Annotated in this window: 55 protein-coding genes, 2 tRNA genes and 1 pseudogene (2 of these 58 only partly in view); 42 read left to right on the forward strand and 16 right to left on the reverse strand. The window is 52.3% G+C overall.

Annotated elements, in window-relative coordinates:
* Positions 1-182 carry the final stretch of a DUF1284 domain-containing protein gene (locus AC0YNX_RS02095; RefSeq protein WP_475814000.1) on the forward strand. The gene continues 235 nt to the left of window position 1, outside the view, so the window shows 182 of its 417 coding nt (coding positions 236-417); its start codon lies off the left edge, out of view; its stop codon occupies positions 180-182.
* Positions 183-185: 3 nt separating this feature from the next.
* Here AC0YNX_RS02095 and AC0YNX_RS02100 read toward each other — a convergent pair whose 3' ends face one another.
* The gene (locus tag AC0YNX_RS02100) at positions 186-1,097 is read right to left on the reverse strand and encodes a LysR family transcriptional regulator (protein ID WP_475814001.1); all 912 of its coding nucleotides are present in this window, start codon (positions 1,095-1,097) and stop codon (positions 186-188) included.
* A gap of 110 nt (positions 1,098-1,207) precedes the next feature.
* Here AC0YNX_RS02100 and AC0YNX_RS02105 point away from each other — a divergent pair.
* The 5 genes and pseudogenes from AC0YNX_RS02105 (at position 1,208) to AC0YNX_RS02125 (ending at position 7,633) form a co-directional block, all read left to right on the forward strand.
* Positions 1,208-2,489, forward strand: a pseudogene (locus AC0YNX_RS02105) (adenylosuccinate synthase).
* 98 nt (positions 2,490-2,587) lie between these two features.
* Positions 2,588-3,451: a phytanoyl-CoA dioxygenase family protein gene (locus tag AC0YNX_RS02110; RefSeq protein WP_475814002.1), complete on the forward strand. Its 864-nt coding sequence runs from the start codon at positions 2,588-2,590 to the stop codon at positions 3,449-3,451.
* A gap of 178 nt (positions 3,452-3,629) precedes the next feature.
* A complete protein-coding gene (locus AC0YNX_RS02115) occupies positions 3,630-4,505 on the forward strand; it encodes a cation diffusion facilitator family transporter (RefSeq protein WP_475815151.1) in 876 nt (291 codons plus the stop codon).
* Between the two features lie 160 nt (positions 4,506-4,665).
* On the forward strand, positions 4,666-5,805 hold the full coding sequence (locus AC0YNX_RS02120) for a stalk domain-containing protein (protein ID WP_475814003.1): 1,140 nt from the start codon (positions 4,666-4,668) through the stop codon (positions 5,803-5,805).
* 148 nt (positions 5,806-5,953) lie between these two features.
* Positions 5,954-7,633, forward strand: a complete 1,680-nt coding sequence (locus tag AC0YNX_RS02125; protein ID WP_475814004.1) for a hypothetical protein — start codon at positions 5,954-5,956, stop codon at positions 7,631-7,633.
* A gap of 70 nt (positions 7,634-7,703) precedes the next feature.
* On the opposite strand, the gene AC0YNX_RS02130 is transcribed toward AC0YNX_RS02125, so the two are convergent.
* Complete coding sequence (locus AC0YNX_RS02130) at positions 7,704-8,534, reverse strand: helix-turn-helix domain-containing protein (protein WP_475814005.1); 831 nt, start codon at positions 8,532-8,534, stop codon at positions 7,704-7,706.
* Positions 8,535-8,754: 220 nt separating this feature from the next.
* On the opposite strand from AC0YNX_RS02130, the gene AC0YNX_RS02135 reads away from it, so the two are divergent.
* Complete coding sequence (locus AC0YNX_RS02135) at positions 8,755-10,161, forward strand: HEAT repeat domain-containing protein (protein WP_475814006.1); 1,407 nt, start codon at positions 8,755-8,757, stop codon at positions 10,159-10,161.
* 68 nt (positions 10,162-10,229) lie between these two features.
* On the opposite strand, the gene AC0YNX_RS02140 is transcribed toward AC0YNX_RS02135, so the two are convergent.
* The 4 genes from AC0YNX_RS02140 to AC0YNX_RS02155 all read right to left on the reverse strand — a co-directional run bounded on the left by AC0YNX_RS02140 (position 10,230) and on the right by AC0YNX_RS02155 (position 12,049).
* Positions 10,230-11,147 carry a ribokinase gene (locus tag AC0YNX_RS02140; protein WP_475814007.1) on the reverse strand — a complete coding sequence of 306 codons (918 nt, stop codon included), beginning with the start codon at positions 11,145-11,147 and terminating at the stop codon, positions 10,230-10,232.
* A gap of 185 nt (positions 11,148-11,332) precedes the next feature.
* A tRNA-Pro gene (locus AC0YNX_RS02145) sits at positions 11,333-11,409 on the reverse strand.
* A 12-nt stretch (positions 11,410-11,421) separates the two neighbouring features.
* A tRNA-Thr gene (locus AC0YNX_RS02150) sits at positions 11,422-11,497 on the reverse strand.
* 90 nt (positions 11,498-11,587) lie between these two features.
* Positions 11,588-12,049, reverse strand: coding sequence for an N-acetyltransferase family protein (locus AC0YNX_RS02155; protein ID WP_475814008.1), 462 nt, complete (start codon positions 12,047-12,049; stop codon positions 11,588-11,590).
* 144 nt (positions 12,050-12,193) lie between these two features.
* On the opposite strand from AC0YNX_RS02155, the gene AC0YNX_RS02160 reads away from it, so the two are divergent.
* The 16 genes from AC0YNX_RS02160 to AC0YNX_RS02235 all read left to right on the forward strand — a co-directional run bounded on the left by AC0YNX_RS02160 (position 12,194) and on the right by AC0YNX_RS02235 (position 29,369).
* Positions 12,194-13,555, forward strand: a complete 1,362-nt coding sequence (locus AC0YNX_RS02160; RefSeq protein WP_475814009.1) for an aminotransferase — start codon at positions 12,194-12,196, stop codon at positions 13,553-13,555.
* Positions 13,556-13,570: 15 nt separating this feature from the next.
* Positions 13,571-14,836, forward strand: a complete 1,266-nt coding sequence (locus AC0YNX_RS02165; RefSeq protein ID WP_475814010.1) for a M20 family metallo-hydrolase — start codon at positions 13,571-13,573, stop codon at positions 14,834-14,836.
* 10 nt (positions 14,837-14,846) lie between these two features.
* Entirely contained in the window at positions 14,847-16,208 is a 1,362-nt protein-coding gene (locus AC0YNX_RS02170; RefSeq protein WP_475815152.1) for an NAD(P)-dependent oxidoreductase, read from the forward strand.
* Between the two features lie 32 nt (positions 16,209-16,240).
* Positions 16,241-17,512, forward strand: a complete 1,272-nt coding sequence (gene preA / locus AC0YNX_RS02175) for an NAD-dependent dihydropyrimidine dehydrogenase subunit PreA (RefSeq protein WP_475814011.1) — start codon at positions 16,241-16,243, stop codon at positions 17,510-17,512.
* 5 nt (positions 17,513-17,517) lie between these two features.
* Positions 17,518-18,915, forward strand: a complete 1,398-nt coding sequence (hydA, locus tag AC0YNX_RS02180) for a dihydropyrimidinase (RefSeq protein WP_475814012.1) — start codon at positions 17,518-17,520, stop codon at positions 18,913-18,915.
* Positions 18,916-18,930: 15 nt separating this feature from the next.
* Complete coding sequence (locus AC0YNX_RS02185) at positions 18,931-19,161, forward strand: hypothetical protein (protein ID WP_475814013.1); 231 nt, start codon at positions 18,931-18,933, stop codon at positions 19,159-19,161.
* 279 nt (positions 19,162-19,440) lie between these two features.
* Complete coding sequence (locus tag AC0YNX_RS02190; RefSeq protein WP_475814014.1) at positions 19,441-20,214, forward strand: IclR family transcriptional regulator; 774 nt, start codon at positions 19,441-19,443, stop codon at positions 20,212-20,214.
* Between the two features lie 214 nt (positions 20,215-20,428).
* A complete protein-coding gene (locus tag AC0YNX_RS02195; protein WP_475814015.1) occupies positions 20,429-22,378 on the forward strand; it encodes a primary-amine oxidase in 1,950 nt (649 codons plus the stop codon).
* Entirely contained in the window at positions 22,375-22,806 is a 432-nt protein-coding gene (locus tag AC0YNX_RS02200) for a hypothetical protein (protein ID WP_475814016.1), read from the forward strand. The genes AC0YNX_RS02195 and AC0YNX_RS02200 overlap by 4 nt, the downstream gene beginning before the upstream one ends.
* A 99-nt stretch (positions 22,807-22,905) precedes the next feature.
* Positions 22,906-24,225, forward strand: a complete 1,320-nt coding sequence (locus AC0YNX_RS02205) for an ammonium transporter (RefSeq protein ID WP_475815153.1) — start codon at positions 22,906-22,908, stop codon at positions 24,223-24,225.
* 242 nt (positions 24,226-24,467) lie between these two features.
* The gene (locus tag AC0YNX_RS02210; RefSeq protein ID WP_475814017.1) at positions 24,468-25,139 is read left to right on the forward strand and encodes a PspA/IM30 family protein; all 672 of its coding nucleotides are present in this window, start codon (positions 24,468-24,470) and stop codon (positions 25,137-25,139) included.
* 120 nt (positions 25,140-25,259) lie between these two features.
* On the forward strand, positions 25,260-25,664 hold the full coding sequence (locus tag AC0YNX_RS02215; RefSeq protein WP_475814018.1) for a DUF350 domain-containing protein: 405 nt from the start codon (positions 25,260-25,262) through the stop codon (positions 25,662-25,664).
* A gap of 26 nt (positions 25,665-25,690) precedes the next feature.
* Complete coding sequence (locus AC0YNX_RS02220) at positions 25,691-26,197, forward strand: DUF4178 domain-containing protein (protein WP_475814019.1); 507 nt, start codon at positions 25,691-25,693, stop codon at positions 26,195-26,197.
* A 16-nt stretch (positions 26,198-26,213) separates the two neighbouring features.
* Complete coding sequence (locus AC0YNX_RS02225; protein ID WP_475814020.1) at positions 26,214-26,954, forward strand: DUF4247 domain-containing protein; 741 nt, start codon at positions 26,214-26,216, stop codon at positions 26,952-26,954.
* 168 nt (positions 26,955-27,122) lie between these two features.
* Positions 27,123-28,340 (forward strand): lysophospholipid transporter LplT, encoded by a 1,218-nt coding sequence (gene lplT, locus AC0YNX_RS02230; RefSeq protein WP_475814021.1) that lies wholly within the window; start codon positions 27,123-27,125, stop codon positions 28,338-28,340.
* Between the two features lie 129 nt (positions 28,341-28,469).
* Complete coding sequence (locus AC0YNX_RS02235; protein ID WP_475814022.1) at positions 28,470-29,369, forward strand: helix-turn-helix domain-containing protein; 900 nt, start codon at positions 28,470-28,472, stop codon at positions 29,367-29,369.
* A 550-nt stretch (positions 29,370-29,919) separates the two neighbouring features.
* Here AC0YNX_RS02235 and AC0YNX_RS02240 read toward each other — a convergent pair.
* Positions 29,920-31,086, reverse strand: coding sequence for an iron-containing alcohol dehydrogenase (locus AC0YNX_RS02240; protein WP_475814023.1), 1,167 nt, complete (start codon positions 31,084-31,086; stop codon positions 29,920-29,922).
* 250 nt (positions 31,087-31,336) lie between these two features.
* On the opposite strand from AC0YNX_RS02240, the gene glgB reads away from it, so the two are divergent.
* The 6 genes from glgB (at position 31,337) to thrS (ending at position 41,542) form a co-directional block, all read left to right on the forward strand.
* Positions 31,337-33,283 carry a 1,4-alpha-glucan branching protein GlgB gene (gene glgB, locus AC0YNX_RS02245; protein ID WP_475814024.1) on the forward strand — a complete coding sequence of 649 codons (1,947 nt, stop codon included), beginning with the start codon at positions 31,337-31,339 and terminating at the stop codon, positions 33,281-33,283.
* 64 nt (positions 33,284-33,347) lie between these two features.
* Positions 33,348-34,508, forward strand: a complete 1,161-nt coding sequence (locus AC0YNX_RS02250) for a glucose-1-phosphate adenylyltransferase (RefSeq protein WP_475814025.1) — start codon at positions 33,348-33,350, stop codon at positions 34,506-34,508.
* 2 nt (positions 34,509-34,510) lie between these two features.
* Positions 34,511-35,623, forward strand: coding sequence for a glucose-1-phosphate adenylyltransferase subunit GlgD (glgD, locus tag AC0YNX_RS02255; protein WP_475814026.1), 1,113 nt, complete (start codon positions 34,511-34,513; stop codon positions 35,621-35,623).
* 82 nt (positions 35,624-35,705) lie between these two features.
* Positions 35,706-37,169, forward strand: a complete 1,464-nt coding sequence (gene glgA / locus AC0YNX_RS02260) for a glycogen synthase GlgA (protein WP_475814027.1) — start codon at positions 35,706-35,708, stop codon at positions 37,167-37,169.
* On the forward strand, positions 37,151-39,142 hold the full coding sequence (locus AC0YNX_RS02265; RefSeq protein WP_475814028.1) for a glycoside hydrolase family 15 protein: 1,992 nt from the start codon (positions 37,151-37,153) through the stop codon (positions 39,140-39,142). The genes glgA and AC0YNX_RS02265 overlap by 19 nt, the downstream gene beginning before the upstream one ends.
* A gap of 489 nt (positions 39,143-39,631) precedes the next feature.
* A complete protein-coding gene (gene thrS, locus AC0YNX_RS02270) occupies positions 39,632-41,542 on the forward strand; it encodes a threonine--tRNA ligase (protein ID WP_475815154.1) in 1,911 nt (636 codons plus the stop codon).
* Between the two features lie 87 nt (positions 41,543-41,629).
* Here the strand turns inward: thrS and AC0YNX_RS02275 are convergent, their stop codons facing one another.
* The 6 genes from AC0YNX_RS02275 to AC0YNX_RS02300 form a co-directional block, all read right to left on the reverse strand.
* Positions 41,630-41,725: a YjcZ family sporulation protein gene (locus AC0YNX_RS02275; RefSeq protein WP_218150164.1), complete on the reverse strand. Its 96-nt coding sequence runs from the start codon at positions 41,723-41,725 to the stop codon at positions 41,630-41,632.
* 204 nt (positions 41,726-41,929) lie between these two features.
* A complete protein-coding gene (locus AC0YNX_RS02280) occupies positions 41,930-42,394 on the reverse strand; it encodes a spore germination protein GerPE (RefSeq protein ID WP_475814029.1) in 465 nt (154 codons plus the stop codon).
* The gene (locus AC0YNX_RS02285) at positions 42,375-42,647 is read right to left on the reverse strand and encodes a hypothetical protein (RefSeq protein WP_475814030.1); all 273 of its coding nucleotides are present in this window, start codon (positions 42,645-42,647) and stop codon (positions 42,375-42,377) included. The genes AC0YNX_RS02280 and AC0YNX_RS02285 overlap by 20 nt, the downstream gene beginning before the upstream one ends.
* A gap of 18 nt (positions 42,648-42,665) precedes the next feature.
* Positions 42,666-43,487, reverse strand: a complete 822-nt coding sequence (gene gerPC / locus AC0YNX_RS02290; RefSeq protein WP_475814031.1) for a spore germination protein GerPC — start codon at positions 43,485-43,487, stop codon at positions 42,666-42,668.
* A 22-nt stretch (positions 43,488-43,509) separates the two neighbouring features.
* A complete protein-coding gene (locus tag AC0YNX_RS02295; RefSeq protein WP_126017820.1) occupies positions 43,510-43,710 on the reverse strand; it encodes a spore germination protein GerPB in 201 nt (66 codons plus the stop codon).
* Positions 43,710-43,946: a spore germination protein gene (locus AC0YNX_RS02300; RefSeq protein WP_475814032.1), complete on the reverse strand. Its 237-nt coding sequence runs from the start codon at positions 43,944-43,946 to the stop codon at positions 43,710-43,712. The genes AC0YNX_RS02295 and AC0YNX_RS02300 overlap by 1 nt, the downstream gene beginning before the upstream one ends.
* A gap of 155 nt (positions 43,947-44,101) precedes the next feature.
* On the opposite strand from AC0YNX_RS02300, the gene AC0YNX_RS02305 reads away from it, so the two are divergent.
* From AC0YNX_RS02305 to gndA, 4 genes are all read left to right on the forward strand, one after another.
* Positions 44,102-44,527 (forward strand): hypothetical protein, encoded by a 426-nt coding sequence (locus tag AC0YNX_RS02305; RefSeq protein ID WP_475814033.1) that lies wholly within the window; start codon positions 44,102-44,104, stop codon positions 44,525-44,527.
* A 125-nt stretch (positions 44,528-44,652) separates the two neighbouring features.
* On the forward strand, positions 44,653-44,853 hold the full coding sequence (locus tag AC0YNX_RS02310) for a hypothetical protein (RefSeq protein WP_475814034.1): 201 nt from the start codon (positions 44,653-44,655) through the stop codon (positions 44,851-44,853).
* A gap of 280 nt (positions 44,854-45,133) precedes the next feature.
* Positions 45,134-45,730 (forward strand): hypothetical protein, encoded by a 597-nt coding sequence (locus AC0YNX_RS02315; protein WP_475814035.1) that lies wholly within the window; start codon positions 45,134-45,136, stop codon positions 45,728-45,730.
* A 227-nt stretch (positions 45,731-45,957) separates the two neighbouring features.
* Positions 45,958-47,370, forward strand: a complete 1,413-nt coding sequence (gene gndA / locus AC0YNX_RS02320) for an NADP-dependent phosphogluconate dehydrogenase (RefSeq protein ID WP_475814036.1) — start codon at positions 45,958-45,960, stop codon at positions 47,368-47,370.
* Here gndA and AC0YNX_RS02325 read toward each other — a convergent pair.
* Complete coding sequence (locus AC0YNX_RS02325; RefSeq protein WP_475814037.1) at positions 47,351-47,653, reverse strand: hypothetical protein; 303 nt, start codon at positions 47,651-47,653, stop codon at positions 47,351-47,353. The two genes, gndA and AC0YNX_RS02325, sit on opposite strands and share 20 nt — an antisense overlap.
* 168 nt (positions 47,654-47,821) lie before the next feature.
* Here AC0YNX_RS02325 and AC0YNX_RS02330 point away from each other — a divergent pair, with 168 nt between their 5' ends.
* From AC0YNX_RS02330 to ptsP, 5 genes are all read left to right on the forward strand, one after another.
* Positions 47,822-48,343, forward strand: coding sequence for a shikimate kinase (locus AC0YNX_RS02330; protein WP_475815155.1), 522 nt, complete (start codon positions 47,822-47,824; stop codon positions 48,341-48,343).
* A 34-nt stretch (positions 48,344-48,377) separates the two neighbouring features.
* Complete coding sequence (gene aroA, locus AC0YNX_RS02335; RefSeq protein ID WP_475814038.1) at positions 48,378-49,670, forward strand: 3-phosphoshikimate 1-carboxyvinyltransferase; 1,293 nt, start codon at positions 48,378-48,380, stop codon at positions 49,668-49,670.
* Positions 49,671-49,729: 59 nt separating this feature from the next.
* On the forward strand, positions 49,730-50,164 hold the full coding sequence (locus AC0YNX_RS02340; RefSeq protein ID WP_475814039.1) for a CoA-binding protein: 435 nt from the start codon (positions 49,730-49,732) through the stop codon (positions 50,162-50,164).
* 139 nt (positions 50,165-50,303) lie between these two features.
* Positions 50,304-52,187: a glucose PTS transporter subunit IIA gene (locus AC0YNX_RS02345; RefSeq protein ID WP_475814040.1), complete on the forward strand. Its 1,884-nt coding sequence runs from the start codon at positions 50,304-50,306 to the stop codon at positions 52,185-52,187.
* Complete coding sequence (gene ptsP, locus AC0YNX_RS02350; RefSeq protein WP_475814041.1) at positions 52,184-53,989, forward strand: phosphoenolpyruvate--protein phosphotransferase; 1,806 nt, start codon at positions 52,184-52,186, stop codon at positions 53,987-53,989. The genes AC0YNX_RS02345 and ptsP overlap by 4 nt, the downstream gene beginning before the upstream one ends.
* A 48-nt stretch (positions 53,990-54,037) precedes the next feature.
* Here ptsP and AC0YNX_RS02355 read toward each other — a convergent pair whose 3' ends face one another.
* Entirely contained in the window at positions 54,038-54,562 is a 525-nt protein-coding gene (locus tag AC0YNX_RS02355; RefSeq protein ID WP_475814042.1) for a type 1 glutamine amidotransferase domain-containing protein, read from the reverse strand.
* 224 nt (positions 54,563-54,786) lie between these two features.
* Here AC0YNX_RS02355 and AC0YNX_RS02360 point away from each other — a divergent pair, with 224 nt between their 5' ends.
* The 4 genes from AC0YNX_RS02360 (at position 54,787) to AC0YNX_RS02375 (ending at position 57,376) form a co-directional block, all read left to right on the forward strand.
* Positions 54,787-55,209: a hypothetical protein gene (locus tag AC0YNX_RS02360; RefSeq protein WP_475814043.1), complete on the forward strand. Its 423-nt coding sequence runs from the start codon at positions 54,787-54,789 to the stop codon at positions 55,207-55,209.
* Positions 55,210-55,233: 24 nt separating this feature from the next.
* On the forward strand, positions 55,234-55,590 hold the full coding sequence (ytxJ, locus tag AC0YNX_RS02365) for a bacillithiol system redox-active protein YtxJ (protein ID WP_475814044.1): 357 nt from the start codon (positions 55,234-55,236) through the stop codon (positions 55,588-55,590).
* 70 nt (positions 55,591-55,660) lie between these two features.
* Positions 55,661-56,665, forward strand: coding sequence for a catabolite control protein A (gene ccpA / locus AC0YNX_RS02370; protein WP_475814045.1), 1,005 nt, complete (start codon positions 55,661-55,663; stop codon positions 56,663-56,665).
* A gap of 6 nt (positions 56,666-56,671) precedes the next feature.
* The gene (locus AC0YNX_RS02375) at positions 56,672-57,376 is read left to right on the forward strand and encodes a 5'-methylthioadenosine/adenosylhomocysteine nucleosidase (protein ID WP_475814046.1); all 705 of its coding nucleotides are present in this window, start codon (positions 56,672-56,674) and stop codon (positions 57,374-57,376) included.
* 96 nt (positions 57,377-57,472) lie between these two features.
* Here AC0YNX_RS02375 and AC0YNX_RS02380 read toward each other — a convergent pair whose 3' ends face one another.
* On the reverse strand, positions 57,473-57,671 hold the final stretch of the coding sequence (locus tag AC0YNX_RS02380) for an acetoin utilization protein AcuC (protein ID WP_475814047.1). The gene runs 980 nt beyond the window's last position; 199 of the gene's 1,179 nt are visible here — the last part of the coding sequence; its start codon lies off the right edge, out of view; it ends in the stop codon at positions 57,473-57,475.

The raw sequence follows: 57,671 nt of genomic DNA on the forward strand, positions 1-57,671 counted from the left end.
ATAAGCTTGGCTTCGAAGCAGGGCTGACCATGCCATGGGCGGATGTCATAGCTAGAGTCCGCGCACGTATGCAGCCGGAGGACATTAATACTCTCTGTTATACATGCGAATGGCGTTCATATGGCGTCTGCGAGGCAGGCGTTAGGACCATTAATCAAGGCGCATGGATGCCGTCGTTATAAGCTTTATTCCTGTTCGTCTGCAAAAGGCAGCAATGCCACAAAACGTTTCGAAGCGGAGGAGAGCGGAACGCCGCGAAGGATGGCAATGCCGATGTGCCGCTCTGGTGGAGCCGGGGTGAGTGGGATTTCGACCAACTCGCCCCGCGCAAGCTCCTGCTCCACATAATTGCGCGTGACAAAGGCTAGACCAAAGCCGCTCATCGCGAATTGCACGAGCAAATCCATACTGCCTAGCTCAAGCTCCGGCTTCAACTGCACGCCGGCCGCTTCAGCATAATGGTCCAGAAATTGCCGTGTACTGCCGCCTGGCTCGAGCATTATTAGTGGATACTCATGCAGCTGTTCTAGCGCAAGCGGCTGCTGCTGAAGCCGGCGCGACAATTCAGCATAAGCCTTGCCGCCGACCAGACAATCCTGCTGCGGCAAGCTGCGCTTGCATTCGATTTTGCGATCTTCCGCCGGCAGATTGACGATCCCGATATCCATCTTGCCCTCTTTGAGCAGATGCAGCGTCTCCGGAGTCGTCTGATTCGTTACATGTATGCGGATGTTCGGATATTGGTTATGGAACTTCTCCAAGTAGGGAAGCAAATAATGCTTGCTCAGCGTATCGCCCGCCCCGATTCGAATCTCGCCTTCGTCCAGATTACGCATGTCCGATATGCGCTTCTCCCCGGATGCAAACAGATTGAATGCCTGTTCGACATATTGCAGCACAACCTCGCCTTCAGCGGTTAAGGACACCCCCTTGGATGAACGGAAGAACATCGGTCCTCCCAGCGCGTGCTCCAGCTGCTTCAATGTATGACTGATTGCCGGCTGCGTAATATGCAGATGCTCCGCGGCCCGTGATAAACTCCCCAATCTTGCCGTCCAGTAGAAGCTTCGATACCATTCCATATTAATCTCGTTCATGATATTACCTCATTTTATAAGTGATATTACTTATATCAATTATTCTAATGACTCCTCCCGCCATTATAATCAACTTTGCAAGCTACAAACAAGGCTCAGGAGGCGATTGTATGACAGTAACGGCAATTGTAGGTGCGAATTGGGGCGACGAAGGCAAGGGGAAGCTGACGGATGTGCTCGCGGCACATTCATCTTTCGTCGTGCGATATCAAGGCGGCAGCAATGCGGGACACACGATCATTAACGAGTTCGGCAAGTTTGCGCTGCACATGCTCCCATCAGGGGTATTTTATCCTCATGTCACGAATGTAATTGGACCAGGCACGGCGCTTGATGCCGAAGTCTTGTTGCAGGAACTGGATGCACTGGAAGCGCGCGGAGTTCCCAAGCCAAGCGTGCGTATATCTGAGCGAGCTCAGCTTGTTCTGCCATATCACCGGTTGTTCGATCAGCTGGAAGAAGAACGTCTTGGTTCGTTAAGCTTTGGCTCCACACGGCGGGGGATTGCGCCATTCTATGCGGACAAATATGCGAAGCTCGGCATACAAGCTTTCGATCTGATGGATCCTGTAAGACTGCGCAGCCGGTTGTCCCAATCGCTTGCGGCCAAGAACGTGCTGCTCGAGCATCTATACGGCGAAGCTCCGATTGATCTTGAAGCTGTGCTAGAAGAGCTGAGTGAATATGCGGTTAAGCTTCAGCCTTACCTGGCAAATACAACAGAGCTGCTTGCAACGCGCTATCCAGAATGGAGACTCTATCCTCGTAGAAGGTCAGCTTGGCGCTCTTCGCGACCCGGATCATGGCATTTATCCATACTCTACTTCATCCTCTACACTAGCTGGTTTCGCTCCGGTAGGCGCAGGCATTCCAGCAAGCAGCATTGAGCGGGTTATCGCGGTTGTGAAGGCATATTCAAGCTGTGTCGGTGCAGGGCCGTTCGTCTCTGAAATAACTGGCGAGGAAGCGCATGCCCTTCGTATCCGTGGGGGAGATGCAGGAGAATTCGGCGCAACTACCGGCCGTCCGAGACGGATGGGATGGTTCGATGCGGTCGCGACCAGATATGGATGCATGGTTCAAGGGGCGACCGAAGTCGCGCTCACGAACCTCGATGTGCTCGGGTATTTGGAGGTAATTCCAGTCTGCAGCGCATACCGGTTGGCAGACGGCACAGTTACCCGAGAATTTCCGGTGAACGCTAAGTTGGAAGGAGCTGAGCCGGTTCTGAGCGAGCTGCCAGGCTGGAGCTGCGATATTAGCGGCATAAGAAGCTTCGATCAGCTTCCGTCGAATGCGATCGCCTATGTGGAGTGGATGGAACAAGCGATAGGCGTGCGCATCGGCTCGATTTCCGTTGGTCCTCGCAGGGACCAAATTATATGGCGCTAGCATGCGAGAACAGGCGATTACATAGCTATACAGTATGAACAAGCTGTTCTTTGCTCCAGCTTTCGTTCACTTAGCTATGGAGGTGTCTGATCGAAGCGATGAGTACATTTATAGTGACGAGACAGCAGCAAGCTTTCTTTGATACGTTTGGCTATTTGGTATTCCGCGGGTTGATGCAAGACCGGATCATGGAGATAACGGAAGAATTCGATCAAGTGTTTCATAAGCAAGGGGGCAATTATAACGGCAAGCCCCATAATTTCAAGAAGACCTCGACCATCGTCGCTTTTCTCGGTCACAGCGAGAAGCTCGCTTCACTGCTCGATGATCCGCGTGTCCATCAGATTTGCCAGACGTTGCTAGGTGAAGATTACAACTACCTAACGAGCGCAGGGAACAAGTATGTCGGCGATACCGGCTGGCATTCGGACACAACGATGGATAAGCTGTGGCCGGGGAACCTGAAGAGCATCAACCTGTCGTTCTATCTCGATCCGGTGACCAAAGAAACAGGAGCGCTCCGCATCATACCGGGCAGCCAGTTCATCGGCGACCAGTTCACGGAGCTGTTGAAGGCGCAAATCCATACGGCGGATATACAAGGGCAGTGGGGTGTAGATCGGTCAGAGCTTCCCGCCATTCCAATTGACATCCGGCCAGGCGATCTGCTGGTGTTCAACAACTATGTGAAGCATGCCGCGTTCGGCGGGGGCAATAATCGCAGAGTGCTGCTCATTAATTTCTCCAGGCATTATACGGATGAGCATATGGATGAGCTGCATGAGTATGTGAGCACGTTTGCGCCATACTGGGTCGAAGAGCTGCATGGCGAAGCCGTATTGAATGGGGCAAGCGAGGAACGTATGCGCCATCTTCGCCAAATTCAAGATAACCAGGCGCACTTGCCAGCTCTTGCAAGGGCTGCTCGGATCGCAGCTCAACAGGGTCAGCAGGAGCAATAATAAGAAATAGGCGGCAGGTTCGTTTCGCTTCAGGCGGAAGAACCTGTTTTTTTGTCGGCTTGTCGGGTAAGCTTAGATGGATTTGATTTTGAATGTCAGAAAGTGTAAGATCACCTGTATTATAGCCTGGCGGCAACAGGAAGAAACGGGGAGAGACTTCGTGGGTAGTAAAGCATCTATGGTCGCAATGTGGATCTCTCTGCTGAGCAACGTGCTGCTGACTGGATTGAAGCTCATCGTGGGGGTCGTGTTTAACAGTCAGGTTCTCATCGCGGACGGCATTCATAGCGCTGGCGATATTATTGCAACGGCGACCGCATACAGTTCTATGCGCGTATCCGGCAAGCCACCGGATGAAGATCATCCGTACGGTCACGGTAAAGCGGAAGTGCTCGGCGCCGGCATCGTTGCGTTCATCTTGATTGCAGCGGCGCTCTATATGGGCTATCATGCCGTGCTCGCATTCTTCGGGCCGCCGTCGGATGCTCATCTTATCGCACTCGGAGCAGCCATTATCTCCTTGATCGCGAAGCAAATTCTCTATATCTACACGCTTCGGCTGAGCAAGCTGACGAATAGCAAGGCAATGCTGGCGACTGCTTACGATCATCTTGCGGACGTTTATGCCTCGCTGGCGGCGACGATCGGTATTGGGCTTGGCTGGATCGGCGAACGGAAGGATATTGATTGGCTCAGCTACGGGGACCCAGCGGCAGGCGTCGTTGTGTCGCTGCTTGTTCTGAAGCTCGGCGTCGATATGGCGCGCGAGGCAATGGATGTGCTGATGGACAAGAGTCTCAGTCCGGAGAAGATCGAAGATATTACGGAGCATTTGCATGAAGTGCCAGAAGTGAAGCGGATCGACCGGTTGCGGGCGCGAGAGCATGGTCATTATGTGCTCGTCGATGCGCGTGTCTCTGTGCTTGGAACGCTGACGATTCAGGAAGGGCATGATATTATTCGCAAAATCAAACAGAAGTTGATGGATGCCCATCCTGAGGTAGACGAGGTGCTCGTGCACTTGAATCCGTGGTACGAGAACGATAATCAATGATGTGGGAAGCCGGTTTGGATGCAGATCCAGACCGGTTTTTTGTCGGATTTTGCTTTTTTTATTATAGAGATGCAACCTTTTCCAAACCATCACCGTCAGTAAGCGTGTAAGACAGTTTAACCTAATAAACTACTAAGGTAGCGAGAGGGGAAAAATAATAATGAAGTTGAACAAGAAGAAAGTAATTATTGTGGCTACACTAGCAGGACTTATGGCAACGACGGCAGCAGTTGATGCGTCAGGCTTTTTCAAAAAGGTACAAGGTTTACTGCGCAGCGATATTTCGGTAACGGTTGACGGATCGAAAACTTCGATGAAGCCTGTTTTCATCAACGGCCAAGCCTATCTTCCAGCGAAGAGCGAAGCGGAAGCGCTCGGCTACGATGTCAAGTATAATGCAAGAGAGAAACGTCTGGAACTGACGAACAAAGAAGAACAGGGCCCAGGTGAGCAGGATTTGATTCGGATGCAAGGCATTATTGAAACCGTAGAGGCAGGCTCGGACGGCTCGACGCGCATTACCGTGCTTGGCAGAGGCGGCAGCAACTGGATGGTGCTGAGCGTTGATAAAGATACCGTACTTACAGACAGCCAAGGCAAGAAGCTTGATCCTAAGTCTCTGAAGCCTGGTCAAGATGTTCAAGAAGCTCAATTCGGTCCACTCGTGGCAATGAGCTACCCAGGTCAATCGCATGCGGCGAAATTGATTGTCGGTTCGGACCACCTGGTGAAAGATGCAGTCATTCAATCGGTGAAGAAGACTGATGACGGCTGGCAAGTGACGATTAATGACAGCGTGAATGGCGAGAATGCGAAAGCAATTATCCTGAACGCAGGCAAAGAGACGCAAGTCGTTGACCAAGAGCGCCAGCCGCTTGAATTCTCGAATCTGAAGGCAGGTCTGAAGGTTCGCGCTTACTACGGCCCAATCATGACGAAGAGCCTTCCTCCGATCAGCCCAGTATTCTACTTGGTAGCAGATACGTCCGCGAATGCGACGCTCTCCCCTGCTGCTGTAGCAGAGTTCCAAACGCTGAGCTGGAGCAAGCTGACTGACGATCAGAAGAGCCATCTGAAGACGAAGAAGGATGAGGCAGAAGTGACGCTTGTGAATGCAGCTGATTCCGGTATCTTGGCAAGCACGGATGATCAGAAGAAAGCTCTTGCGGATCTGAAAGCGAAAGGCGGCAGCATCGTCGTCGTATCGTACAAGACCGATCAAGACGAGCTGATCGGACCTTTATCGCTTGGCTTCGATAGCGAGTCGAAGACTCTTCTCGGCTACGGAGTTCGTAGATAAGGTATAGCACATACAGAAGGATTGCCTCTTTGTTCATCTATGATGACGAAGGGGCGATCCTTCTTTTTGCGTATTGCTAAGCGATGGAGCTGGCGGATAAAATGGAGGATGTTATATACAATTTATTACTTTTAAGTGAGGAGAAACCATGTCATCCACTCTACATCGCATTTGGAAATACCGGCTCCACTACTTAATCGTCCTTCCTGCGTTAATGCTGCTGTTTATATTCAAAGGCATTCCACTCGTTCAAATGCTCTACTGCGCCTTCGTGGATTACGATTTCATGCATCGATTATGGGGCAGCGAATGGGTTGGGCTAGCGAACTTCCGGTCGTTATTCCAGAATCCTGCCTTCGGCTCTGTGTTGCGAAATACACTTATAATGAAGCTAGGCTATACGCTGGCTTGCGGTATCGTGGCATTTGTTGCAGCGCTTGCGCTCAGCTGTATTCGGAATAATCGGTACCGAGGCGGGTTAGCGGCACTGTTCCTCGCACCGTATTTTATTCCGTCGATCCTGTTCTCTTATTTGGTTATGGTCGTTCTATCGCCGACGCAATCCCCGATTGGCGGGATTCATACACTGGTGTTAGCAAAGCCTGAGCTATTTCGAACACTGTTTATCACGGTGGAAGTGATCAAGTCCTGCGGTATCCCGATTATGCTTGCTTTGGCTGCGATCGGCAGGGTGCATGCCGCCATGGAAGCCGGTATCATACCGAACCGATCCAGCTTCAATAGAAGACATGTGTTACCAGCCTTGCAGGCAATTGGCGCGTTCATGCTCATGCAGCTGTCGAGCGTACTTACGCAAGATACGGAGCTACTGCGCATGCTTCTGAATCCGCTCGTCTTCGAGAAAGGCGATGCGCTTGGCAGTTATTCGTATCGGCTTATCTATGAGAATATGGAAGTGAACATTGCGGGGGCCCTGGGCTTGTTCGAGCTGCTGATCCAACTGGCATTCACGCTGCTAGCGTATACGGTAATTCGGCGGACATTAGCCAAGACATTGTTTGCTTCTTCGGCGAATTTGAATATAGTAGCTATTCAGCCTAATCAGCGATATAACGTTACTGGCATTGTAATCGGCACAGCGATGGCGCTCGCTGCTGCTGCTATTCTCTATATGTTCTTTGTTTACCCATTCACCGCCCAACATGCTGCAGGTCCAGGAGTAGGTTCGTTGCTCTCGCTGAGCAATTACATACGATACATGCTGATCGACCTAGTTGCTGTGATTCCATTCATGCTCGTGACAGTGACGCTCGCTTTCCCGCTTACGGTCAAGGATTTGCCAGGCAGAGGCTTGTATAAGCTGCTGCTGCTCGCCTTGCTTGTCATGGGGAGCGGAACATTCTATGAATTCCTCTTCTACAAAGACTTACATATGCTCAATACGATCTTCCCGATGTTCATCACCGGCATCTTCTCGATTCTGCCTGTCTTTATTTTGAAAAGCGTTGCAAGCAGCCGAATGGCGATACAGGAGGATGCAGAGGGGAAGGGGGAGCTGCATAAGTTCTTCTATGTTTACTTGCCAGCTTGCTGGAAGCCATTGCTAGCGCTTGGCGCACTGCAGTTCGTGATGCAATGGAATTCGGTAACATGGCCTACGCTCATTATGAGCAATCCCTCGAAGTTCCCGCCATTACAGCAATTTATGATGGCGATGTACACAGGAAGCGGGACGGACGCCGCTTACAGTCCGGCAGCGCTGTTGCAGTTCGGAGCGATCACTATGCTTCCGCCGCTCATTGTGCTCCTAATTTGCCGCAAGTGGCTGACAGCCGCCGTGTTGACTTCGCAGGTTCGGAATCTATAGCTGAACAACCAGAAAGGGAAAGGGCTACTGCTTCGAAGCAGTAGCCCTTTTCTAAACCGCATATATGGATTTACGAGTTACTCGCACGATATTCCGTTGGGCTCTGCCCGGCTTCCTTGCGGAAAAACTTCGCGAAATGATTCGTTTCTTTGAAGCCGATCTGATCGGCAATTTCCTTGATGCTGAGCGTCGTCGTAGTCAGGAGGATGCGCGCTTTATCCGCTCGTTTGCGACTCACATATTTAAGCGGCGGTACGCCGAAATGCTTCTTGAAGTACGCGATAAAATAGTTCGGATGCAGATGCGCCGCCTTCGCCATGTCTTCGATCTTCAAGCTGCTCTCGAGGTGGCTGTCGATATATTCTTGGATAAACTGGATGCGCTTCATATCTTCTGAGCGATGCTGGAGGATCGTAATCGGCACATGCTCCAAATAACGCGCAATAATCTCCAGCATAATCGACTTCTCCCGCAGCCGCGAGATAAGCGACGGGTTCGCATGCAAGCTGACAAGCAGCTTGAACAGGGCGGTCATCTCTTCTTGATCGGCAGTCGTGATGCGCAGCGGAACGCCAATCCATTGGAACAGATCAAATGGGCCGATGGACGCTGTGAAATGGCACCAGTATTTCAGGTACGGTTTCTTGCCTTCCACATAGGAATACGATTGCTTCGTGAAAGCGGGCATTAGGCAGAGTTCGCCGGGAACCGGGTACATCTCGTTGCTGTCTACCTTCAAGTAGCCATCGCCTTCGATAATATAGTAGAGCTTATTATATTCGGGTACGTAATCCATATCCCGCCAATCTGCCGGAACTTGCGTCTTCTGTGCGCTGCTGACGTCGACCTGCAGCGCCTGCAGCAGCTCCATTAAAGCGGAGGCTTCGCGTTTGTTTTTCATAAGTTTCAATTCTCCTATTATTGCGATTAAACATGTTCTTGCCTTGCCTAATTCTCGGCTGTAATCGTTTTCTCTATCATAGAGTATTTTGATGGCTCGCGATACCGCTACCTTAATTTTGGAACCTTCATTCTTATTCTTAGCCATTGGAAACGTATTCTTGATCGTTCATAATCGAGACATAGCAAACGAAGCATACTTTATGGGAGGCTCGATTAATATGACTGCAAATGTACAACAACCGCTATTGCTTTCAGACGATCAGATGAAACAATTTATTACGAACGGATTTTTGATTCTGAAGACCGATTTCCCGCGTGAATTCCACGAGCGTCTCGTGGAACAGCTGAACAACATCTACGATAATGAAGGCAACCCAGGTAACAATATCTTGCCCCGCATCCGCGAACTGCAACGTGTATTCGAGAATCCGGTCATTACAGGGGCGCTAACAAGCGTGCTTGGACCAAACTACTTGCTGCACACACACCGTCACGGCCATTACAATTCCGTTCCTAAGCCAGGCGGCTGGCATAAGGACAGCTACTGGGGCTATGACCGTCTGCGTAATCATCACCCATGGTGGGCAATGATTATGTACTTCCCGCAGGACACGCCGCTGGAGCTTGGACCAACAGGCGTTATGCCAGGCACGCAATATCAAGATCAGCGCAACTTTGCTTCCGATGAGAATGCAGAGGAAGCGACTGCAAAAGGTGAAGCAGGCACATTCGCGCTCATCCATTACGATATTTGGCATCGTTCGACGCCGAATCTGCTCGGTCAGCCGCGCTTCATGCTGAAGTTCGAATTCATGCGTACGCAATTCCCAACTGCGCCATCATGGGACAATAAAGTAAACAGCTGGCAAGAGATTGCTGACGGCTCTGAGCTGAATAGCGAGATTGGCGAAGATGTGTGGAACTGGCTTTCAGGTCGCACGGCAGCAACTGCAAATACGCAGCCTGCTGATGCAGCTGAGATTGCTGCGCTGCTGGAAGCTGTAAGTTCGGCGGATCAAGAGCCAGCTGCTCTGGCAGCAGCTTATGTTCTAGCGAGAAAGGGAGAAGCGGGTATTGCAGCACTGCTGCAAGCGGTTCAGAACGAGAACAAGCGTGTTTCTCGTGCTGCTTCCTACGGATTATCGGTTGCAGGAGCTGGCGCAGTAGAAGGACTGACGTCGCTGCTGGCTAATGACAGCGAGCAAGTCGTGAATCTTGCGCTGTTCGCATTGTCCGAGCTGCGCGATCTGGCAGAGAACGCTGTGCCTGCAGTAGCCGGTCTGCTTGATCATTCGTCTGCGAAAGTCCGCCGCACGGCGATTGAAGCGCTCGGAATTATGAGCAGCGACGCAGCGGCTGTCGTTCCAGCACTCATCAAAGGATTGAAGGATGAAGATACGCAAGTTCGCTTCACGACAGGCTTGTCGCTTGTCCGTATCGGTTCCGCTGCTGCTGATGCAGTACCAGCTCTTGCAGAAGTACTCGATGACGAGAACCGCTATGTTCGCGGACATGCGCTGGAAGCTCTTCGCTATATCGGTACCAAGGAAGCACATGAAGTATTGCTAGCTGAATTGTTCAATACGCGCTGGTGCTCGGATACGACACCTGCAAGCACGTTCTAAATAAGAAGAAAGCCTTCGAGGGTGCGCATCACGCAGCTCTCGAAGGCTTTTTTTTTACATTGAATAGATTAGACCAGCTTGTCCATGGTCGGCATGCCGTCTTGCGCGCCGAACACCGTCACGGAATAGGATGCAGCTTTTACTGCCAACGGAAGCGTCTGATCTAGCGACCAGCCGTTCGCAACGCCGTAGCATAAGGCGGCATTAAACGAATCGCCAGCGCCTGTCGTGTCAACGACTTGAACAACTGGGGCCGCGAAAGTAGCGATGCTTCCCGAATCGGCGCAGGAGATGCCATGCTTGCCGCGCGTGACGATGAGCTTCTGTCCAGGGAAGCGATTATTCCAAGCAGTCATCCGCTCGAATAGCTGCTCCTCGGAATCGATGTCGATCGTACCGCCGCAGTACATCTCGAACTCGTTCTCATTCGGCGTGAAGTAGTCAGCGAGCGCGATCTGCTCATCAGTCAGCGGCAGGGCAGGGGCCGGGTTTAGAATCGTCGTTACGCCGGCTTCGCGCGCAATGCGTAGAGCGGCTTCAACAGCTGGCATTGGGATCTCTAGCTGCACGATGAGCGCATTGGCACTGCGAATAAAATCAGCATATGGCGCTATAGTCGCTTCGGGCGAGCATTCGCCGTTCGCACCAGGCACGATGACGATACAGTTGTCATTCTCCGTATGCATAATGGTTGCCGTGCCAGTCGGTACGCCTTCGAGCGTAGCAATTGCTTCGGTCTTCACGCCGAACTGCTTCATGCGCTGCATGATTTCCGTGCCGAACGCATCGTTTCCGACTGCGCCGATCATCGTTACATCAGCGCCAAGCTTCGCGCAGCCGACCGCTTGATTCGCGCCTTTGCCACCGGATATATAATGGATTGCGTCCCCTTGGATGGTTTCCCCAATCTTAGGCATTCTTTGCATGGAAATGACAAGATCCATGTTCAAGCTTCCAACAACCGCAATCGTAGGGCGTTTGCTCACTCGTATATCATCCTTCTCTGTAATAGGAATGTGGTAACGGTTACATACATCTTTCACTGAATATAGCATGCTCCAATTTGCATCGTCAATCACACCATATCCAATCCTTTCCGAATACAAAAAAGAAGCTTAAGCACGAGGCTTAAGCTTCTCTCAATCTATTCTATGTATTACATAATTTCAAATGGTCGGGATGACACGATTTGAACATGCGACCCCCTGGTCCCAAACCAGGTGCTCTACCAAGCTGAGCTACATCCCGTAGTAAAGAAGATGGTGCCGGCGATAGGAGTCGAACCCACGACCTACTGATTACAAGTCAGTTGCTCTACCAACTGAGCTACACCGGCATCTCATTTACTGAAGCACAAGAGGTATCTTATCACAGGAACAAAAATTTATGCAAGTCCCTCTTTAAATTTTTTTTGTTATTTTGTCGACTAACGTTGAAAATGCTTATTTGTCCACAGAATTCGGCGATCTTCGAGCAGCGCAAAACCGAATTTCCTGTAGAAGTGGCGCAGCCTCTCAAGATGCCCCTTCTGATCGGTCAGATGCATGCGACCTTCGATATACTCGATACCTTCACGCCTTGCGCGCTTCAAGAGTTCCTCCATCATGATGGATCCGTAGCCTTGTCCGATTTTGTCGCCAAGAATTCGGATGTATTGGAGCTTCCATGCCTGCTTTCCAGGGAGCCTCGTGACAAACATGTTCAAGTCATTGACATAACGCTTCGTCGCAATGCCGCTTGCGTACACAATCCTCGCATTAATATCGCAGCTGTCCAAAGGTGAATACAGAATAACGGTATCGCCATGTCTGGATTCGGTGACTTGAAGCACGCGGCAGTGGTCTTCTTCGATGTGGGCTAGCTCAGCGTACAATCTTGTTTCATCCATCTCGCATGACCTCCCAAACTTAAGAATGAGCTGTCGTAATTCCATCCTATTTGGCCTGCGAACAAGAAATGACTTTCCTGCTGCCATATCTATGAACTTGGCCGAATACGCTAGTATAAAAGCCAGGAAGGGGTGGGATGCGCCTTGAGCACACAGAAGCCGACTGCGACGAAGGAAGAGCTGCTGCAGAAAGACCGCAAATATGTATGGCATCATATGTCCCCTCATAATGACAACCCACTCATCATTGTCTCGGGAGATGGCAGCTGGATAACCGACGCGGACGGGAACCGTTACTTCGACGGCATGTCGGGACTGTGGTGCGTCAACGTCGGGCATGGGCGGGAGCGGATCGCGCAGGCAGCCTATGAGCAGATGAAGACCATTGCTTATTCGCCGATGAGCCAATCGCATGTACCTGCTATTCAACTGGCGGAGAAGATTGGCAGCTGGCTTGAAGGGGACTATCGGATCTTCTTCTCGAACTCCGGATCGGATGCGAATGAGGTGGCGTTCAAGATTGCGAGGCAGTATTATCATCAAAAAGGGGAGCCGGCGCGCCACAAGTTTATTGCGAGGCATCGCGCCTATCATGGCAGTTCGTTTGGAGCGCTGAGCGCTACCGGACAGGCGCAGCGGAAGCTGAAGTATGAGCCGCTTGGGGCGGGATTCCAGCATGTTCCACCACCCTATTGTTATCGCTGTCCGTTCGGACAATCCTATGGCAGCTGCAAGCTGGAATGTGCTGATGCCTTCGAGGCGGCGATTAACTGGGAGGGAGCTGACTCCGTAGCTGGCGTTATCCTTGAGCCGGCGATCACGGGCGGGGGCATGATCGTGCCGCCTGCGGAATACTTGCCGAAGGTTCGCGAGATCTGCGACAAATACGGCGTGCTGCTCATTCTGGATGAGGTCATCTGCGGATTCGGAAGGTCGGGGGAAAAGTTCGGTCATCACAATTTCGGCGTGGAGCCGGATATCGTGACGATGGCGAAGGGGTTGACCAGCGCCTATTCGCCGCTCTCGGCAACGGCTGTCCGTGGCTCGTTGTACGAGAGTTTCAAGGGCAAGGATGGAGCAAGCCACTTCCGCCATGTGAACACGTTCGGCGGCAATCAAGTGTCGTGCGCGGTGGCAATTGCGAACCTAGAGATTATGGAGGAGGAGCAGCTCGTCGCAAGGTCCGCTCAGATGGGCAAAGAGCTGGGAAGGCTGCTTGAACCACTGAGAGCGCATCCGAACGTTGGCGACATTCGTCTTTTCGGCTCTGCGTGCGGTATCGAGCTTGTGGAAGATCAGCAGTCGAAAGTGCCAGCAGAGGCGAACCTTGTGCTGCAGGTCATCGTCGGCTGCAAGGCGCGCGGCCTACTCGTTGGGAAGAACGGCGATACGGTGCCGGGCTTCAACAATATCATCACACTATGTCCGCCGCTCATTACGACGGATGACGAGCTAGCTTGGATTGCAGGGACGCTAACGGAGGTATTAGATTCGATCAGCTCATAGGCAGGGGGGAGCAAAATGTCAACAGACGGCAATCTGACCATCAACAACGAGCGATTGCATCAGCGGATTGAAGAGCTTGCCCGAATCGGCAAGTTAGGCGATACCGGCGTATGCCGACTTGCGCTTTCACCCGAGGACTTGCAAGGCGTCCTGTTAGTGAAGAGCTGGATGGAGCAGGCAGGCCTCGCTGCTCGCATCGATGCCTTCGGCAATTTGATCGGCCGCTTGGAAGGGAAGGATCCAGGCAAGCCGATTCTGATGCTCGGCTCGCATATTGATTCCCAGCCTTACGGCGGCAGGTTTGACGGCGCGATTGGCGTGCTGGGGGCGCTCGAAGCGGTGCAAACACTGATTGAGCGGGGGGAGCAGCCAGAGCAGCCGATCGAGGTTGTGGCGTTCTGCGATGAAGAAGGCTGCCGCTTCAACAAAGGGCTGTTCGGCGTTCGCGGCATAACCGGGACGCTCGAGGAAGGGGAGCTGGAACGCCAAGACGGGAGCGGTGTTTCGCGGCTAGATGCATTGCTTGCCTTCGGCGGCGACCCGAGCCGCTTCGAGGCAGATCAATATCCTGCCGGAGCCGTCGGAGCCTTCCTCGAGCTGCACATTGAACAAGGGCCTGTGCTTGACGCGAGGCAGGAGCCAATCGGCATCGTGACCGGTATTGCCGGACCGCTCTGGCTGACGGTGGAGCTGACGGGCTTCGCTGGCCATGCCGGTTCCGTGCCGATGCCGATGCGTCGGGATGCGCTCGTCGGCGCGGCTCGCATCATTACGGCGCTCAACCAGCTCGCGCGCTCCGAAGCCGGTGCGCCGACAGTCGGCACCGTCGGCTCGCTCACGGTATTTCCGAATTCGCGAAACATCATCCCCGAGAAGGTAACGTTCACCGTCGATCTCCGCGACATTGACATGGCGCGGCGTGCCGAGCGAGAAGCTCAGCTGCGCAATGTGCTCGAAGAAGTGTGCGCGGAGTATAAGCTCTCGTATACGGTTCGTGAGGATACAAACAGTGAAGCGAGATTTTGCACAGATGGGATCAAGGCGATCATGCGCGAGGAAGCGCGGGGCTTAATCGGGTACGCGCCGCCGGAGCTCATGAGCGGTCCGTTTCACGATTCGCTCGCCATGTCGTATGTGTGCGATTATGCAATGATTTTTGTACGCTGCAAGGACGGCATCAGCCATAATCCGCTTGAATACGCTGCTCCGCGCGACATTGAGCTTGGCGCCGAGCTGTTGTACCGGACGATGCTGCGTCTTGCAAAGGGTGAGGAGGTGTAAAACGTTGTTTATTTCTGAGGATGCATTAAAGCGCAATTTCGCTGAAGTGAAGCCGGGACTGCGGCCGAAGCAGGCGTTCGAGGAGGCTCATCGCTGCCTCTATTGTTACGATGCGCCGTGCATTAAAGCGTGCCCGACCGGCATTAATATTCCGTCTTTCATCAAGAGGATCGCGAACAAGAACATGCTCGGCTCAGCAAGGACGATTCTGGAGGCGAATCCGATGGGAGCCAGCTGTGCGCGCGTATGCCCGACCGAAGAGCTGTGCGAAGGGGCTTGCGTGCTGAATGATTCGTCGAAGCCGATTCTCATCGGCGATTTGCAGAGGTTTGCAACGGATTGGGCGATTCGCAACAATCAGCAGCTGTTTGCCTCCGGGGAGAAGAACGGACGTAGCGTTGCTGTGATCGGAGGGGGGCCGGCAGGGCTGTCCGCAGCGCGTGAGCTGGCTAGGTTCGGATTCGCCGTCACCGTCTATGAGGCCAAGGCGCAAGCTGGCGGGCTGAACACCTACGGCATTGTATCCTTCCGTTTGCCGCAAGAAATCGCTCTCTGGGAAGTGGATCAAGTGCGCAGGCTCGGTGTCGACATTCTAACGAATACGGTTGTCGGGCGGGATGTGACGGCTGCGGACCTGATCGCTTCCAATGATGCCGTTGTTCTGGCGGTGGGCATGTCCAAGGTGCCGATGATGGGCATTCCTGGCGAGGAACTTGAAGGCGTCTACGATGCGATTGAGCTCGTTGAGAAGACGAAGGTTTCACTCTCCGGGGAGCTAAGCGGTCGCCGTGTCGTCGTCATTGGCGCCGGCAATACGGCGATTGATGCGGCAACCTGCTCCGTTCGCATGGGGGCGGACCACGTCGAGATTTGCTATCGCAGATCCAAGCAAGAGATGACTGCCTATGAATTCGAATACGAATTTGCGAAGAGTGACGGCGTTGCGTTCCGCTGGCTGACAGCCCCTGTACGTATTCTTGGCGATGAGCAAGGCCGCGTGAAAGCAATCGAGTGCGTAAGGATGAAGCTGGAGCAGGTGGAGAGCGGCAGGCGCGCGCGTCCGGTGCCGATTGCAGGCAGTGAATTTACGATTGAAGCGGATGCCGTCATCAAGGCGATCGGGCAAACGAGGCATGTTTCGCTTGTGGACCAATTTCAGCTCTCCCACACGCGCGGAGTCGTAACCATTAACAAAGAAACCTACCAGACATCGAATCCGAAAATATTCGCCGCAGGTGACGTCATATTCGGTGAAGGGCAGGGAGATGCGATGGTCGTGTCCGCCGTGCAGCAGGGAAAACTGGCGGCTTTCGCGATTTATAAGCAGCTCGTGCTGGACGCTGGAGAAGGGGACGGGGACAGTCAAACGTAAGTTTACATTTCATAGAAGGGCAGGGCGTTCCTATGGCTGATTTGCGCATTAACTTGGCGGGGATCGAATCCCCGAACCCGTTCTGGCTCGCCTCCGCGCCTCCTACCAATACGGGGTATCAGGTGCAGCGGGCTTTCGAGGCCGGCTGGGGAGGCGCGGTATGGAAGACGCTTGGCGATCCGATCATCAACACGTCCTCCAGGTTCGCAGCCGTGCATTTTAACGGACAACGGGTTGCTGGCTTTAACAATATCGAGCTCATTACGGACCGCCCGCTAGACGTCAATTTGAAGGAAATTTACGAGACAAAGAAGCTTTTCCCTGACCGTGCGCTCGTTGTGTCACTGATGGTTGAGCCGAAGCGGGAGAAATGGCATGAGATTGTAAAAAAGGTGGAGGCTGTCGGGGTGGACGGGCTGGAGCTGAACTTCGGCTGTCCGCATGGCATGGCGGAGCGAGGCATGGGCTCGGCTTCGGGTCAGCAGCCGGATCTCGTGGAGCGGCAGACGTACTGGGCGAAAGAGGCGGCAAGGACGCCGGTTATCGTCAAGCTGACGCCGAACATCACTGATATTACGGCAACGGCGATTGCAGCAACGAGGGGCTGCGCGGATGCGATTTCGCTCATCAACACGATTAACTCGCTTGCAGGCGTCGATCTCGACTCCTGGAACACGATTCCGCATGTGGCGGGCAAAGGCTCGCATGGCGGCTACTGCGGACCTGCCGTGAAGCCGATCGCGCTTAATATGGTGGCGGAATGTGCGCGTAATCCGAAGGTCGGCATCCCGATATCAGGCATTGGCGGCATCTCGGATTGGAAGGATGCGGCAGAGTTTATGCTGATGGGCGCTACCGGCGTGCAAGTGTGCACAGCGGTGATGCATCATGGGTTCCGCATCGTTGAAGAGATGATCGACGGACTATCGAACTATCTCGACAGCAAAGGCATCGAACGTGTGAGCGATCTTACCGGACGCGCCGTCACGCGATATACGGATTGGGGCAACTTGGATCTGAATTATGCGGTGACTGCCCGAATTCATACGGATACCTGCATTAATTGCAACAAGTGCTACATTGCCTGCGAAGATACAGCGCATCAGTGTATCGAACGGATTGAAGCTTCAGGCGAGAGCTACTTGAAGGTTCGCGAGGAAGACTGCGTCGGCTGTAATCTGTGCGCGATTGTGTGTCCAGTCGAAGGCGCAATTGAGATGGTGGACCAACCGTCTGCGGCTATGCCGATGACTTGGAATGAAAGGCAGGCAGCGATCGCGAAGCTGAATATGAAAGGAGCGTGACGAGGATGGCCAGGCTCATAAAGAACGGTATCGTCGTGACGGCGGCAGACACGATGAAGGCTGATGTGCTAATCGAGAACGGCATCGTGACGGCAATAGGCCGTTCATTGGGGCAGCTTGCTCCGCCAGACACGGAGGTGATTGATGCTGCGGGCTGCTATGTGTTCCCTGGCGGCGTCGATCCGCATACGCATCTGGATATGCCGTTCGGCGGCACGGTGACTGCGGACGATTTTGAGACAGGTACAATTGCGGCTGCATTCGGGGGCACCACAACGATTGTTGACTTCTGCCTGACGGAGAAAGGGAAGCCTCTTCGAAGCTCCATTGATACTTGGCATCGCAAAGCCGAAGGGAAAGCGGTCATTGACTATGGCTTTCATCTTATGATCAGCGAGATCAATGATCAAGTACTTGGGGAGCTGCCAGACATTATCAAGCAGGAAGGCATCACGTCATTCAAAGTGTTCATGGCGTACAAGAACGTGCTGCAAGCCGACGATGGCATCCTATATCGGACGCTTCAGAGCGCGAAGCAGCACGGCGCGCTCGTCATGGTGCATGCCGAGAATGGAGATGTCATTGATGAGCTGATCAAGCAGGCGTTGGCGGCAGGACATACGGAGCCGATCTATCACGCGCTGACGCGTCCTTCGATTCTGGAAGGCGAGGCGACGGGCAGAGCGGTGAGGCTGACGGCGCTAGCGGATTCTCAGCTCTATGTCGTCCATGTCACCTGCGAGGAAGCGGTGAACCAGATTGCGCAAGGCCGGCTGGAGGGTAATAACGTATGGGGAGAGACTTGCCCGCAATATTTGCTCCTTGATATCACGCAGTTGGAGAAGCCGGACTTTGAAGGGGCGAAGTACGTCTGGTCGCCTCCGCTGCGCGCCAAAGAGCATCAGGAGGTGCTGTGGAATGCCTTGAAGAATGGCCAGCTGCAGACGGTTGGTTCGGATCAATGCTCGTTCAACTTCAAAGGGCAGAAGGAGCTTGGAGCAGCGGATTTCAGCAAAATCCCAAATGGCGGCCCGATTATCGAGGACAGGTTCAGCTTGCTCTACTCCGAAGGGGTCGTTAAAGGCAGGCTGACGCTCAATCAATTCGTCGATGTGATAGCAACTCGTGCCGCGAAGCTGTTCGGCGTCTTCCCGCAGAAAGGGACGATCGCGGTCGGCAGCGACGCGGACATTGTTATCTTCGATCCGTCCGTGAAGCGGGTCATCTCGGCGCAAACCCATCATATGAATGTCGATTATAATCCCTTCGAAGGGGTAGCGGTGATGGGCGAACCCATCTCCGTGCTAAGCCGCGGCGAGTTCATTATTCGGGATCGGCAGTTTGTCGGAACGAAGGGAAGCGGCACGTTTCTGCACCGTCAAACATTCGGAACTTCATTATAAGGGAGGAGTTGACTTATGTCGGACTACCATGAATTCCTTGCGGAGAAAAATGCGATAGACGAGTACTTGGAGCAGGATTACCGTATCGTCGGAGTAACGGAGGAGTTGTATGGCGACAGGCTGCGGCTTCAGCCCCCGTCAGGAGCACCGGACAGCAAGCCGGTGACGCTGCTGATCCAGAACGCAAATGCACGCAAATATTGGTCGACGCTGCTGTTCGCAACCTCCGAATCGGATGAAGGTTGATTGGGATAGATGTTGTAATCCTGTGATTTGTGCGTCGAATAACGATATTGGGTATCGTGGGTCGGCACGGTAGCGTAAGAAGTCACTCTCACACCAGGCACTCTTCTGCGCTAAGCTGCACGTTCTCTCGCTGAGAGAACAAATACGTTCTCTCAGCAACAACCATACATCATTTATACCTTTTCCCACTATTCGGGAAAAGGTTCTTTCGTTTATGGCTGCTTTTGATATAATGATGTCAACAAAGTTAACATAAAACTCTGGCGCGAGGTGGTCGGCATGTCCGGTGTCATTGGCAAAGCGATCGATATTCTGGATGCGCTCGTTCCGCAAGGGATGGAGAAGGAGCTCAGCGTGACGGAGATCAGCAAACAGCTGGATATGCCCGTCCAGAGCGCGCATCGGATCTTAAACACTCTCATCCAGTACGGCTTCGTCACCCAGAACGGCAAATCGAAGAAGTATAAGCTCGGCCTCTCGCTCATGAAGTACGGCTTTCTGATGTGGGACAGTCTCATGTTCCGTTCAGTCGCACGACCCTACATTGAAGAGTTATCGCAAAAAACACGTGAGACGGTATACCTCGCAAGCCGCGAAAATAACGAAGGCGTCTACATCGACTCCATCGATTCTCCGCAAATCCTCAAGATCTCCGAGCCGATCGGACTCCGGCTTCCGCTCTACATCGGTGCGTCTAATCGAGTCATTCTGGCGTATATGCCGTTGAAACTGCAAGAACAGCTGCTTCGGGGCGTCGATTGGGCGAATGTGCCTTCGCTTAAGCCCCTTACGCTGGAGTATATCAGAGCGGATCTGCAGCGCATTCGGGCTCTGGGCTACAGTGTCACGACCGGGGAAGCGACGGAAGGGACAACCGGCATCGCCGCGCCGATCTTCTCCTATGAGCGCACCGTTGTCGGGTCCATCAACGTTGCAGGGCCAGAGCTGCGTTTCCAAGCCGATACGATTGAGAAGTACAGCTATTATGTGAAGAAATATGCGGCGTTGATCTCGGCGGAGCTCGGTTATTCCGGCAGTTCCGAACGGGCTTAACTTTAGCAGCGCGGCCTCGATATCTCCGATGCACCTCCTTGTAGTTGGGAGCTGCCGGAGATTTTTTTATGTAAAATTTATGCTCCTTCCCATTATTCGGGAAAAGGCTCTTTGGCGTGCTTAGGTTTGTTTCTATAATGTGAGATAACCTCACCTTGATCGTAAGCAGCATGATTGAGGAGGCATTTTGGCAGGAGAAAGAGAGGAATGGAGAATGGAACTGATACAGAAACAGAAGGTGAAGCATCCGCTCGAACCGCTCAGCACGGAGGAAATCGCGCTTGCCGTGAAGGTGCTAAGAGAGAGAAAGCATCTCGGCGCATTCGACCGGTTCGTATCCGTCATGTTGAGAGAGCCGAAGAAGAGTGACGTGTTTCTCTTCGATTATTCGAATCCGATCAATCGGGAAGCAGCCATTATTATTCTGAACAATGCGCAGAATGCCTGCTATGAAGCGATCGTGTCGCTCGGGACCGAATCAGTCGTCTCGTGGTTGCATATTCCTGGCGTACAGCCGTCGATCATGCTGGATGAACAGATCGAATGCGAAGTTGCTGTAAAAGAGGATAAGACGTTTCAGGCGGCGCTCGCCAGGCTTGGTGTAACGGATGCCTCGCTTGTCATGGTCGACCTGTGGTCTGCAGGTAATTTCGGCGGCACCTACGAGAATACGCGCCGAATCGCAAGACCGCTTTGTTTCTTGCGAAGCAAGCAAGGGGAGAATGGCTACGCGCGTCCGCTTGGTATTATCCCGGTTGTTGATTTGAACGAGATGAAGGTGTTAGAGGTTGAGGAGTATCCTTACCATGCGATCCCGTCGAAGCCGGCTCATTATGCGCTTAGTGAAATGGGACCGATGCGCGCCGATTTGAAGCGTATCGATATTACGCAGCCCGACGGCCCGAGCTTTACGATAGATAGCCATGAGGTGAACTGGCAGAAGTGGAATCTTCGAGTCGGCTTCAATGCCAGAGAAGGTTTGACGATCCATACGGTCAGCTATAACGATGGCGGAGTGAATCGCCCCGTACTGTATCGGGCGGCTTTATCGGAAATGGTTGTGCCATATGGCGATCCCGGACCGACGCAGAATCGCAAGAATGCATTCGACAGCGGCGAGTACGGCATCGGCCAATTGGCGAACAGTCTGGAGCTAGGCTGTGATTGCGTGGGCTTCATCCGTTACTTAGATGCAGCAATGACGAACAGCCGCGGCGATACCGTCGTAATCAAGAATGCGATTTGCATGCATGAGGAGGACTACGGCATCTTATGGAAGCACACGGACTGGCGTACGAATGAGGTCGAGGTTAGACGTTCACGCAGGCTCGTTATTTCGTCGATTTCAACGGTCGCTAATTATGAATATGGATTCTTCTGGTATTTCTATCAGGACGGCAATATCGAATTTCAAGTGAAGCTGACCGGCATTCTGTCTGTCGGCTGTCTGACCGAAGGCGAGAAGCCATTATATGGCACGATGGTAGCGCCTGAACTCTATGCGCCGAATCATCAGCATTTCTTCAATGTGCGGCTTGACCTTCAGATTGACGGGAACGAGAACTCGGTTTACGAGGTCGATACGGTGCCTGCTCCGCTTGGACCTGAGAACCCGATGAGCAACGCATTCATGGCAAAGTCGACCGTGTTAGCGACCGAGAGTGAAGCGGTGCGGGACTTGAAGCTGGAGACGGCGCGCTACTGGAAGTTCGTGAACGACAATGTAAAGAACGATATGAACCAATCCGTCGGTTACAAAATCGTCCCCGGCGAGAACTGCTTCCCCTTCGCCGCACCGGAGTCCGATCTCATCAAGCGCGCCGGATTCATTACGCACCACATGTGGGTGACACCGTATGATCCGGAGGAAATGTATGCGGCTGGCAAATATCCGAATCAGCATGCGGGCGGTGACGGCTTGGCGAAGTGGTCGAAGCAGAACCGTTCCGTTGAGAATTCGGACATCGTCGTCTGGTACACCATGGGGCACAATCATATTCCTCGTCCGGAGGATTGGCCGGTCATGCCTACGGCGTATACCGGATTTCTGCTGAAACCAAGCGGCTTCTTCAACTGCAGCCCAGCGCTTGACGTACCTTCGACAGTGAAGAAGACAGCTGTAAGCGCAGGGGATACGTGCTGCTCAAGGGAGGGGCATGGATGAACGAGAGCCATAGCCATAGCCGCGCAGCTATAAAAGAAGAAGAGAACCGCTTGTTCGCCTTGTCGACAGTTCCGGTTGCACTCATGCTGCTCATTCATGGTGTTCATCTGCTGCTTGCTCCAGCTCTTGCCGGTATTGGCTTAGGAGCAGCGGCGATGCAACATGCGCATCAGCATAAGATGGACTCGTCGATGGCGATGAACATGTCCATGTCCATGCCTTCGTCCATGACTGGCGCAGGCAGCTCGCTGTCGTGGTTGAGCGCAGTGTTAATAATCCTTAACGGCATCGCGATCTACTGCGCTTGCAGGATGCTATACCGGATGGCGAAACAGCGCGAGTCGGAAAGGACTCACAAAGCACGGTTGAAAGCAGCTGTATCCGTGCTGTCCATACTTATTGGAATTGCGACATTCGTTGTCATGTAGAAGATGGAGGCGATGCGGATGAATAGAAGGAAGGGTTACTTATCGTTGTCGTTGGCGGTCCGAATTGGATTAGCGGTTATTGCACTATGGTGTTTAACGATGACCTCCGTGTTTGCAGAGGAAGCTGCGGCGCCTGTCGTAGATACAGGCGATACCGCTTGGATGTTGATTTCCTCTGCCATCGTCATGTTCATGTTCGTCCCGGGCCTTGCGCTGTTCTACGGCGGCATGGTCAGCTCGCGCAATGTGCTCTCGACGATGATGTACAGCTTGAGCAGCATGCTCGTCGTTAGCCTCGTATGGGTGCTGTGCGCCTACACGCTCGCCTTCGGTCCTGATGCGGCTGGCTTGATTGGCAAGCTTGATTTTGCCATGTTCAGCGGGGTGAGCGGAGACCCGGCAGGTACGATGACCATACCGCATTTCATCTTCGCGATCTTCCAGTGTTTGTTCGCCGCAATAACCGTTGCTCTGATTTCCGGTGCCGCAGCAGAACGGATTCGCCTATCAGCATGGGTGATCTTCTCGGTGCTGTGGGTCATCTTCGTATATGCGCCAATGGCTCACTGGACGTGGGGTGGCGGCTGGCTGATGCAACTGGGCGGGCTTGATTTTGCCGGAGGGACTGTCGTTCATATTCTGTCAGGCGTCAGCGCACTTGTCGTAGCGCTCATGATTGGACCTCGCGAAGGGTTTCCGCATCAGAAGGAATCCATGCACAATGTCATCTTGTTCTTCATTGGCGGCATGTCGCTGTGGTTCGGCTGGATGGGCTTCAACGGCGGCAGCGCGCTTGCTTCAGGCTCTTTGGCAACACTCGCCTACGCAACGACGCATATGGCTGCATCAGCTGGCGGTATCGCGTGGATGGCGATTGAGTGGTACAAACGCGGCAAGCCGACGCTTGTTGGCACCGTCACTGGCGTTATTGCCGGTCTCATTGCCATTACCCCGGCAGCGGGATTCGTCTCCGTCGCCTCTTCCATTCCGATTGGCGCTGTGGCGAGCATCGTCTGTTACTTTGGCGTTCATTTTCTCAAATCTCGCTTCAATTACGACGATACGCTTGATGTATTTGGCTTGCATGGTTTAGGAGGCATCTGGGGAGCGATTGCGACTGGCATCTTCGCCAGCAAATCGGTCAATCCGGCCGGCAATGACGGACTGCTCTTCGGCAATCCGAAGCAGTTGCTGATTCAGCTGCTCGATGTTGGTGTGGCGATCGCGCTCGCAGCTGTCGGCACCTACGTACTGTTGAAGTTTATCAGCGTCTTTGTACCGCTTCGTGTTGCCAAAGATCAAGAGGAGGTCGGACTCGACATCAGCTTGCAAGGGGAGAATGCGTATAAAACCCCTTCGCCGACGCCAGCGGTCGCAGCATCTAGCCGGCAGCCATCGCATGCGCTTGTTGGTGATTGAGAGCTGCGCTGTAAAATGGCTTCATTCGCTTCTCCTATTCGAAGGAAGAAAGAGGTTCTCCGACAGCTGGCGGAGAATCTCCTTTTTGTGTTGTCCAAATACAAACAGATGCAATTGCCACATTCTTGCAGGAATCGGTTATAATAAAAGAAATAAATAAATTTGAAACATCTATTTCGGATGTGTCGTATTAGAAAGCATGAACGAAAGACGATCAACATTTTCGAGGAGGAACATGAACCATGTCTGTATTTAAACGATTGAGAGATCTTACTTTGTCGAACGTATATGCAATGATTGAGAAAGCAGAGGATCCGATTAAGCTGACTGACCAGTACATCCGCGATATGCAGGAAGATCTCGAGGACGCAGAGAAAGCTGTAGCTTCGCAAATTGCGATTGAGAAGAAATTCAAACAATTGTATGAGGAGCAAGACGCACTCGTAGCGAAGCGCGAAGAGCAGGCGCATACGGCTGCATCGCTTCAGAACCTCGAATTAGCTCGCCGCGCGCTGGAAGAGAAGAAATCTGCCGAGCAGAAGCGTAATGAGTACAAGGCAAGCTTCGATCAGAACAAGGCTGCTGCCGACAATCTGCGTGGAAAGCTATCCGAAATGCGCAGCCAGCTGACTGAGATGAAGAACAAGCGCGAGACGCTTGTGGCGCGTTATCAGGCAGCGAAGGCGCAAGCGGACATTAACAAGTCGATGGCTGGTTTCAGCTCCGACACGGCAATGGCTGGTCTGAAGCGGATGGAAGAGAAGATGCTCCAGGCTGAGGCGCAGGCGGAAGCAAGCAATGAAATGAACAGCAAGGCGAAATCGCTTGACGATGAATTTGAAGCGCTTGGCAAGAACAAGGAAGTTGATGATGAGCTTGCTGCGCTGATGAAGAAGTACGAGAACAAAGAGTAACGCTTGAAGCTTGCGAAGGAAGAACGTCTGCAGGGAGACTGGGTCATACCAGGGCGCCTGGCGGCGTTTTTTCTTTGCAGGGTACATGAACTCACATATTGATGATGGAGGATCATTCCGATGACGTTGAATGAGATGGTAGGCATTCTGGTATGGACAGGCGCAGGTGCGGTGCTGCTGATCGTGTTGATGGCCGTCGATTCATTTTTCACCCGATACAAGGACTTGGAAGAAATTAAGAAGGGAAATGTGGCGGTGACGAGCCGTTTCATCATGAAGCTGCTCGCGCAAGCGTATATCCTGGCGCAGTCCATTGCAAGCTCGAGCCATCTCGGTGACGCATTGCTCGCATCTGTCATTTCTTTCGTCATTCTACTGCTTATCGAGAGCTTGGTTGAAATCGCGCTTAGGACGACGGTTTCCCTTGATCTGGGCGAAGGCACGAAGGATGGCAAGATGTCGCACGCACTGCTCGCGGGTTCGCTTCATATAGCAGGAGCGCTCGTAATCGGCGCATGTTTATAATCTTGAACATTAGGGAGTCCTAACACATGAGTTTATTCAAACGGATAAAGAATATTATGGCGAAGCCAGAGCCCCCTCGCGCGGAGAAGAGTATGTTGACGATCGGACCTGGCGATGTATGTGAAGTGTCGCTCGTGACGTATCAAGTGGTTGGCCGTCTCCATAACCGGCAGCGGAACATCGTTGTGCTGACGCTGCAGGATGGCTCAGCAATCCGTTACCTGGCCATTGAGGAGAGGGAACGGACAGAGTTCACGCTCTATGCGGATATCGATGGCAGACTTGATTCCGTCGAAGAGGTGCCGACAGAGCTTGAGCTTGATGGACGGATGTTCTATCTCGAGGAGCAATATTCCGGTTTGGTCGTGACGGCCGGACGAACGCCGTTTAGACAGGGCGGAGAGCAGTACGTGTGGCAGTTTCAGTCCGATGACATGAAGCTGCTGCGCATTGAGTGGCAGGACGGCAGGTTCATGCTGTACGAAGGTGAAGATGTGCTGTCAGCCGATGTGCGCGTTCTCCGCGGCAGTTAGGAGTGGATGAGCTAAAGTGCGAATTCATCGTTCTTATTTGATCAAAATATTGCTTGTCATCTCATTGATCTTCCCACTGCTTGCCGCTTGCGGCATTACGGAGACGATTCAAGAGAAATATCCGCTCGAATCGGTTAATGGCAGCGGCTCGCAGACCTCCTATGTGTACCGTGCTGCCGGCGTGAGCGTTCCGGATGTAGCGAAGGCGCTCGTCGATGAGTCGAAGCCACAGCAGCAATCGCCGGAGAAGACGGATCATATGTTTCTCGTCTATTCGGACAAGATCATTCATCTTCAGCAGGATGCGAAGAAGCCAGAGGATACGCTCATCGAGGTTGATTCGAAGGAATATGTCCGCAACAATTACAGCTCCAGCTTCCTGGAAGGGTATTTAATTGCGAGTCTGCTGAGCGATCTGTTCGATAATGGGCGGTACGGGCATGGCACTTACCGCGGCTACGATAACCGTGATACCTACAAGCCGAAGTCAGGCAGCTACCACGCGCCGACGACCCAGGAGAAGAAAGCAATCCCGCCGATGACGGTGAACCGGACCGGTTCGATCTTCAAACGTTCGAAGAATGCGGATACGAGCAGGGTAGGCGAAGGCGGCATATTTAACAAAGCCCCTCCGAAGTCATCCGGCAAGATCACGCGAGGCTCTGACGGTGACAAGAAATCAAGCTGGTACTCACCTCCGAAGAAGTCCAAGCCGAAGACTAGAGTCGGATTTGGACGGGTGTCGAGGCGCAGATAATTTACGAGTGTACGACAAGAGCAGAACAGCAAGAACGGTATGTGCGGGCGGTATTGCCTCCCTCATGCCGTTCTTTTTTTTGTAACTTTATGTCCGGGAGGGAAATGGTATATGATGAGAAAATGATGATTTGAGTAATGGCTCCAAACAGGAAGGGGAACTAATGGGATGAAACGGTTATTGTCGCCGCTGAATACGGTGGTGCTCACGCAGTTTTTAAGTGCGTTCGCGGATAATTTGAACTTCTTCCTCATCGTTGGAATGGTTAAGCGCCAAGGGGTGGCGAATCCTGATATTGCGGTCAATTACATACAGATCGCTTTTCTTTGCGCTTATGTCGTTCTTGCGCCGATTGTCGGTGCTTTCGCGGATAAAAATGCGAAATCGCAAGTGCTCCTGCTCGGCAATATTCTGAAAGCGATCGGGATCGCGATGCTGTTGTTCGGCTTGCCTCCGGCACTCTGTTATATGTTTGTCGGCATTGGCGCGGTCGTCTATTCGCCAGGTAAGTACGGCATCTTGACCGAGCTTACATCCACGGAGGACGAATTGCTCCGAGCGAATGCGAAGGTGGAGGGCTCCACGATATTGGCTATCCTGCTCGGTACGATAGCGGGCGGCTTCTTGGCGGAGAACTCGGATATGCCGGCGATTCTAACTTGTCTCGGCGTTTATCTATTGTCTCTGCTAATGACGTTCATCATTCCGGCACGGGCAGGCAACAAGTCGCTTCGGTATGGCCCGGAAGCAATCCAGTTCCTTCGCGATGTCGCCATGTTGTTCCGCAATCCGCGGGCTCGCTTCTCTCTGATCGGCACAGGCTCATTCTGGCTGACGGCCGCGGTGCTCCGCATTGCGCTAATCGCTTGGCTGCCGCTTAATCTTGGCATCGAAGACACCGATCAGCAGTCGATGATGATCGGCATTACGGCGATCGGGGTCGTCTGCAGCGCTTTCTTGACGCCGCGCTTCGTACCGGCAGGCAAGCTGCACCGAGGATTCTATTTTGGCTTATTCATGGTCGCTTCTGTTATGGTGGCATCTCTCACATACGAGCTTTGGCTGACGATTGTGCTGCTCTTCCTGATCGGCTTGTTCGGCGGAATCTTCGTCATTCCGCTCAATACGATGCTGCAGGAGGAAGGCAAATCCCTTATCGGCTCCGGCAAAACAATTGCCGTTCAGAATTTCAGCGAGAACATTCTTACGGTCACCGGCTTGTGCATTTATCTAACGCTGAGCCAAATGCATGTATCCGTGAACGGCTCCGTTATTGGTATTGGTCTAGTGCTGCTCATGTTCATTCTGTTCTTGGCAACGCAGCTGTCCAGCATCCGTGGAGCCGGCAAACAGACTGCAGCTGCTCTTCGCGAACAGCAGCGCTGATTGTGCGGGTATGAATCAAAAAGACGTATAACCGTAACGGAAGGTGAATAGTATCAATTGGCTATATCTCCTTTGTCAATTGTCTGCTAAACTATACGGACGTTACTATTTTTGTAGGAGGCTTCTCTCTTGTCGTCGGAACCACTGCTTACATTTTTATCTCCGCCGCTGCCTTATTTTATTGAGTCCAACCGAACTACATATCAGCCTGGCGGCGAACACCCGAACCGCCGGAATATCGGCGTGTTCGATCTGTTATTCGTTCATAGCGGGAAGCTGTATGTTGGCGAGGAAACTCAAACTTGGGAAGTCGGCCCTGGCCAGATGCTCATTCTAAGGCCGGACAAATGGCATTATCCGACAAAGCCTTGCACAGAGGAAACTGTATTCGATTGGGTGCATTTCCAAACTGCAGGACCGTGGGAAGAGCTAAGCGATATCAACTGCGGCACGCTCCGCGGCGATTATTATTCATATGCGATCCGGTTGCCGAAGACGATGTCATTCTCGTATCCGGAAGAAGTGATAACGCTGTTCGGGAAGCTGCATGAAGCCGCGCTTGGCACGTCGCATGCCGCGTTCTGGCAGCGTCAGCAATGGTTCCTGCATCTCTTGCAGGTGTTCGATGAAGGTTGGCGAAGCGATGCGGCGAAAGCGCCGATTGCGGTTGCGGAAGAGGCCGCTGCTTATCTGAAAATGCATTTCCGGACAACAGTGACGAACGGCAAGCTCGGCGAAGTGTTGGGACTACATCCTAACTATATCGCGCGTTGTATGAGCGATGTGTTCGACTGTACGCCGCAGCAATATTTGCTCTCTTATCGGATGGACCAAGCGAAGCTCATGCTGATGAAGACGAATTGGCCGATTTCGCGTATCGCGGATGAGACCGGATTCAAGCAGACGCCGCATTTCTCGCGGTCGTTCGCAGAGCATGTCGGCATTACGCCGCTCTCTTACCGGAAACGGTTCACGGGCAGCGCCAGCGGCAGCAGCAAGCATGCTGATCCGCGCGAAGACGGGTTCTAGTGATTAGTGCTGCAATTGTTACTTTATAAGTTTGTGAGAAGGTCGTTCCTATCTGAGGGGCGGCCTTTTCTGTACGCTCAGAGCAGCATCGGCCGATTTTTTTGCGAGAGCACGTATATGTTCTCTCAGAGGGCTTTCAGCGCAATTTGGATACTGAGAGTACGTATATGTTCTCTCAGTTTCACCCCGTGGTGCTAAGCGATCGTTTTCGATCTTACAACATCTTACAACCCACTTCTCGCGCTCGCTCCTCCACTGAGAGAGATTATTTCCTCTCTCAGCACCTGTTTTCGCTATTTTCGCTCGACGAGAGCGGGTATTTCCTCTCTCGTCGCTGAAAATCCGAGCGCGGAGCGATTTTTCCCTGCTAAAAGAGCTCATTCCCTCTCTCTCAGCGCCGCTCAGCAAGCAATCCGCCGAATTAATTGCTGAGATTGTACGCTCAGCTCCGGCACGCTACCGATAATTGACAGGGTTTCTCTACAATCTGAAGAAAGGTCGTTCCGTAAGGAACGACCTTTCTTGTTTACTGTCCCATCTAACGCTACAATTACAGCGCCAATTCAAGAATCTGCCTAACATCCTCTTGTTGCAGCTTCTTGAAGTTGCCGAGCGGTCCGAATAGCACCGCTTCTTTGGCCATGACATCGAGATTGTCTTTGCCGATCTCGTAGTGCGCGAGCGTCGCAGGAGCTCCTATGCGGGTGAAGAACTCGCGAGTGGCTTCGATGCCGGCAAGCGCCAGTTCCTCATCGGACTTCGCTCCACGTTCGATTCCCCATACTCGCTCCGCATATTGCGTGAAGCGGTCGATCCGCTCTTTGTACACATATTTCATCCAGTTCGGGAACACGATGGACAAGCCAGATCCATGCGGAATGTCGTAGATAGCGCTAATCTCGTGTTCTATGCCATGCGAAGCCCAGTCGTTCTGCGTGCCGACACTGATCAAGCCGCCATTCAGAGCCATCGTGCCGCATAACATCAAGTTCGCTCGCGCGTCGTAATCGTTCGGGTTCTCGAGTGCCTTCTCTGCATTCTCAATAACGGTGAGCAGCACGGATTCACAGAGGCGCTCTTGAAGCGGCGCGTTCTCCGTGAGCGTGAAATATTGCTCGAAGACGTGCGACATAATGTCTACGACTCCGTTGACGGTTTGGTCGCGCGGAACAGAGAAGGTTAGCGTTGGATCGAGAATGGAGAAGCGCGGGTAGGCATGCTGGCTGCCGAATGCTCGCTTCTGCTTCGTTTCCCAGTTCGAGATTACAGCGTTACCGTTCATCTCCGAGCCGGTTGCCGAAAGCGTCAGAATCGTGCCTATCGGAAGAGCGTCCTGGATTTGCGCCTTCTGCATGAAGAAATCCCATACATCGCCATCATGAACCGCACCTGCCGCAATCGCCTTCGCTGCGTCAATAACGCTGCCGCCGCCGACGGCCAGAATCAGATCGACCTTCTCGCTGCGGCACAATTCAATGCCTTTATTTACGGACGTTAGACGCGGATTAGGCTCTACGCCGGACAATTCAACAACTTTAGCGCCAATCGAATTCAACTGAGCAAGCACATCATCATACAAACCGCTGCGTTTAATGCTGCCGCCTCCATAGACGAGCAGAACCGTTTTACCAAACGGTGCAACCAAGCTGGCGAGCTGGCTTACCGTGTCTTTGCCGAAAACGATTTTGGTCTGGTTTTGAAATGAAAATGAATTCAAGAGTAGCACCTCCTGGTCAATTTTTACACCGAATCCATCTTAGCGATATTGCGTTGGTGAAGTCAAGGCGACGACCTGGGCACCACGTTCAGGCAGCCCCTTTACAAACACTTAAAGAAGAATCAAAATTTTCTGAAAATATAGTGCGATTTATGAAAATGCCGTGTATAATGGAATAAAATCGCGCTAGTGCTAATAAAGGTGACTTTTTATCCGCAAAAAGCTGTATTTTGGGAGGTGCTTGCCGTATATGGCGAATGCTGCTGCAATTGGATTATCCACGCGCGATTTATATCTGTTTAACAAAGGAAATTATTTCCATAGTTATCGAACTTTCGGCGCGCACATCGTGCAGCTTGAAGGCAAGACTGGCGTTCGGTTTACAGTATGGGCGCCTGGTGCGAAGCAGGTCAATGTTGCTGGCTCCTTCAATGAGTGGGATGGCGCATTGCATCGTATGGAGCTGATTGGCGAAACAGGCGTATGGAGTCTATTCATATCTGATATCGGCGCAGGCGCCGCTTATAAGTATGAGATATTCACTATGGCAGGACAACGGCTGCTGAAGTCCGATCCGTATGCGTTCGCGTCAGAGCTTAGGCCTAGCACCGCTTCAATTGTTACAGAACTATTCGATTATAAATGGAATGATGGAGACTGGCATCAGCGTAAGCTAGAAGACAGCCCTTATCATGAACCGATGCTCATCTATGAGGTGCATCTGGGTTCTTGGCGCAACAATGGGAAGGAGCTGTTCTGGACTTACGAGCAGATGGCTGACGAGCTCGTCGAGTACGTCGTGGAGATGAAATACACGCATATTGAGCTGCTTCCCATTACCGAGCATCCGCTTGACCAATCTTGGGGCTACCAAACGACTGGCTATTACGCAGCCACGAGCAGATATGGGACCCCGGAGCAATTGATGATGCTTATTGATCGCTGCCATCAGAAGGGCATAGGCGTCATTCTCGACTGGGTGCCCGGACATTTCTGCAAAGACGACCATGGCCTCAGAGAATTCGACGGGACGCCGATTTACGAAGGGAAGGACTTGAAGCGGGCAGAGAAGCCTTCATGGGGCACACTTGCTTTTGACTTTGGCTGCACGGAAGTGCAGAGCTTTCTCATCTCGAATGCCGTATTCTGGATGGATGTCTTCCACATTGACGGCCTTCGGGTCGATGCTGTAGCCAGCATGATTGATCTTCACTTTGATAAACCACCTGAGCTTTACACCTACAACGCTTTTGGCGGCACGGAGAATACCGATGCCCTTCGCTTCCTCAAACGACTAAACGAAGTTGTATTCCAGTACTACCCTAATACCCTTATGATTGCCGAAGATTCTTCCGCTTGGCCTGCAGTCACTTCACCTACATACATGGGCGGTCTTGGCTTTAACTTCAAGTGGAACATGGGTTGGATGAATGACATGCTTCGTTATATGGCGCTGGATCCCAATGAGAGGATGCGCCACCACAACCTCGTTACATTTTCACTAATGTACGCCTTTTCCGAAAACTACGTATTGCCCTTGTCGCACGACGAAGTCGTCCATGGCAAGCGGTCTCTCCTTAACAAAATGTCAGGCACGTATGAACAGAAATTCGCTCAGCTCCGATTATTTTACGGCTACTGGATGACGCATCCCGGCAAGAAGCTGCTCTTCATGGGCGGCGAATGGGGGCAGTTTGACGAATGGAAGGATGCCGAATCGCTAGATTGGATGCTGCTAGATTATGAGTTGCACGGGGCGATGCATGACTATGTAAAGTCCTTGAATGATAGATATAGCGCGACTCCATCGCTATGGGAGCGCGACTGCGATCCCGGCGGTTTCGAATGGATTGATGTACATAACGCAGCACAGAGCATCATCATCTTCATGCGCCGCGGCCATGCGGAGGATGAGTTCTCGATCATTGTGTGCAATTTCTCGTATCACCACTATCCCGAATACCGCATTGGTGTTCCGAAACCGGGTCGCTACCGGACTGCTCTGCATAGTGAAGCGGCATCTTTCGGCGGCAGTTTATCAACTGCTGATTCCACGAAAGTTTATCATAGCAACAAGTCACCTTGGCAAGGAAGGCCATGCAGCATCACGCTTGATCTTCCGCCGCTTTCGTTTCAATTGTTTATTTTTGCAAAAGGGGAACCTCGCCGCAACCAAGAGAACGCCGTATTGCACTAAATGGTGGAACTCATCATTACACGAACTGCAGCAAGCCGTTGCAGTTAAGAAGGAGAGAACGTACATGGGCAGAAAACGGATGGTGGCTATGCTTCTAGCCGGCGGAGAAGGGAAGCGACTCGGCGTGCTGACGAAAGATTTGGCGAAGCCGGCGGTTCATTTTGGCGGGAAGTACCGAATTATCGATTTTACTCTCAGCAATTGCACTCATTCGGGGATTGACACAATCGGTGTACTGACGCAGTATCAGCCTCTCATCCTGAATACTTATCTTGGGATCGGCAGTCCGTGGGGATTGGACAGACGTGATGGCGGCATGGCTATCCTTCCGCCTTACGTGAAGCAGAAGGGCGGTATGTGGTACAAAGGCACAGCGAACGCGATCTATCAGAACATGGGCTTCATCGACCGGTACGACCCGGATTATGTGCTTGTCATTTCAGGCGATCACATTTATACGATGGACTACGAGCTTATGCTCCAGGAGCATGAGGAGCGCGGAGCAGATGTGACGATCGCGTGCATCGAGGTCAGCTTGAAGGAAGCGAGTCGTTTCGGCATTATGCATGTCGACGATGAAGGGTTGATTACAGCGTTCGAAGAGAAGCCGAAGGTGCCGACGAGCAACCTGGCTTCGATGGGTATCTATATTTTCTCATGGCCTGTGCTGCAGCAGTACCTCATTCGTGATGAAGCGAACCGCAGCTCCAGCAATGACTTTGGCAAGGATATCATTCCAGCAATGCTGCAGGATGGCGTAAGGCTGAACTCGTATACCTTCAAGGGCTATTGGAAGGATGTCGGTACCCTAGAGAGCCTCTGGGAAGCGAATATGGATCTATTGTCCGAGAAGCCGGTACTGAATTTGAATGATAAGAATTGGCGCATCTATTCCGTCAATCCGAATCGTCCTGCCCATTATTCGGCATCGACGGCGGAAATCTACGATTCGCTCATTACCGAGGGCTGCATTATCGAAGGGCTTGTGCACAAGTCGGTGTTGTTCTACGGCGTACAGGCGGGAGTAGAAAGCGAAGTGTATGAATCGGTCATCATGCCGAACGTGAAGATCGGGAAGGGAGCGCGAATCTACAAAGCGATCATCGGCGAGAATGCCATCATTGCGGATGGTGTCGTCATTGGTGATCCAAGCAGAGAGAGCGTTACGGTAATCGGCAGTGATGAATTTGTTGCGGCTAACCAATCGTTGCAGGAGGTAGAGTAGCTATGAACTCCAACATACTAGGTGTCATCAATCTCATTCATGAAGCGGACGAAATGGAGACGTTGACGGCAAGCCGTTGCCTTGCTACCGTGCCGTTCGGGGCGCGTTATCGGTTAATAGATTTCATGCTCTCGAGCATGGTGAACTCCGGGATTTCGAAGGTAGCGGTCTTCGCGCAGACGAAGTACCGTTCTTTAATTGACCATTTGGGCTCCGGCAAGCATTGGGATTTGCATCACCGTCAGAGCGGACTGTTTATTCTGCCGCCGGTGACGGACGATGTGAATGAAGTGCGCCGCGGCGATCTGTACCATTTCTATCAGCACCGCGATTATTTTACGCGCAGTTCACAAGAGTATGTGCTCGTTACGCGCAGCCATATGATATGTAATATTGACTTCGAGGAACTGCTAGTTTCACATAAAGCAAGCGGGGCGAGCATTACGGTAGTCTGCAAACGACAAAACGACCTGCTCGGCGGTAAAGCACGTAAAGTGCAAGTCGACGAGAAAGGCCGGATTACTTCGATGCAGGACCATTACGGCCGCTTGAATACCGATCTCATCTCGATGGAGATGTACTTGATGAAGAAAGAACTGCTGCTTGAGATTGTAGACAGCTCGCTCGCGCAAGGGCAGGATCACCTCGTGCGCCATGCGATTATGTCGCGTCTCGACCGGCTTCATATCCAGAGTTATGTCTATGAAGGCTATCTCGGCGTCGTGAACACACTGACGAGCTACTATCAGAACAGCATGCAACTATTGCGTCCTGATGTCTGGAAGGGCTTGTTCTTCGAGCCGGGTCCGATCTATACGAAGGTCAAGGATGAACCGCCTGCGCGCTACGCTGAAGGTGCGAAGACGAGCAATTCGCTCGTTGCGAACGGCTGCATCATTGAGGGGACGGTGATTAACAGTATTTTGTTTAGGGGCGTGCATGTCCGCAAAGGAGCGGTTGTACGCAATAGCATTATTATGCAGAACGGAATTGTCGGCGAGAACAGCATCGTAGACCATGTCATTCTTGATAAAGATGTAACAGTAGAGCGCAGCCGTGAGCTGCGCGGCGCCGAGGTGTCACCCTTTCTTGCTACTAAAAGAAAGGTTATCTAAGTCGTTCATGCTGTACCGATCCGCTGCAATGTTAGAGAGATAGAAGCTTTATAAGCGATAGAAGAAGAGGTGAACCCATACGATGAAAGTATTGTTTGTAGCATCAGAGGCGGTGCCGCTCGTGAAAACGGGCGGTCTCGCCGATGTAGCCGGCGCGCTCCCGAAAGCATTAAATGCCAAGGGGGCAGACGTTCGCGTCATTATTCCGAAGTATGAGCTCATTCCTGCCGCGCTGCTTGAGCAGTTCGAGACGATTGCTACCTTCACGGTACGAATCGGCTGGCGGGAACAATTCTGCGGCTTGCTCAAAGCAGAGCTGGACGGCGTCGTCTATTATTTGATCGACAACGAACATTATTTTAAACGTGGTGTCCTCTATGGCTATGGAGACGATGCAGAACGATTCATCTTCTTCTGCTACGCGGTCATGGAGTCGCTGTACCATCTTGATTTCCATCCGGAGATTATTCACTGCCATGATTGGCAGACCGGTCTCATCCCGTTCCTGCACAAGACCAGATATCGGTTCGATCCGGCTTGCGCGGATATCGCGACGGTATATACGATTCACAATTTGAAGTATCAAGGGGTATTCGGGAAAGAGTTATTTCAGGACCTGATGAATGCTGGAGAAGAGCTATTCTTCTCGGAAGGCATCGAGTTCTACGGAGCCGGCAATTGTATGCTCGGCGGCCTCCGTTACGCGGACAAGCTCACGACCGTCAGCCCGACTTATGCGCAGGAGATACAAACAGAGTACTACGGAGAACGGCTGGACGGATTGCTGCGGCATCGCAGCGAAGATCTCGTTGGCATCGTCAACGGGATTGATACCGACTTGTTCGATCCCATGAATGACGGGGCCATTCCATTCCCTTACCGCGGCTCGCTTGCGCGCAAACAGAAGAACAAGGTGGCGCTGCAGCGTGAGCTCGGTTTGCGAGAGTCGGAGGAGACGCCGCTCATCGGCATCGTCTCAAGGCTCGTCGATCAGAAGGGCTTCGATTTGATCGCAGCTGTGTTCAATGAAATTGTGCAGGAGGATGTGCAGCTCGTCGTGCTTGGCTCCGGTGATGTGAAGTATGAGGATTTGTTTCGCAGGGCGGAGGCCGAGCGTCCGGGACAAGTGGCGACCTGGTTCGGATTTAACGATGGACTCGCCCGCCGCATCTATGCAGGCAGCGATATGTACTTGATGCCGTCGCAATTCGAACCTTGTGGACTTAGCCAATTGCTAGCGCTTCGATACCGCAGCGTCCCGATTGTTCGGGAAACCGGAGGATTGAAAGACACTGTACTTGCCTATAACGAATATACTGGGGAAGGTAATGGCTTCAGCTTTGTGAATTATAACGCGCACGACATGCTTCACACGATTAGAAGGGCAATCAGCTTCTATACGGATGAAGCGGCATGGCAGCAAATTGTCTCGAACAGCGCCAAGGAAGACTATAGCTGGACCCGCTCCGCGAAAGCTTACATGTCGCTTTACACCACGATTTCGCCACATAGAAAGGAGCGCCAGCCATGGCCCGTCACCTCGTAATCGGCAACGGTAAAATTCTGATCAACCTAGATCGCAACTGTTACATTCGGGATATTTACTATCCATTCGTTGGACAGCTGAATCATGTCGGCGGTCAATATTGCAGGCTTGGCATTTGGGTAGCTGGCCAATTCTCCTGGCTAGAAGACCCGGATTGGAAGTTCGAGCTTGGCTACATCGCGGACTCGCTTGTCACGAATGTCATCGCACGCAATGATCGGCTTGCGATTGAGCTGCATATGAATGACGGCATTCACCAGCGGGAATGCATCTACATGAAGCGAGTTGTCATTCGCAACCTTGCGGGTGATTCGCGTGAAGTGAGATTGTTCTTTCATCAGGACTTGATGATAGACGGCTCGGAAGTCGGCGATACCGCGGCCTATTATCCAGATAATCACACGCTGTATCATTACAAGCGCTCGTCGTATTTCATGTTCAACGGCTTCTCGGATGAAGGCGGCATGATGCAGTATACGACTGGCATCAAGCGGTTCCACTCGGCCGAGGGCACTTGGCGTGACGCCGAGGACGGCAACTTGATGGGCAACTCGATTGCCCAGGGGTCTGTCGACAGTACGATCAGCTTCCGCACGGTCGTTCAGCCTGGCGGGGAACAGACGGTTTACTACTGGATGTCCATCGGCAGTGATCTGGAAGCGGTGAAGAAGCTGGACCAATATGTGCAGGACAGCCATCCGGAGAAGCTGCTCAGCCGCATCGTTATTTACTGGAACCATTGGCTGCAGCGCGCGGAACATAATCTCGGCGATCTGACGCCGGAGGTGGCTCGGTTGTTCCGGCTCAGCTTGCTGCTCGTTCGGACGCAGACGGATGAACGCGGAGCCATTATTGCAGCGAATGACACGGATATTCTCCAGTACAACCGTGATCATTACAGCTACATGTGGCCTCGCGACGGTGCGCTAATCGCGGATGCCATGTCGGCGGCGGGCTTCCAGAGCGTCATCGCGCCTTTCTTCCAATTCTGCGCCCAGACGTTATCGCCGGAGGGCTACTTGTTCCACAAGTACAATCCGGATGGCACAGTCGGCTCCAGCTGGCATCCATACATTGTGCAAGGAAGCCGGAGGCTGCCGATTCAGGAGGACGAAACGGCGCTTGTGCTGTTCGCGCTGTGGAAGGACTACACGCGCCATCAAGTCATCGAGCTGCCGCAGTCGCTCTATAACAATCTGATTCGTAAGAGCGCCGCATTCCTCAGCCAATACATGGATTACACCTTGTCGCTTCCGAAGCCAAGCTATGATCTGTGGGAGGAACGGTACGGCATCTGGACGTATACCGTCGCATCGGTATACGGCGGCTTGATCGCGGCTGCGTTCTTCACGGAGCTGTTCGGCGATTATGAGCGCAGCGATCATTTCCGTTCGACCGCGCATTCGATCAAGCAGGCGATGCTCACCCATCTGTGGGATGAGGAGACTGGCCGCTTCGCGCGCGGGCTTATCCAGAAGGATAATCGCTGGGTTAAGGATATGACGCTGGAGAGCAGCTTGTTCGGCATTTGGGAGTTCGGCGTACTGCCGGTTGATGACGAGCGGGTCATCAGCACGATGAATGCGATCAAGCATGGTCTGTCCATTCGCACGCATGTAGGCGGCGCGGCGCGGTATACGAACGATTATTACTTCCAACAATCTGGCGACATTGATAACGTGCCAGGTAATCCTTGGATTATCTGTACGCTGTGGGTGGCGAACTTCGAGATCGAATCGGCGAATTGCCTCGCCGATCTGGAGAAGCCTCGCGAGACGCTGGAATGGGTCGTGAAGAATGCGCTCGAGAGCGGCGTGCTGCCCGAGCAGATGCATCCGCTCGACGGCAGTCCGCTGTCAGTTGCTCCGCTGACCTGGTCGCATGCGACATATGTGCAGTCGGTCACACGATATGCGCAGAAGTATAAAGCGCTCTTGGCCGAGGCTCACGTAGCCGCAAGTGTTGAGGCTTAATGATGTAATCTAACCAAGGAAAAGCAGCAGTCAGGGCATTATTGCTCTGGCTGCTGTTCTTCTTTGTGCAAGAGCTTTAGGAGCACTTTTCAGAATATTAGGCAAACTCCCTCTTGAACTTTCTGAGAGACCCACATATAATATGGAGCACAGCAGTATATCAGGCGATAACCAAAGACATGATTCCCTTCCGTCAGGCTGCACAGAGAGAGGAGCGATTGCTGCAAGCTCCTTCTGTCCTGAGATCGGAGTTACCCCTTTGCAGCCGTGCCGTGGAACCTTGGCGACTATGTGTCCCAGTTGTAAACGGCGCCGCCCTCATCCCCGTTAACGGATGCTAAGAAGGACCTCTCGCTTATTTGAGCATTCGCTCTCGCGAGGGTCGAATTAGGGTGGAACCACGAGCTGAACGCACTCGTCCCTTATGGACATGTGCGTTTTTTTGCGTTCAAATTTATCAATTGAAACGGAGGAAGTCTGGTGGGAAACATCGTAAATGTAAAGCTGCCAAGCGGAAAGGTAAGAAGCTACGAAACAGGCGTATCGGCGGAGGATGTGGCGAAATCAATTAGCGCTTCCTTGGCGAAGCAGGCCGTAGCCGGCAAAGTGAACGGGAAGCTGGTCGATCTCAGCAGTCTCGTGGAAGAAGATTGTGAGCTTGCGATCATCGAGCTCGAGGATGAGGATGGGGTTCGAATTCTCCGCCACAGCACAGCGCATCTAATGGCTCAGGCAATTAAGCGCATCTATGGCGAGGAGGCGGTTCAGCTCGGAGTCGGGCCGGTCATCGAGGATGGCTTCTACTACGACGTTGCGATTGCGCAGCCGCTCTCTTCAGCGGATTTGCTGGCGATTGAGAAAGAAATGGAGCGGATCGTTCAGCAAAATGTACCGATTGTCCGCCGCGTCGTAAGCCGGGAGGAAGCTCTTGAGTATTTCGCTAACAAAGGCGAGCAGCTGAAGCTGGAGCTCATCCGTGACTTGCCGGAATCGGAAGTCATCTCGATCTATGAGCAGGGGGAGTTCGCAGACCTCTGCAGAGGACCGCATCTGCCCTCGACAGGCCGAATTAAGGCGTTCAAGCTGCAGTCTGTCGCTGGCGCGTATTGGCGGGGCAATTCAGACAATGCCGTGCTGCAGCGTATCTACGGCACAGCGTTCCCGAAGAAGGCGCAGCTGGATGAGCATCTGCAGCTGCTTGAGGAAGCGAAGAAGCGGGATCATCGGAAGCTCGGCAAGGAGCTTGAGCTGTTCATGTTCTCGGAGGAAGCGCCAGGCATGCCGTTCTATCTGCCGAAGGGTATGAAGCTGCGGACAGAGCTGGAGCAGTTCTCTCGGGAGATGCAGAACAGACGAGGATATGATGAGGTCCGCACGCCGTTCATGATGAACCAGCGGATGTGGGAAGAATCCGGCCACTGGGATCATTACAAGGACAATATGTATTTCACTGAAGTGGATGAGACGAATTATGCGCTCAAGCCGATGAACTGCCCAGGACATATGTTGATCTACAAGAACAGCTTGCATTCATACCGCGAGCTACCGATTCGAATCGCGGAGTTCGGACAGGTGCATCGCCACGAGTTCTCCGGCGCGTTGAACGGCATGATGCGAGTACGGACATTTTGCCAGGATGATGCGCATTTGTTCGTCCGTCCCGATCAGATCGAGGAGGAGATCGGCAAGATTATTGCGCTCATTGACGATATCTACGCGGTGTTCGGGTTCTCCTACCGGATTGAGCTGTCGACTCGTCCGGAAGATTCAATGGGCTCACAGGAACTATGGGATCAAGCGGAATCCTCGCTGCAGCAAGTGCTTGATAATCGGGGCATCGCTTACCTTGTGAATGAAGGCGACGGCGCGTTCTACGGGCCGAAGATCGATTTTCACATCCTAGATGCGTTGAAGCGCAGCTGGCAATGCGCAACAATTCAGCTGGATTTCCAAATGCCGGTGAAGTTCGACTTGTCCTACATCGGCGAGGATGGCGCGAAGCATCGCCCTGTCGTCATTCACCGCGCCGTCTATGGCTCGATCGATCGGTTCATCGGCATCCTCACAGAGCATTATGCGGGGGCATTCCCGCTCTGGCTCTCGCCCGTACAGGTGAAGGTCATTCCCGTATCGGAGAAGGATCTTGATCATTCCATCTCTGTGAAGCAGCAGCTGGAGGAGGCGGGGCTTCGCGTGGAGATTGACCATCGGAATGAAAAGCTCGGCTATAAGATCCGCGAAGCGCAGCTTGAGAAGGTGCCATATATGCTCGTTCTTGGTGAAGCAGAGCGCCAGTCGAATGACGTCGCGGTGAGGCAGAGGGGGAAAGGCGATATCGGGTCCAAGTCGATCGCCGATTTCATTCAGCAGCTTAAGGACGAAGTTGAAGCGAAAAAGTAAAAACAAGAACAAAGCAAAAACAAGAACAAGCAAAAACCGGCCCTGCCATCTGTGGCAGGACCGGTTCTTGTTATGAGCAATAGGATGTTAGATAAAACCGCCACGAAGAACGATTACTAACAAAATATAGAGTACAAGAATAATGCCCGCACTAGTCCAAAGAAGGCCTGGTCCGCATCCCATTCCTGCGCCACCTACACCGCCGTATCCCACTGTACATACCTCCCGAGTGGTTATTTTGTGATGTTTCTGATCACATTTGTAATATATGCCTTTTCTATTAATTCGATTGGACGTTTGTACCGGGTGAACTTGTATTTGCACATTCGCCTAGGAGGGATCGGGGGTTTCATGCGGGTAGATACGCCTGGCATGTCAAGCGTCTAATTAGGTCGCTGAATCGTATATCCTCGGAACAGGTGTCGAGACAGCGAATTGCCGCACATGCTTGACTCTCGCTTCGCCCTTCATCTTAAGACTGTTGCCGACGAGGAGCAGCGCCGCACTACTGATCGCGATGATCTCGATGCAGCCAACGCTGATTGTAGGTAAGCAATTGGTTGTCCGTACAACATCCGGTTCGGGATCCAGTTCATTAATAAGTGGATATAATGTTGGCGTGTCGCGGTCGAAGATGTCATAAGACTCGAAATAGACTTTACCGGATATGAGGTGGTCCGTAGCTCGTTGAACGGCAAGCGCGCGGAGTGAAGCATTCACCTCTGCGCGGTCGCCGATCTGCACGACTGAGGCGGTACCTACTGTGTTCACGTAGATACCGCCAATCTCGGATGTGCGGACTGGGAAATCCTCAAGCTGGGCTTCAAGATTCTCAAGCTTCTGGAGATTCATGATTCTTCAGCGCCTCCAGCCCTTCCAGCGTTTCCTTCTTGAACACGTCCGCTTCGCCTTCAGCGCGTTCAAACCCTTCCGGCTCTTCCAGCGGCGCAAGCGGTCCAACGATGACAGACTCCGGCGGCGTATCGAACATGGAGACGAGCGAAATCTGCTCGGTATCTCCGATTTGAAGCATGGAGGCACTCGCGACAGCGGTTAATTGAATGCTCCCGACGGCGAGCACGTGATTGACGACATTTAATTGCATGAGTTATTAGGCTCCTATCTAGCTGCCATTGCTCTGCAGCTTATTCATATAGTTACGCATCGCCATCTCGATATCACGTGTTGTCTTGGAGATAACGGTCTGCGGTATGCTCGGTTTGTTGAACTCGCCAGCGCCAGCGCCAGTGCCTGAGCCGCTTTGTCCTTCAGCTTGCGCTCCGTTATGCGACTTGGTCTCTTGTTCAATATAGAACTGAATGCGTGCGCTCATTTGCTTGCGGATATCTTCGATGACCAGTCTTCGATGATACGCATCAAGCGGGATGGTCATTTCTGTCTCGATCGCTTTGAGCCGTTCTGGGGCCGTATGATCGAGGAACAGATCGACCTGTCGCCGAATCTCCGGGAATGGGGCGGAGGGCATGACATCCTGCGGACCGCCGACCCAGCCGCCCTGAGCCGGGAAGTGATTGACTTTGCCGTTCTGCGGGCTTGGGGCTTTCATTTGCTGATGCGTCTTGCCTAGCATGCCAGGATCATTCACAACGACATCGCTGACATTACCGTTGCTTGGGTTGCTTGGCAGCACGAGCTGGCCGACTTCCTTGACGAATTCTTCGCTTGGCGGCGTCATCCCGATATTGAGCGTGCCATCCAGTTTCTCGACCTTCAATTGGTCAAAATGATATTGGATCGTATCGACATGATACATCGGTTTATTCTCAGCCATCTCGATGCGGGCATTTAGCATATCTATTTGCTTGTTCAGCTTCATAATGACGGCCTGCTGCTCATTCAGCTGGCAATGCAGCTTATGCATATTTTGGCTGAGCAGATTCCACATCTGCCACGGCGTGAGCGGCTGTTGATCGCTTGGCTGCATGGGCAATAGGCACCTCCGAACGTTAACGTGGATTCGGTAGCGGCACGAAATTCAGAGGATTCTCTTCGACCTGCGGCGCCGCCTCGGCAAATCCACCTGAATTGTACAGCTGCGACAAGGACGATATGGACCCCGCCGTCCCGACTTGCAGGACGGAGGAGTTCGCCACACTGTCAACCCTAAGCTGATGAATCGTAATGGTCTGATGAACGGTAATCGCCATTAGACGTTCACTCCAGTAGCCACTTCATTCTGCGTATTATCCTGGAAGTCAGGATCGTTCGTATTCGTTGCACTGACGGCGTTGTTGGAGTTCGTGAGGCCGCCTGTTAAGAAGGAGCCTGCTCCAGCATAAGTCTTGGATGAACTTGACGGGGAAATTTGGACAGAATCGCCAAACTGAACGACGGCGCTTGAGCCGACGCTGATCACTTTAACGAAGCCAACGATTGCGGGCATTGCACGGTCACTCCTTACCTGATACTTCAGCACGGGATATGACATCTTATGCGGCAAATGCCCAGTTGTTCCATTGCGGCACGGTTTGTGCCCATCTTGCCCGAAAATGCATATGATGTAGGCGACAAGGTTTATGGTGCGGGGGGCGAATGGATATGGCAGGGGATTGGGAGGAGCTGGAGCAATGGATGGAGACGCAGCAGCTGCCTAAGGGATTCGATATCTTCAAGCAATCGGATTGGATCGAGAATTATGTACGCAAAATGATGAATAAAGCGCTGCCTGCTGCTTCATCAGCGCTGAAGCCATCGGCAGCGAACATATTAGAGACGAAGCGTTATATCATCGTGACATATCCGCTTGGGGAATCGGCAGATCTTGGTGCTGTGAAGCTGCTCGTGAAAGAGGACCGCGTCAAGCTGAGCGGTATTAATGGAAGCGAGAGCGAGGTGGTTCGTCTGCCGAAGCTCGTGCTGCCGCGTTCGTGCATTGCGGAGTATGACGGTGCGGTTCTGAAGATTAAGCTGAAGAAACGGCCGCCTAGCAAGCGATCGCATATCGCTTCGATTCAGGGGCTGTAATCAGGGGCAGCATATTATAGAAGAAAATTCACGAATTTGTCTGATATTGCTTCTCCTGGGCGCTGGCGATGCTTGTCGATATTGGCGTATAATGCGAATATAGACTTGCATAGGGAGTGTTTCATTTGACACTGGTTGACGTTAGCCAAATTTCTGCGGCGCTATTCATTGTAGGCGCTGTGTTTATCTTGCTGTTCTTCTCGCTTCTCAGTTTCGGCATTCTCCAGATGTTCCAGCAGCGTATCCGTGCAGGCGTATACAGCTTCGTTGGCGCTGTAGTTAGCGGCGTTACATTCGGAATTATTCTTGCCAATTGGTCATTTTGAAGTTAAGTAGAAAGCTAGCAATTTCGCTTCCAAATAAGCTGTCCCAGCGACTGTGATCACGCAGTCGAGGGGCGGCTTTTTTTGTTCCTCGTATCCTTTATATGCTTGAATTGCATGGCCTAATCGCTTTAATAAAATTGTTGTCCAAATGGGCTCGAAATAGCTAAAAATAGTCAATAATCCAAGTTGCCAGAACATAAGATGAAGTATAAGATAATCATATGAGAGAATATTCAGAACATTTCGTCAAATGAATTCCAATCGAAGGGAGGGCTTGCCGATGAACAAAAGTTACGAAGTGGAGTACTGCAATTTGGAGCTGCGATTCGACCGCCGGCAAATCCAAAATCTTATTCGGGATTTGATCCAGGAGGGATATTCGCTTTATTGGAGCGAAACAGACGTTTATTTTCTCATATCGGTCCGAAGCGGCCGCAAGCTGGTGAAACTGAGGTTTCAGCGGGTTCGGGGTCGTTACAAAATCGTCGGGGATTATCTGATTAAGGATGAGAAGCTGTCGGATTTGCTCGAGAAGTTAATCAATGATTCACGCGGTCATGCAGTTGTCAAACGGTTTAAAGACAGGCAAATCGTAATTGAAAGCATTATGTTTGGCGAAATTATTCGTCTTGTGGAGGTGTCCGGCATGGAACATCGTATCATTTATCAGAAGAAACCTTTTGTTACGGTGGAGGAAGTGATTCAAGCCTTTCAGTCGAAGAGGGCTGAGGAGCGGGCTTCGGTGCTGCGGTATGAGCTTGATTATGAGCTATCCGTCCTCCACGAAGCAATAACGGATGGGCGCGAAGCCGATATGGCGCAGTCCAAGGAGCGACTACAATCCCTTAGAACTGAGATGATCCAGCTTGAGCTTTGATATAGCCAAGATTAAAGCACTCGAATAAACCTCCGGAGCGTTCGCGATCCGGGGGTTTATTTTGTGCTATTTGAAATCTTACGCACTGGCATCGACAATTTTTATGGGGCATATGGTTTTCATTCCCGGTTAAAAAGAGTAAAATAGGTGTATTGTATTCGTGAACTTGCCTTTATGGGCAACGCAACTGTTACTACTATTAAAGAGAAAAGGTGTGGAGCAACCATATGTCTAAACAGCAAATTGGCGTTATCGGTCTTGCGGTAATGGGCAAGAACCTTGCATTGAACATCGAAAGCAGAGGATTTACAGTATCGGTATTTAACCGTTCCCGTGAGAAGACAGACGATCTGCTCAAAGAATCGGCTGGCAAAAACCTGGTCGGTACATTTACGATCGAAGAGTTCGTAGCATCCCTTGAAGTTCCTCGCAAAATTCTGATCATGGTACAAGCTGGCGCAGGTACTGACGCAACAATCGACGCGCTCGTGCCCCACCTGACAGAAGGCGATATTATTATCGACGGCGGTAACGCGTACTTCCCTGATACGGTTCGCCGCAGCAAAACGCTTGAAGAGAAAGGCTTCCGCTTCATCGGCACTGGCGTTTCCGGCGGCGAAGAAGGCGCGCTGAAAGGACCGTCCATCATGCCTGGCGGTCAAGAGTCTGCTTATAAATTGGTTGAACCAATCCTGACAGCCATCTCCGCGAAAGTAGGCGGCGACGCTTGCTGCACATACATCGGTCCAGACGGTGCCGGTCACTACGTGAAGATGGTTCACAACGGCATTGAGTACGGCGACATGCAGCTGATCTGCGAAGCGTACGATCTGCTAAACCGCGTTCTTGGCGTTAGCACGGAAGAGCTTCACTCGATCTTCTCCGAGTGGAACAAAGGCGAGCTCGACAGCTACTTGATCGAGATTACAGCTGACATCTTCTCCAAATACGATCCAGAGACGAACAAGCCTATGGTTGACGTTATCCTCGATTCCGCAGGCCAGAAGGGTACAGGCAAATGGACAAGCCAAAGCTCGCTTGATCTTGGCGTACCTCTCTCGATCATTACGGAATCGGTATTCTCCCGTTTCTTGTCCGCACTGAAGGACGAGCGCGTAGCGGCAAGCAAGCTGCTTAAAGGACCGCAAACAGCTCCTTACCAAGGCGACAAAGCGGCATTCATCGAAGCCGTACGCAAAGCGCTGTTCGCAAGTAAAATTTGCTCGTACGCGCAAGGCTTCGCTCAAATGCGCGCAGCTAGCGACGAGTACGGCTGGAACCTGCGTTACGGCGATATCGCAATGATCTTCCGCGGCGGCTGCATCATCCGTGCAGGCTTCCTGCAGAACATCAAGGACGCGTACGACCGCGATCCTGGCCTGACGAACCTGCTGCTTGACAGCTACTTCCAAGAAATCGTGGAATCGTACCAAGGCGCATGGCGCGAAGTAATCGCTACTGCAGTTACGCAAGGTATTCCGGTACCGGCATTCTCAAGCGCGCTGTCTTACTACGACAGCTACCGCACAGAGCGTCTGCCTGCGAACCTGCTTCAAGCGCAGCGCGACTACTTCGGCGCTCACACGTTCAAACGTGTGGACAAAGAAGGCACATTCCACTTCAATTGGATTCAATCTTAAGACCTGTAATGACATCTTGCAGACAGCGGCGCATACGGTCGGCTTCAACGCCGCCGCAGCCGCTGCGCTGCTTTAGCAGAAGCAATGACGCTTCGGCGAAGCTTTGAAATTTCTTTAATAGAAGTGGCTGGGGGAGACTGAGCAATTCAGGCGCTTCATCAGCCACTTTCTTTTTCATAAATTCAAGTGTCCATATGACATCTTCGGATGAGATTGGGTAATCCGGATTAAAGATACGGTTTACACGATATTGGACGGAGAACGGTTCGGGGATCGCGGCCATTGCTCTTGTCACTCCTCATCTAATTAGTGTGCTTATTGGTACTATCAACTCTACGGTAGATTGAACTTTTTTATACCCGTTATTCCTGAATAATGGTATAATCGTGGGAAATGTTTTAGAATCCAGGTTTACGCTTTCAAAAGGCAGGGGAAGGTGTTTCGAGTGAGCATGGAAAAGTCGCGCCAACATATAGCCCTCATCGGGTTTATGGGCACAGGCAAATCAACGGTCAGCAAGGAGCTTGCTGCTCGGCTGAATTGCGGCGTTATCGACATTGATGCGGAGATCGTTCGGCGTGAAGGCGCATCGATACCCGATATCTTCACGACACGCGGCGAAACGGAGTTCCGCGCAGCGGAAACAGCTGCACTCGCTGACGTTATCGACCGCGCGGAACCGCTCGTTATCGCAACAGGCGGAGGTGCCGTGCTGGCAGAGCATAATCGGAAGCTGATGCTTGATGGCAGCTTCGTGGTGGCGCTGAAGGCAGACGCAGAGCAGATTATTGCGCGTGTCAGCCAAGATCCGGATCGCCCATTGCTGCAAGGCGATGTTGAAGGCAGGGTGCATAAGCTGCTTGAGGATCGGAAGCATGCGTATGATTTTGCCCATTTGGCCATTGACACCACTCCTCTTACTGTGCAAGAAGTAGTCGATCAAATCGAGCGAGGCTTGAAGCAGCGCTTCTAACACTTACACCTACATAAAGGAGACGACTTTAACGATGGATGTACGCGTAACCCCAACACCAAGACTGCAAGGCGAGCTTCAAGCACTTTCTTCCAAGAACTATACAACACGATACCTGCTTGTTGCTGCTCTGGCAGAAGGGACAAGCACCATTTACTACCCGGCTCACAGCGAGGACAGTGACGCGATGCGCCGTTGCATTCGCGATCTGGGCGCAGTCATCGAAGAAGACGATGAGAAAATTACGATTACCGGTTTCGGACGTAGTCCAAAGGATGTTAAAGAGCTTGATGTAGGCAACGCTGGCGCTGTGCTTCGTTTCTTGATGGCGATCGCGGCTCTCGCTCCGGATGTCACGTTCATTAACCGCTACCCGGACTCGCTGGGCAAGCGTCCGCATGATGACCTCATCGATGCGCTCGGCCAGATCGGAGTAGACGTTCAACATAATAACGGCAGGCTTCCGATCACTATTCGCGGCGGACAAGCTAAAGGTGGTAAAATTCAAGTTAGCGGCAATGTTAGCTCGCAGTTCCTGAGCGCACTGTTGTTCTTGACGCCACTGCTTGAAGAGGACAGCGAGATTGAAGTGCTCCATGATCTCAAGTCCAAAGTTGTCGTCGGCCAAACGCTTGAAGTATTGGCGCAAGCTGGCATCGTCATCGAAGCAAGCGAAGATTTGATGCACTACAAGGTTAAGGGCGGTCAGAAGTACGAAGCTAAGAAGTACGTCGTTCAAGGCGACTACCCAGGCTCCGCGGCAGTTCTTGCAGCTGCAGCAGTAACCGAATCAGACGTTATCCTTCACCGTCTGGAGGAGAACAGCAAGCAAGGCGAACGCGCGATTGTCGACGTTCTGCGCATGATGGAAGTTCCGCTTACGCACAAGGACGGCGTCGTTCATGTGAAAGGCAACGGCAAGCTGAAGGCTGTCGAGTTCGACGGCGATAAGGCGACTGACGCGGTACTCGCTATGGTCGCGGCTGCTGTGTTCGCGGAAGGCACGTCCCGTTTCTACGACGTGGAGAACCTTCGTTACAAAGAGTGCGACCGGATTACGGATTACTTGAACGAGCTTCGCAAAGCCGGTGCAAACGTGGAAGAGCGCCAAGCTGAAATTATCGTCCATGGACGTCCGGAAGGCGTTGAAGGCGGCGTAGAAATCAATGCACATTATGACCACCGCGTCATCATGGCGCTGACGGTTGTTGGCCTTCGCGCGAAGCAGCCGCTTCGTATCCGCGATGCGCATCATGTGGCGAAGTCGTATCCAATCTTCTTCGATCATTTGAAGGCACTCGGCGCGAACGTCGAATGGATTGAATAGGAAATCAGCTCTCTAAGCAGGCTAAGCGGGTAATCAATAGAAGAAGGGATGGTATTCACATGGCTTTTACTAATCCTTCACGCGATGACATCAAACGAATTCTTGAAGCAACAACGACGGTAGCTGTCGTTGGTTTATCCGACAAGCCGGATCGCACCTCCTATATGGTGTCTGAGGCAATGAAAGCGAAGGGGTATCGGATCATTCCGGTTAATCCGAACGCAACGGAGATTCTAGGAGAGACGAGTTACGCATCGCTCAAAGATATTCCATTCCCGGTTGACCTCGTCAACGTCTTCCGCCGCAGCGAGCATACGCCTCCTGTCGCAGAAGAAGCGGCTGAGATTGGCGCGAAGACGCTATGGCTGCAGCTTGGCATCCACAATGACGAAGTCGCTGCCATTGCTGAGCGCGCTGGCATGCAGCTTATTATGGACCGCTGCATTAAAGTAGAAGATTCCATTCTTCTGCCGCACGGAAAAACAAGCTCGTAGCACGAAACAGATTATTCATGTCACGTCAATTCGATCTAGACGGACCAAACGCGGTCCGTCTTTTCTTTTGACAAAGGCGGGGTGAACGCTTACGATCAAGAGTAGCATCGATTCACAAGAAACATAGAGGAGGCAGCTTATGAACATAATGGGTCACCTGCAGCAGCTTGGCCGATCATTGATGCTGCCGACGATTGTACTGCCCGCCGCATCTATTTTTCTCAGCCTAAGCGCTCTGCCATGGGCTTCAATAGGATTGCCCGACATGCAGACTCATCTGCAAGTTGCAGGTCATGCATTGTTTACCTATTTGCCGTATTTGTTTGCTTTCGGCGTTGCGATGGGCATGACGAGCAATGCATTGACAGCTGGCCTGGCCGCTATTGCAGGTATGTTTATTTATACAAGCGTGATTAATGCAAGTCATTATGAGCTCGAGCCAACCGTGCTCACAGGCGTGCTCATCGGACTTGTCACCAGTATCTTTAACGAACGATTTAAGTCGATCAAGTTTCCGGAGTACATCCAGTTCTTCGGCGGACCGAGGTTTATCCCGCTAGCAGTAAGCGTGTTCTCCACATTGCTAGCGATATTAATGGTCCAGATCGCGCCTTATATACATAACGGTCTTATGGAGCTTGGCGATGTCATTGAATCTGGCGGAGGCTTCGGCGTCTTCCTATTCGGCTTCGTCCTGCGAATCCTCGTCGTATTCGGATTACATCATCTCGTTAGCCATGTATTCTGGTTCCAAGTCGGCGGCTTCACATCAGGCGACGGCTCGGTCGTCTTCGGTGACCTCCCTCGTTTCTTCGCGGGCGATCCGACAGCGGGCGGCTATATGGCGGGCTTGTACCCGACAATGATGTTCGCACTGCCAGCGATTGCTTTTGCCATTATTCATGAGGCACGCGAAGACTTGAAGCCGAAGATCAGGAAGACGTTCATGATCGCTGCGTTGTCTTCTTTTTTAACTGGCGTGACGGAACCGATCGAATTTGCGTTTCTATTTGTAGCACCATATTTGTTTGTGATCCATGCGCTGCTCTCTGGTGCGATGATGTGGTTTACATATGAACTTGGCATTCGGCACGGCTTCTCATTCTCCGCGGGAGCCATAGACTTCTTGATTAACGAGCATCTCGCAACGAGAGGCTGGCTGCTCATACCGATTGGACTCATATTCGGCTTACTCTATTATGTGATGTTCCGCTGGGCGATTCACCGGTTCCAAATTCCGACACCAGGCCGTGAGGAAGGCTCGCAGCTCGATGAATGGGCGGGCGATATACCTTATCGGGCGCCGCTTATTTTACAGGCGATTGGCGGCAAAGAGAACATTGTCCAGATGGAAGCCTGCATCACGAGGCTTCGTCTGAAGGTTGGAAGCGACAAGCTCATTGACATCAACGCGCTCCGCCATCTAGGCGCTGCAGGCGTTATCCGGCTAGGCGGAGGCAATGTTCAGATCGTATTCGGCACGTACTCGGAGCTGATACGGGAGGAAATGGACAAAGCTATACGAAGAGATATATCTAGAGTCCTGTTCAGCGCACCGATGCAGGGCATGATGATGCCGCTGTCCGAAGTGCCTGACCCGATCTTCTCCGGCAAGCTTGTCGGTGACGGGGTTGCATTCATGCCGGATCGAGGCGAGCTTGTCTCGCCGGTAACGGGCAAGGTCATTCATATCTATCCGACCAAGCATGCAATCGGCATTCGGACAGCGGAAGGGCTGGAAGTGCTGCTGCACATCGGCATTGATACTTCGCAGCTGAAAGGGCAAGGCTTCGAGGCCATCGTACAGGAAGGCGATCAGGTGAAGCCGGGTCAGCTGCTCATTACGTTCGATATGCAGAAGGTCCGCAAAGGAAGCAAGTCGCTTGCGACACCAATGGTTATCACCAATTCGGATCTTGTCAGCTCCTGGAGCTTCGCCCCGTTCAAAGGGGTTAAGAAGGGTCAAGCTTCCGTCATGTCAGTCGTTCTAAAAGAGAGAAGCGGTGGAGGGGAAACAACGTGATTCAAGGAATTGGGGCATCACCAGGCATCGCAATCGGGAAGGCGTTCGTTCTGCCGAATTGGGAATGGGATCTGCCGGAACAGAAGATCGACGTAGGGGACTTGGCTCGCGAATTTGAACGATTGTATGAGGGCATTCGTACCTCCAAGGTCGAGATCGAGCAGATGAAGGATGAGCTGCGCGAAGTAGTTGGACCGGAGGAAAGCAGCATATTTGACGCGCATATTGCGATACTGGACGATCCTGTCTTCATGAATGAGATCCAAGGCATTATCCAGCGGCAATACAAAGCGGCAGAGGTTGCGGTGAAAGAAGCGATTGACCACTTCGTGACTATGTTCGACCTGCTCGACGATGAATATATGAAGGAACGCGCGCTTGATATCAAGGATGTCGGTAACCGGCTGCTCAAGCATCTGCTCGGAGCGCCTGAGATTACGCTGCCTTCGGATACACAGCCGTTTATCCTGATTGCGAAGGAGTTGTCTCCTTCACAGCTTGCGCATCTGAATCCGAATCACGTGCTAGGTATCGCCACGCTTGCCGGAAGTACGACCTCGCACTCGTCCATTATGGCGCGAGCGCTTGGCGTACCGCTCGTTGTCGGCATTGAATCGAAGCTGGAGGAGCCGATTCAAACAGGAGATATGCTCATCATAGATGGCGAGCTTGGTATGGTCATCATACAGCCGGAACAATTGATTGTTGAGAAGTACACGGCGAAGCAGTGGCTCCATCAGGAGAAGAAGCAGCAGCTGCGAGGCATCGTTGGCATTCAGCCGGTTACGAAGGACGGCAAGGAGCTGGAGCTGAGCGCGAATATTAGCTCGATCAAGGAGCTGGAGGTCGCGCTAGCGAGCGGCACGAGCGGTGTCGGTCTGTTCCGCACCGAGTTTCTTTACATGGACCGCAGCAGATTGCCTCAGGAAGAGGAGCAGTTCGAGGTGTATCGGGGCGCAGCTGAGAAGCTTGATAATAAACCGCTTATTATTCGCACGCTCGATATCGGCGGCGACAAGCACCTCGATTATTTCGAGCTTCCGGAGGAGGAGAATCCGTTCCTCGGCTACCGGGCCATCCGAATCTGTCTTGATAAGCCTTCTTTGTTCAAGACGCAGCTTCGAGCGATACTGCGAGCGAGCTATTTCGGTAATGTGAAGATCATGTACCCGCTCATTTCATCTGTGGAAGAGATCAGGGCGGCGAACAACCTGCTGGAGCAATGCAAGCAGGAGCTGCGCGCGGAAGGGATCGGCTTCTCGGAAAAGATCCAGGTAGGTATCATGATTGAGCTTCCGGCAGCCGTCGTTATCGCGGATATGCTGGCAGAAGAGGTCGACTTCTTCAGTATCGGAACGAATGATCTTATTCAGTTCACGCTTGCCGTCGACCGGATGAACGAACAGATCTCGTACATGTATGAGCCATTCCATCCAGCTGTCCTGCGTATGCTGAAGCTGACGATTGAAGCGGCGAAGCGCAAAGGCATTCATGTTGGCGTCTGCGGCGAAATGGCCGGCGATCTGAAGGCGCTGCCGATCTGGCTGGCGCTTGACGTCGATGAGCTCAGCATGTCAGCGCAGGCGATTCTGCCGGTGAAGGAGAAGCTGCTGACGCTTACGCAGCAATCGAGCCGGGAAGTGTTTGACCGGATACTTGCTTGCAGAACAAGCCAGCAAATTCATGATATTCTTTCACCGCTGGATGTGAGGGCTGTGAGTGAGCAAGAACAGCCAGCTGAACGACAGCCAGCTGAACGACAGCCGGTTGAACGTCAGCCAGCGGCCAAAGTGACCAAATAAAATAAGGCGGCTTCCCTAAGCAAGATCAGGGAAGCCGCCTTTCTTCATTTATTGGTTCTTCAAAGCATCAACGAATGCTTTCGCATACGGCGGCAGATCTGGCGGACGGCGAGACGATATAATATGTCCGTCCACGACAACCGGCGCATCGATCCAAGTTGCGCCTGCATTCTCCATATCGTCGCGAATGCCTGGCGTAGAAGTAACGTTGCGGCCTTGAAGGATTTTTGCCGAGATCAATACCCAGCCTGCGTGGCAGATTTGGCCGATCGGCTTGCCTGCCGCATCCATCTCCTTCACAAGCTGCAGCACCTTCGGATAACGGCGGAGCTTGTCCGGCGCCCAGCCGCCTGGAACGAGCAAGCCGTCGATCTGGCTGCCGTCTACTTCATCAAAGCTAAGGTCCGCTGTTGCGGGAACGCCGTATTTGCCAATATGAGTCCGGTTCTTCTCCGGTCCTGCGAATAACACGGTAGCGCCTTCTTCACGAACGCGATAAACCGGATACCACAGCTCCAAATCCTCGAATTCGTCATCCAGCAAGCAGATAATCATTTTACCTTGTAAAGACAATTTCCTTCCTCCTCTAGCAATGTATAGAAGCTCCTACTTATTGTACCCTCCGGCGGTTCTATGAAGCAAACCGGACTGGTTGTAACATCCGAATGATGCAAAAATTACAACCTGCCGCAAAGCAGGACTTTTTTTGTGATAGGTCGAATATCATATTCGTCGAGTAACGCCTTTCTATACCTTTCTAAGGCGTTGTACTTGTTTAGGAGAAGGAGTGGACGATCTTGCTAAAACGCTGTTCTTGCGGCGAGGATATGCCAATGAAGCTGCGTACTGTTATATATTCGAATAAAGTTGAAATTGATAATGTACCGATATTCTCTTGCGGTTCCTGCAATCGCAGCGAGGTGTTTCCGGAAGTGAAGCCGGATCTTACGGGGCTGATCGGCAAGCTTGGCGCTCACCCTGTAAAGCAGACCTTCTTGTTTAACGAATGGAATGAATGGGCAAATTTGTTGGTAGAGGCTTACCATGATAAGAAAGTGTCCGATCCGGCCATCATGCGGCGCATGACGGAAGAACGTATCGATATGCTGCTTGATTTGTTCCAGGTTGCACAGGCAGCAGGAGATGCCGAGTGGACAGCAGATATACATAAGCGGCTAGCACAGCTGAGCCGGAGTCTGCTTCAATATGGAAGGCGATAGAAGAAGGGAGAGAGGCATTAGCCTATGGAGCTGCCCTCACCAATAACAACAATGGAACAGTGGGAAGCCGCTTATGCGGCGGCTGCCACAGAACCGCTGTTAATTTTCAAGCACAGCACGACCTGTTCCATCAGTAGCGGCGCTCACGAAGAGCTGTCGAACTGGTTGGAGGATGCATCGAAGCTCGCGTTCCACATGATTGTGGTCCTTGTACCGGAGAACCGGGAAGTTTCGAATGCGATTTCAAAGAAACTCGGCGTGAAGCACGAGTCGCCTCAGCTGCTCTTTGTACAGGATGGAAGCGTCACCTGGCATGCTTCTCACTGGCGGATTACCTACTCAACATTAGACGAGCATCTCGGGACACATTGCGAAAAGTAATATTTTGTCGTATCATTACGGTAAAGTAATGCGGCGCGAGAACAAATTTGAGTTAATGGAGAGAAGGACCGTGACGGTAACCATTTATGATGTAGCAAGAGAAGCCGGCGTATCGATGGCGACTGTTTCCCGGGTTGTGAACAACAATCCGAACGTTAAGCCACAGACACGCAAGAAAGTATTTGAAGCCATTGAACGACTTGGCTATCGTCCTAACGCAGTAGCGCGCGGACTTGCGAGCAAGAAAACAACGACAGTTGGCGTCGTTATTCCTGATATTTCGAATGCGATCTTCGCCGAAGTTGCACGGGGCATTGAAGATATCGCGAATATGTATCATTACAATATCATTCTTTGCAACGCAGATAAGAAGAAAGATAAAGAGATTCGCGTTATCAACACCTTGCTTGAGAAGCAAGTGGACGGGCTGTTGTTTATGGGCGGCGCGGTAACGGAAGAACATCTGCAAGCGTTCAAAACAGCTAACGTGCCGATTGTACTCTGTGCGACGACAGATGAGCAGGGCGTAATCCCTTCGGTTGATATTGATCACGAGAGCGCAGCATTCGATGCTGTACAAGCTCTTATTCGCAGCGGACACACACGCATTGCAATGATCTGCGGAACGCTGCAAGATCCATCGAACGGTTATGCTCGTTTCCAAGGCTACAAGCGCGCGCTTGAAGTTGCTGGCTTGCCATATGATGAATCGCTCGTTCGTATCGGCAACTACCGTTATGAATCCGGCGTAGATGCAATGAAGTATTTCTTGGAGCAAGGCGATCGTCCAACAGCTGTTTTCTCCGCAACGGATGAGATGGCGATTGGCGCGATTCACTGTATCCAGGACGCAGGACTTAAAGTGCCAGAGAATATCTCTGTTATCAGCGTAGATAACAGCCGTATGGCGTCGATGGTGCGTCCGCAGCTGACAGCTGTTGCGCAGCCAATGTATGATATCGGTGCGGTTTCGATGCGACTGCTTACGAAGCTTATGAAGAAGGAAACGGTTGAGAACGCGCGCGTTATTCTGCCGCATGAAATTGTGAACCGTCAGTCGGTAGGGAGCAAATAAAGGATTATGACTACAACGTATCACAAGATAGGCATTATCGGTGCCATGGTGGAAGAGATTGAACTGCTGCACAAGCATGTCGAGAAGACAGGCTCGTTCGTGAAAGCAGGTATTGAATATGTAGAAGGCACTTTGCACGGTCGTCAGGTTGTATTCTGCAAATCTGGCGTCGGTAAAGTGAATGCAGCAGTATGTACGCAGCTACTGGTAGATGCTGGAGTAGAATGCGTGCTGTTCACTGGTGTTGCTGGCGCGGTTGATCCGAGCCTGAACATTGGAGATATCGTCGTGTCGACGTCCTGCTTGCAGCATGATATGGACGTGACTGCGCTTGGCTTTGCACGCGGTCAGATCCCGTTCCAGGACGTTTGGGAATTTAAAGCGTCTCCGGATCTGGTGGAGCTGGCAACGAATGCTGCTGAGAAGCTGTTCCCAGGCCGCAGTGCGAAGGGCAAAGTGCTCTCCGGCGATCAATTCGTATCGTCGAGAGAAACGGTTAAAGCGCTGCATGATGAGCTTAGCGGTGCATGCACGGAGATGGAAGGCGCGGCGCTTGCGCAAGTCTGTGTCATGAACGAGGTTCCGTTCGTCGTCATCCGCTCGATGTCGGATAAGGCAGACGGCTCCGCACATGTGAACTTTGCGGAATTTACGGTGCAAGCTTCGGTGAATTCGCATTCCATTATTGATGAAATGATTCAACATATGTAGGGAGCGGCTTACTCGTAGAGCCGACTCGAAGAAAGATAAAGGCAGCTACTCATCTCGTTCCAAGCGGAGCGGATGGTAGCTGCCTTTTGCATGCCATTAGAGCTGTTGAATTGCGAGTGCTGCGACTTCACGATTACGCGTTTCAATTTCGCTTCTCCGAGGAATCGGCTGCCACTGTTGCGAGTCATCCAGCCAATGGGTCGGCAGCTCTTCCGGGCTGTTGGTAGACCAGCTGTCGATCCATGCTTGAGGCAGCGTCTCGTTAGCCGACTGCGTGCGCAGCTGTGTGGCAATC

It is taken from the genome of Paenibacillus sp. J31R98 (genome assembly GCF_056269245.1).

Excerpts from the sequence above, each read along its gene's own strand:
- AC0YNX_RS02100 (WP_475814001.1), bottom strand. The coding sequence starts at position 1,097 with ATGAACGAGATTAATATGGAATGGTATCGAAGCTTCTACTGGACGGCA.
- AC0YNX_RS02110 (WP_475814002.1), top strand. The coding sequence starts at position 2,588 with ATGAGTACATTTATAGTGACGAGACAGCAGCAAGCTTTCTTTGATACG.
- AC0YNX_RS02115 (WP_475815151.1), top strand. The coding sequence starts at position 3,630 with ATGGTCGCAATGTGGATCTCTCTGCTGAGCAACGTGCTGCTGACTGGA.
- AC0YNX_RS02120 (WP_475814003.1), top strand. The coding sequence starts at position 4,666 with ATGAAGTTGAACAAGAAGAAAGTAATTATTGTGGCTACACTAGCAGGA.
- AC0YNX_RS02125 (WP_475814004.1), top strand. The coding sequence starts at position 5,954 with ATGTCATCCACTCTACATCGCATTTGGAAATACCGGCTCCACTACTTA.
- AC0YNX_RS02130 (WP_475814005.1), bottom strand. The coding sequence starts at position 8,534 with ATGAAAAACAAACGCGAAGCCTCCGCTTTAATGGAGCTGCTGCAGGCG.
- AC0YNX_RS02135 (WP_475814006.1), top strand. The coding sequence starts at position 8,755 with ATGACTGCAAATGTACAACAACCGCTATTGCTTTCAGACGATCAGATG.
- AC0YNX_RS02155 (WP_475814008.1), bottom strand. The coding sequence starts at position 12,049 with ATGGATGAAACAAGATTGTACGCTGAGCTAGCCCACATCGAAGAAGAC.
- AC0YNX_RS02165 (WP_475814010.1), top strand. The coding sequence starts at position 13,571 with ATGTCAACAGACGGCAATCTGACCATCAACAACGAGCGATTGCATCAG.
- preA (WP_475814011.1), top strand. The coding sequence starts at position 16,241 with ATGGCTGATTTGCGCATTAACTTGGCGGGGATCGAATCCCCGAACCCG.
- hydA (WP_475814012.1), top strand. The coding sequence starts at position 17,518 with ATGGCCAGGCTCATAAAGAACGGTATCGTCGTGACGGCGGCAGACACG.
- AC0YNX_RS02185 (WP_475814013.1), top strand. The coding sequence starts at position 18,931 with ATGTCGGACTACCATGAATTCCTTGCGGAGAAAAATGCGATAGACGAG.
- AC0YNX_RS02190 (WP_475814014.1), top strand. The coding sequence starts at position 19,441 with ATGTCCGGTGTCATTGGCAAAGCGATCGATATTCTGGATGCGCTCGTT.
- AC0YNX_RS02195 (WP_475814015.1), top strand. The coding sequence starts at position 20,429 with ATGGAACTGATACAGAAACAGAAGGTGAAGCATCCGCTCGAACCGCTC.
- AC0YNX_RS02200 (WP_475814016.1), top strand. The coding sequence starts at position 22,375 with ATGAACGAGAGCCATAGCCATAGCCGCGCAGCTATAAAAGAAGAAGAG.
- AC0YNX_RS02205 (WP_475815153.1), top strand. The coding sequence starts at position 22,906 with ATGACCTCCGTGTTTGCAGAGGAAGCTGCGGCGCCTGTCGTAGATACA.
- AC0YNX_RS02210 (WP_475814017.1), top strand. The coding sequence starts at position 24,468 with ATGTCTGTATTTAAACGATTGAGAGATCTTACTTTGTCGAACGTATAT.
- AC0YNX_RS02215 (WP_475814018.1), top strand. The coding sequence starts at position 25,260 with ATGACGTTGAATGAGATGGTAGGCATTCTGGTATGGACAGGCGCAGGT.
- AC0YNX_RS02220 (WP_475814019.1), top strand. The coding sequence starts at position 25,691 with ATGAGTTTATTCAAACGGATAAAGAATATTATGGCGAAGCCAGAGCCC.
- lplT (WP_475814021.1), top strand. The coding sequence starts at position 27,123 with ATGAAACGGTTATTGTCGCCGCTGAATACGGTGGTGCTCACGCAGTTT.
- glgB (WP_475814024.1), top strand. The coding sequence starts at position 31,337 with ATGGCGAATGCTGCTGCAATTGGATTATCCACGCGCGATTTATATCTG.
- AC0YNX_RS02250 (WP_475814025.1), top strand. The coding sequence starts at position 33,348 with ATGGGCAGAAAACGGATGGTGGCTATGCTTCTAGCCGGCGGAGAAGGG.
- glgD (WP_475814026.1), top strand. The coding sequence starts at position 34,511 with ATGAACTCCAACATACTAGGTGTCATCAATCTCATTCATGAAGCGGAC.
- glgA (WP_475814027.1), top strand. The coding sequence starts at position 35,706 with ATGAAAGTATTGTTTGTAGCATCAGAGGCGGTGCCGCTCGTGAAAACG.
- AC0YNX_RS02265 (WP_475814028.1), top strand. The coding sequence starts at position 37,151 with ATGGCCCGTCACCTCGTAATCGGCAACGGTAAAATTCTGATCAACCTA.
- AC0YNX_RS02275 (WP_218150164.1), bottom strand. The coding sequence starts at position 41,725 with ATGGGATGCGGACCAGGCCTTCTTTGGACTAGTGCGGGCATTATTCTT.
- AC0YNX_RS02280 (WP_475814029.1), bottom strand. The coding sequence starts at position 42,394 with ATGAATCTCCAGAAGCTTGAGAATCTTGAAGCCCAGCTTGAGGATTTC.
- AC0YNX_RS02285 (WP_475814030.1), bottom strand. The coding sequence starts at position 42,647 with ATGCAATTAAATGTCGTCAATCACGTGCTCGCCGTCGGGAGCATTCAA.
- gerPC (WP_475814031.1), bottom strand. The coding sequence starts at position 43,487 with ATGCAGCCAAGCGATCAACAGCCGCTCACGCCGTGGCAGATGTGGAAT.
- AC0YNX_RS02295 (WP_126017820.1), bottom strand. The coding sequence starts at position 43,710 with ATGGCGATTACCGTTCATCAGACCATTACGATTCATCAGCTTAGGGTT.
- AC0YNX_RS02300 (WP_475814032.1), bottom strand. The coding sequence starts at position 43,946 with ATGCCCGCAATCGTTGGCTTCGTTAAAGTGATCAGCGTCGGCTCAAGC.
- AC0YNX_RS02305 (WP_475814033.1), top strand. The coding sequence starts at position 44,102 with ATGGCAGGGGATTGGGAGGAGCTGGAGCAATGGATGGAGACGCAGCAG.
- AC0YNX_RS02315 (WP_475814035.1), top strand. The coding sequence starts at position 45,134 with ATGAACAAAAGTTACGAAGTGGAGTACTGCAATTTGGAGCTGCGATTC.
- gndA (WP_475814036.1), top strand. The coding sequence starts at position 45,958 with ATGTCTAAACAGCAAATTGGCGTTATCGGTCTTGCGGTAATGGGCAAG.
- AC0YNX_RS02325 (WP_475814037.1), bottom strand. The coding sequence starts at position 47,653 with ATGGCCGCGATCCCCGAACCGTTCTCCGTCCAATATCGTGTAAACCGT.
- AC0YNX_RS02330 (WP_475815155.1), top strand. The coding sequence starts at position 47,822 with ATGGAAAAGTCGCGCCAACATATAGCCCTCATCGGGTTTATGGGCACA.
- aroA (WP_475814038.1), top strand. The coding sequence starts at position 48,378 with ATGGATGTACGCGTAACCCCAACACCAAGACTGCAAGGCGAGCTTCAA.
- AC0YNX_RS02340 (WP_475814039.1), top strand. The coding sequence starts at position 49,730 with ATGGCTTTTACTAATCCTTCACGCGATGACATCAAACGAATTCTTGAA.
- AC0YNX_RS02345 (WP_475814040.1), top strand. The coding sequence starts at position 50,304 with ATGAACATAATGGGTCACCTGCAGCAGCTTGGCCGATCATTGATGCTG.
- ytxJ (WP_475814044.1), top strand. The coding sequence starts at position 55,234 with ATGGAGCTGCCCTCACCAATAACAACAATGGAACAGTGGGAAGCCGCT.
- AC0YNX_RS02375 (WP_475814046.1), top strand. The coding sequence starts at position 56,672 with ATGACTACAACGTATCACAAGATAGGCATTATCGGTGCCATGGTGGAA.